The organism is Actinomycetospora chlora, assembly GCF_039542135.1.
Lineage (GTDB): Bacteria > Actinomycetota > Actinomycetes > Mycobacteriales > Pseudonocardiaceae > Actinomycetospora > Actinomycetospora chlora.
In genome coordinates this window covers 54743-111053 of record NZ_BAABHO010000016.1, presented here as the reverse complement: position 1 = coordinate 111053, position 56311 = coordinate 54743, and the positions used below count along the sequence as shown (strand labels likewise).

Annotated in this window: 57 protein-coding genes and 1 tRNA gene (1 of these 58 only partly in view); 32 read left to right on the top strand and 26 right to left on the bottom strand. The window is 74.7% G+C overall.

Annotation, left to right across the window (positions count from 1 at the left end; all coding sequences use genetic code 11):
* Positions 1 to 950: serine/threonine-protein kinase (locus ABD994_RS12415; RefSeq protein WP_345414654.1), on the bottom strand; the 950-nt coding region annotated here is incomplete at its 3' end.
* 278 nt (positions 951 to 1228) lie between these two features.
* Here ABD994_RS12415 and ABD994_RS12410 point away from each other — a divergent pair.
* The 5 genes from ABD994_RS12410 to ABD994_RS12390 all read left to right on the top strand — a co-directional run bounded on the left by ABD994_RS12410 (position 1229) and on the right by ABD994_RS12390 (position 9165).
* Positions 1229 to 1699 (top strand): helix-turn-helix domain-containing protein, encoded by a 471-nt coding sequence (locus ABD994_RS12410; protein ID WP_345414652.1) that lies wholly within the window; start codon positions 1229 to 1231, stop codon positions 1697 to 1699.
* A 39-nt stretch (positions 1700 to 1738) separates the two neighbouring features.
* The gene (locus tag ABD994_RS12405) at positions 1739 to 1900 is read left to right on the top strand and encodes a hypothetical protein (RefSeq protein WP_345414650.1); all 162 of its coding nucleotides are present in this window, start codon (positions 1739 to 1741) and stop codon (positions 1898 to 1900) included.
* 170 nt (positions 1901 to 2070) lie between these two features.
* Positions 2071 to 3381, top strand: a complete 1311-nt coding sequence (locus ABD994_RS12400; RefSeq protein WP_345414648.1) for an FAD-dependent monooxygenase — start codon at positions 2071 to 2073, stop codon at positions 3379 to 3381.
* 124 nt (positions 3382 to 3505) lie between these two features.
* Complete coding sequence (locus ABD994_RS12395) at positions 3506 to 8137, top strand: cation-translocating P-type ATPase (protein WP_345414646.1); 4632 nt, start codon at positions 3506 to 3508, stop codon at positions 8135 to 8137.
* A gap of 101 nt (positions 8138 to 8238) precedes the next feature.
* Positions 8239 to 9165 (top strand): DUF2188 domain-containing protein, encoded by a 927-nt coding sequence (locus ABD994_RS12390; protein ID WP_345414644.1) that lies wholly within the window; start codon positions 8239 to 8241, stop codon positions 9163 to 9165.
* A gap of 79 nt (positions 9166 to 9244) precedes the next feature.
* On the opposite strand, the gene ABD994_RS12385 is transcribed toward ABD994_RS12390, so the two are convergent.
* A complete protein-coding gene (locus ABD994_RS12385; RefSeq protein WP_345414642.1) occupies positions 9245 to 9487 on the bottom strand; it encodes a WhiB family transcriptional regulator in 243 nt (80 codons plus the stop codon).
* 545 nt (positions 9488 to 10032) lie between these two features.
* Between ABD994_RS12385 and ABD994_RS12380 the strand changes: the two genes are divergently transcribed.
* Positions 10033 to 10242, top strand: a complete 210-nt coding sequence (locus ABD994_RS12380) for a hypothetical protein (RefSeq protein WP_345414640.1) — start codon at positions 10033 to 10035, stop codon at positions 10240 to 10242.
* Positions 10243 to 10284: 42 nt separating this feature from the next.
* Positions 10285 to 11733 (top strand): DUF2867 domain-containing protein, encoded by a 1449-nt coding sequence (locus tag ABD994_RS12375; RefSeq protein ID WP_345414638.1) that lies wholly within the window; start codon positions 10285 to 10287, stop codon positions 11731 to 11733.
* 24 nt (positions 11734 to 11757) lie between these two features.
* Here the strand turns inward: ABD994_RS12375 and ABD994_RS12370 are convergent, their stop codons facing one another.
* Positions 11758 to 12864: a carboxylate-amine ligase gene (locus tag ABD994_RS12370; RefSeq protein WP_345414636.1), complete on the bottom strand. Its 1107-nt coding sequence runs from the start codon at positions 12862 to 12864 to the stop codon at positions 11758 to 11760.
* A 67-nt stretch (positions 12865 to 12931) separates the two neighbouring features.
* On the opposite strand from ABD994_RS12370, the gene ABD994_RS12365 reads away from it, so the two are divergent.
* Both ABD994_RS12365 and ABD994_RS12360 read left to right on the top strand, forming a co-directional pair.
* Positions 12932 to 13393, top strand: coding sequence for an NUDIX domain-containing protein (locus tag ABD994_RS12365; protein ID WP_345414634.1), 462 nt, complete (start codon positions 12932 to 12934; stop codon positions 13391 to 13393).
* 16 nt (positions 13394 to 13409) lie between these two features.
* Positions 13410 to 14594, top strand: coding sequence for an acyl-CoA dehydrogenase family protein (locus ABD994_RS12360; RefSeq protein ID WP_345414632.1), 1185 nt, complete (start codon positions 13410 to 13412; stop codon positions 14592 to 14594).
* A 27-nt stretch (positions 14595 to 14621) separates the two neighbouring features.
* Here the strand turns inward: ABD994_RS12360 and ABD994_RS12355 are convergent, their stop codons facing one another.
* Together ABD994_RS12355 and ABD994_RS12350 are read right to left on the bottom strand one after the other, a co-directional pair.
* A complete protein-coding gene (locus ABD994_RS12355; RefSeq protein ID WP_345414630.1) occupies positions 14622 to 16010 on the bottom strand; it encodes a sensor domain-containing diguanylate cyclase in 1389 nt (462 codons plus the stop codon).
* Positions 16011 to 16659: 649 nt separating this feature from the next.
* Positions 16660 to 17871 (bottom strand): MFS transporter, encoded by a 1212-nt coding sequence (locus ABD994_RS12350; protein ID WP_345414628.1) that lies wholly within the window; start codon positions 17869 to 17871, stop codon positions 16660 to 16662.
* A 165-nt stretch (positions 17872 to 18036) separates the two neighbouring features.
* On the opposite strand from ABD994_RS12350, the gene ABD994_RS12345 reads away from it, so the two are divergent.
* On the top strand, positions 18037 to 18528 hold the full coding sequence (locus ABD994_RS12345; protein ID WP_345414626.1) for a DUF3145 domain-containing protein: 492 nt from the start codon (positions 18037 to 18039) through the stop codon (positions 18526 to 18528).
* Between the two features lie 56 nt (positions 18529 to 18584).
* Entirely contained in the window at positions 18585 to 19190 is a 606-nt protein-coding gene (locus tag ABD994_RS12340; protein ID WP_345414624.1) for a hypothetical protein, read from the top strand.
* 86 nt (positions 19191 to 19276) lie between these two features.
* Here the strand turns inward: ABD994_RS12340 and ABD994_RS12335 are convergent, their stop codons facing one another.
* The 5 genes from ABD994_RS12335 to ABD994_RS12315 form a co-directional block, all read right to left on the bottom strand.
* On the bottom strand, positions 19277 to 20539 hold the full coding sequence (locus tag ABD994_RS12335) for a beta-ketoacyl-[acyl-carrier-protein] synthase family protein (protein WP_345414622.1): 1263 nt from the start codon (positions 20537 to 20539) through the stop codon (positions 19277 to 19279).
* Positions 20540 to 20553: 14 nt separating this feature from the next.
* Positions 20554 to 20796: an acyl carrier protein gene (locus tag ABD994_RS12330; protein WP_116710334.1), complete on the bottom strand. Its 243-nt coding sequence runs from the start codon at positions 20794 to 20796 to the stop codon at positions 20554 to 20556.
* A 71-nt stretch (positions 20797 to 20867) separates the two neighbouring features.
* Entirely contained in the window at positions 20868 to 21848 is a 981-nt protein-coding gene (locus tag ABD994_RS12325) for a beta-ketoacyl-ACP synthase III (protein ID WP_345414618.1), read from the bottom strand.
* Positions 21845 to 22780: an ACP S-malonyltransferase gene (locus tag ABD994_RS12320; RefSeq protein ID WP_345414616.1), complete on the bottom strand. Its 936-nt coding sequence runs from the start codon at positions 22778 to 22780 to the stop codon at positions 21845 to 21847. Before ABD994_RS12320 ends, ABD994_RS12325 begins: the two co-directional genes overlap by 4 nt.
* A 130-nt stretch (positions 22781 to 22910) precedes the next feature.
* Complete coding sequence (locus ABD994_RS12315; RefSeq protein ID WP_345414614.1) at positions 22911 to 24101, bottom strand: PucR family transcriptional regulator; 1191 nt, start codon at positions 24099 to 24101, stop codon at positions 22911 to 22913.
* 18 nt (positions 24102 to 24119) lie between these two features.
* Here ABD994_RS12315 and ABD994_RS12310 point away from each other — a divergent pair, with 18 nt between their 5' ends.
* Positions 24120 to 24776, top strand: a complete 657-nt coding sequence (locus ABD994_RS12310) for a pirin family protein (RefSeq protein ID WP_345414612.1) — start codon at positions 24120 to 24122, stop codon at positions 24774 to 24776.
* Positions 24777 to 24850: 74 nt separating this feature from the next.
* Here the strand turns inward: ABD994_RS12310 and ABD994_RS12305 are convergent, their stop codons facing one another.
* Together ABD994_RS12305 and aceE are read right to left on the bottom strand one after the other, a co-directional pair.
* A complete protein-coding gene (locus ABD994_RS12305; protein ID WP_116710338.1) occupies positions 24851 to 25054 on the bottom strand; it encodes a cold-shock protein in 204 nt (67 codons plus the stop codon).
* 247 nt (positions 25055 to 25301) lie between these two features.
* Positions 25302 to 28091, bottom strand: a complete 2790-nt coding sequence (gene aceE, locus ABD994_RS12300; protein WP_345414610.1) for a pyruvate dehydrogenase (acetyl-transferring), homodimeric type — start codon at positions 28089 to 28091, stop codon at positions 25302 to 25304.
* 382 nt (positions 28092 to 28473) lie between these two features.
* On the opposite strand from aceE, the gene ABD994_RS12295 reads away from it, so the two are divergent.
* The 6 genes from ABD994_RS12295 (at position 28474) to ABD994_RS12270 (ending at position 33225) form a co-directional block, all read left to right on the top strand.
* Complete coding sequence (locus ABD994_RS12295; RefSeq protein ID WP_345414608.1) at positions 28474 to 28911, top strand: DUF3052 domain-containing protein; 438 nt, start codon at positions 28474 to 28476, stop codon at positions 28909 to 28911.
* A 61-nt stretch (positions 28912 to 28972) separates the two neighbouring features.
* Positions 28973 to 29434 (top strand): peroxiredoxin, encoded by a 462-nt coding sequence (locus tag ABD994_RS12290; protein WP_345414605.1) that lies wholly within the window; start codon positions 28973 to 28975, stop codon positions 29432 to 29434.
* 72 nt (positions 29435 to 29506) lie between these two features.
* Positions 29507 to 29578: transfer RNA gene (locus tag ABD994_RS12285), tRNA-Val, on the top strand.
* Positions 29579 to 30801: 1223 nt separating this feature from the next.
* Positions 30802 to 31272, top strand: coding sequence for a thioredoxin (gene trxA, locus ABD994_RS12280; RefSeq protein ID WP_345414603.1), 471 nt, complete (start codon positions 30802 to 30804; stop codon positions 31270 to 31272).
* A 256-nt stretch (positions 31273 to 31528) separates the two neighbouring features.
* On the top strand, positions 31529 to 32149 hold the full coding sequence (locus ABD994_RS12275; protein WP_345414601.1) for a hypothetical protein: 621 nt from the start codon (positions 31529 to 31531) through the stop codon (positions 32147 to 32149).
* A 941-nt stretch (positions 32150 to 33090) separates the two neighbouring features.
* A complete protein-coding gene (locus ABD994_RS12270; protein WP_345414599.1) occupies positions 33091 to 33225 on the top strand; it encodes a hypothetical protein in 135 nt (44 codons plus the stop codon).
* A 43-nt stretch (positions 33226 to 33268) separates the two neighbouring features.
* On the opposite strand, the gene ABD994_RS12265 is transcribed toward ABD994_RS12270, so the two are convergent.
* From ABD994_RS12265 to ABD994_RS12250, 4 genes are all read right to left on the bottom strand, one after another.
* Positions 33269 to 33532 carry a hypothetical protein gene (locus ABD994_RS12265; protein WP_345414597.1) on the bottom strand — a complete coding sequence of 88 codons (264 nt, stop codon included), beginning with the start codon at positions 33530 to 33532 and terminating at the stop codon, positions 33269 to 33271.
* A gap of 180 nt (positions 33533 to 33712) precedes the next feature.
* Positions 33713 to 35332 (bottom strand): chloride channel protein, encoded by a 1620-nt coding sequence (locus ABD994_RS12260; RefSeq protein WP_425550054.1) that lies wholly within the window; start codon positions 35330 to 35332, stop codon positions 33713 to 33715.
* Positions 35329 to 35808: a MarR family winged helix-turn-helix transcriptional regulator gene (locus ABD994_RS12255; protein ID WP_345414595.1), complete on the bottom strand. Its 480-nt coding sequence runs from the start codon at positions 35806 to 35808 to the stop codon at positions 35329 to 35331. Before ABD994_RS12255 ends, ABD994_RS12260 begins: the two co-directional genes overlap by 4 nt.
* 129 nt (positions 35809 to 35937) lie before the next feature.
* A complete protein-coding gene (locus tag ABD994_RS12250) occupies positions 35938 to 36165 on the bottom strand; it encodes a DUF4396 domain-containing protein (RefSeq protein WP_345414661.1) in 228 nt (75 codons plus the stop codon).
* A 280-nt stretch (positions 36166 to 36445) separates the two neighbouring features.
* Between ABD994_RS12250 and ABD994_RS12245 the strand changes: the two genes are divergently transcribed.
* Complete coding sequence (locus ABD994_RS12245; RefSeq protein WP_345414591.1) at positions 36446 to 36709, top strand: AI-2E family transporter; 264 nt, start codon at positions 36446 to 36448, stop codon at positions 36707 to 36709.
* An 82-nt stretch (positions 36710 to 36791) separates the two neighbouring features.
* Here the strand turns inward: ABD994_RS12245 and ABD994_RS12240 are convergent, their stop codons facing one another.
* Entirely contained in the window at positions 36792 to 37112 is a 321-nt protein-coding gene (locus tag ABD994_RS12240; RefSeq protein ID WP_345414587.1) for a hypothetical protein, read from the bottom strand.
* Between the two features lie 498 nt (positions 37113 to 37610).
* Between ABD994_RS12240 and ABD994_RS12235 the strand changes: the two genes are divergently transcribed.
* Both ABD994_RS12235 and ABD994_RS12230 read left to right on the top strand, forming a co-directional pair.
* Entirely contained in the window at positions 37611 to 38594 is a 984-nt protein-coding gene (locus ABD994_RS12235) for an SDR family oxidoreductase (RefSeq protein WP_425550053.1), read from the top strand.
* Positions 38591 to 38944 carry a hypothetical protein gene (locus ABD994_RS12230; protein ID WP_345414581.1) on the top strand — a complete coding sequence of 118 codons (354 nt, stop codon included), beginning with the start codon at positions 38591 to 38593 and terminating at the stop codon, positions 38942 to 38944. The genes ABD994_RS12235 and ABD994_RS12230 overlap by 4 nt, the downstream gene beginning before the upstream one ends.
* A 10-nt stretch (positions 38945 to 38954) precedes the next feature.
* Here the strand turns inward: ABD994_RS12230 and ABD994_RS12225 are convergent, their stop codons facing one another.
* Both ABD994_RS12225 and ABD994_RS12220 read right to left on the bottom strand, forming a co-directional pair.
* On the bottom strand, positions 38955 to 39290 hold the full coding sequence (locus ABD994_RS12225; RefSeq protein WP_345414579.1) for an HPP family protein: 336 nt from the start codon (positions 39288 to 39290) through the stop codon (positions 38955 to 38957).
* Positions 39291 to 39518: 228 nt separating this feature from the next.
* Entirely contained in the window at positions 39519 to 41288 is a 1770-nt protein-coding gene (locus ABD994_RS12220; protein ID WP_345414576.1) for a glycoside hydrolase family 15 protein, read from the bottom strand.
* Between the two features lie 244 nt (positions 41289 to 41532).
* Here ABD994_RS12220 and ABD994_RS12215 point away from each other — a divergent pair, with 244 nt between their 5' ends.
* The 5 genes from ABD994_RS12215 to ABD994_RS12195 all read left to right on the top strand — a co-directional run bounded on the left by ABD994_RS12215 (position 41533) and on the right by ABD994_RS12195 (position 45460).
* Entirely contained in the window at positions 41533 to 42387 is an 855-nt protein-coding gene (locus ABD994_RS12215; protein ID WP_345414574.1) for an ANTAR domain-containing protein, read from the top strand.
* A 37-nt stretch (positions 42388 to 42424) separates the two neighbouring features.
* Complete coding sequence (locus ABD994_RS12210; RefSeq protein ID WP_345414572.1) at positions 42425 to 42850, top strand: FAD-binding oxidoreductase; 426 nt, start codon at positions 42425 to 42427, stop codon at positions 42848 to 42850.
* 220 nt (positions 42851 to 43070) lie between these two features.
* A complete protein-coding gene (locus ABD994_RS12205; protein WP_345414570.1) occupies positions 43071 to 43349 on the top strand; it encodes a YrhK family protein in 279 nt (92 codons plus the stop codon).
* Between the two features lie 127 nt (positions 43350 to 43476).
* A complete protein-coding gene (locus tag ABD994_RS12200; protein ID WP_345414568.1) occupies positions 43477 to 44661 on the top strand; it encodes an MFS transporter in 1185 nt (394 codons plus the stop codon).
* A gap of 160 nt (positions 44662 to 44821) precedes the next feature.
* A complete protein-coding gene (locus ABD994_RS12195; RefSeq protein ID WP_345414565.1) occupies positions 44822 to 45460 on the top strand; it encodes a hypothetical protein in 639 nt (212 codons plus the stop codon).
* A gap of 9 nt (positions 45461 to 45469) precedes the next feature.
* On the opposite strand, the gene ABD994_RS12190 is transcribed toward ABD994_RS12195, so the two are convergent.
* The 4 genes from ABD994_RS12190 to ABD994_RS12175 form a co-directional block, all read right to left on the bottom strand.
* Entirely contained in the window at positions 45470 to 45673 is a 204-nt protein-coding gene (locus ABD994_RS12190) for a hypothetical protein (protein WP_345414563.1), read from the bottom strand.
* A complete protein-coding gene (locus ABD994_RS12185; protein ID WP_345414561.1) occupies positions 45670 to 47055 on the bottom strand; it encodes an ATP-binding protein in 1386 nt (461 codons plus the stop codon). Before ABD994_RS12185 ends, ABD994_RS12190 begins: the two co-directional genes overlap by 4 nt.
* Positions 47052 to 47747, bottom strand: a complete 696-nt coding sequence (locus ABD994_RS12180; protein ID WP_345414558.1) for a response regulator — start codon at positions 47745 to 47747, stop codon at positions 47052 to 47054. Before ABD994_RS12180 ends, ABD994_RS12185 begins: the two co-directional genes overlap by 4 nt.
* Before the next feature lie 170 nt (positions 47748 to 47917).
* Positions 47918 to 48514 carry an OBAP family protein gene (locus tag ABD994_RS12175; RefSeq protein ID WP_345414658.1) on the bottom strand — a complete coding sequence of 199 codons (597 nt, stop codon included), beginning with the start codon at positions 48512 to 48514 and terminating at the stop codon, positions 47918 to 47920.
* 461 nt (positions 48515 to 48975) lie between these two features.
* Between ABD994_RS12175 and ABD994_RS12170 the strand changes: the two genes are divergently transcribed.
* Positions 48976 to 50148, top strand: a complete 1173-nt coding sequence (locus ABD994_RS12170; RefSeq protein WP_345414555.1) for a uroporphyrinogen decarboxylase/cobalamine-independent methonine synthase family protein — start codon at positions 48976 to 48978, stop codon at positions 50146 to 50148.
* Between the two features lie 59 nt (positions 50149 to 50207).
* On the top strand, positions 50208 to 50606 hold the full coding sequence (locus ABD994_RS12165; protein WP_345414553.1) for a GNAT family N-acetyltransferase: 399 nt from the start codon (positions 50208 to 50210) through the stop codon (positions 50604 to 50606).
* On the opposite strand, the gene ABD994_RS12160 is transcribed toward ABD994_RS12165, so the two are convergent.
* The 3 genes from ABD994_RS12160 to ABD994_RS12150 all read right to left on the bottom strand — a co-directional run bounded on the left by ABD994_RS12160 (position 50579) and on the right by ABD994_RS12150 (position 52790).
* Complete coding sequence (locus ABD994_RS12160) at positions 50579 to 51214, bottom strand: TetR/AcrR family transcriptional regulator (RefSeq protein ID WP_345414550.1); 636 nt, start codon at positions 51212 to 51214, stop codon at positions 50579 to 50581. The genes ABD994_RS12165 and ABD994_RS12160 overlap by 28 nt on opposite strands.
* Before the next feature lie 127 nt (positions 51215 to 51341).
* Entirely contained in the window at positions 51342 to 52322 is a 981-nt protein-coding gene (locus tag ABD994_RS12155) for a sigma-70 family RNA polymerase sigma factor (protein WP_345414548.1), read from the bottom strand.
* 57 nt (positions 52323 to 52379) lie between these two features.
* The gene (locus ABD994_RS12150; protein ID WP_345414546.1) at positions 52380 to 52790 is read right to left on the bottom strand and encodes an SgcJ/EcaC family oxidoreductase; all 411 of its coding nucleotides are present in this window, start codon (positions 52788 to 52790) and stop codon (positions 52380 to 52382) included.
* A 169-nt stretch (positions 52791 to 52959) separates the two neighbouring features.
* Between ABD994_RS12150 and ABD994_RS12145 the strand changes: the two genes are divergently transcribed.
* The 4 genes from ABD994_RS12145 to ABD994_RS12130 form a co-directional block, all read left to right on the top strand.
* Complete coding sequence (locus ABD994_RS12145) at positions 52960 to 53259, top strand: YciI family protein (protein ID WP_345414543.1); 300 nt, start codon at positions 52960 to 52962, stop codon at positions 53257 to 53259.
* A gap of 214 nt (positions 53260 to 53473) precedes the next feature.
* Complete coding sequence (locus tag ABD994_RS12140) at positions 53474 to 53896, top strand: hypothetical protein (RefSeq protein WP_345414541.1); 423 nt, start codon at positions 53474 to 53476, stop codon at positions 53894 to 53896.
* 30 nt (positions 53897 to 53926) lie between these two features.
* Entirely contained in the window at positions 53927 to 55351 is a 1425-nt protein-coding gene (locus tag ABD994_RS12135) for a DnaJ domain-containing protein (RefSeq protein WP_345414539.1), read from the top strand.
* 97 nt (positions 55352 to 55448) lie between these two features.
* Positions 55449 to 56311, top strand: partial view of a sensor histidine kinase gene (locus ABD994_RS12130; RefSeq protein ID WP_345414536.1) — the 5' portion only. It continues 892 nt past the right edge of the window; the window shows 863 of its 1755 coding nt (coding positions 1-863); its start codon is at positions 55449 to 55451; the stop codon falls past the right edge of the window.

Sequence of the window (56311 nt, the reverse complement as noted above, 5' to 3'; positions counted from 1 at the left end):
GGGGCGGCCGCGGTCGTGCCGGCGGCGGCCGCCGGCGCGCCCCCGGCGCGCATCGTCTCGGTGGTCGGGTCGGGGACCGCGCAGGCGGGGCCGACACCGGCGAGCGGGGCGACGGGCCGCAGCGGCGTGAGGGTCTCCGCGGCGAGCGCGGCGCGACGCAGGCCGACGCACACCTGCTCTGCGGTGGGCCGGGCCCGCGGGTCGTCCGCGGTCATGGCCTCGAGGAGGGCTTCGACCTCGATGCCGATGCCCGCGGGCATCTCCGGCCGGTGCTCCAGGCGCGCGTGCGCGGCGTCCAGCGGGGAGCCCTCGTAGGCGGGCCGGGCGGTGAGCGCCTCGATCATCACCAGGCCGAGCGCGTAGACGTCGGCGGGCGCGGACACCTCGTCGCCGCGGACCTGCTCGGGCGCGAGGTAGGGCGCCGACCCGACGACGATGCCGGTGTCGGTGATGCGCGGGGCGTCGGCGACGAACGCGACGCCGAAGTCGGACAGGTGCGCCCGCCCGTCGGCGTCGAACAGGACGTTGCGCGGCGTGACGTCGCGGTGCAGCACGCCGTTGCGGTGGACGTGGCCGAGGCCGTCCGCGACCGCCGCGACGGCGAGCAGCGTCTCGGTGACGCCGAGGGGGCCCTCGGCGAGGCGGTCCGACAGGTTGCCGCCCTCGAGCAGCGCCATGACGACGAACGCGCGGCCGTCCACCGAGCCGACGTCGTAGACCGGCACGAGGCTCGGGTGGTCGAGCGAGGCCATGAGGGCGACCTCGCGCTCGATCCGCGGGTCGTCCTCGACGGGGAAGATCTTGACCGCGGCGGGGCGGTCGAGCAGGAGGTCGTGCGCGAGGTAGACCTCGGAGCACGTGCCCCGGCCGATGAGGTCGCCCAGCGCGAAGCGCTGGCCCAGGCGCTCGGGCAGGGGGCCGGGCGCGGACGGGCCGCTCTCGGTGCTCACGACCGCCTCCCCCCCTCCGCGTTCCCTGGTCATCTTTCCACTACCGATACCCGGATCGAGGCACAACGACATACCGGATTCCTGAATTCGTGTGATCGTCGTCCCGTGTTCCACCCGTTGGCTCCGCCGGGGACGCCTCGACCGGGTGATGCCGCACCGACCTGACCGCGGGGCATTGACAGGAAGTTGCAGTGCCGAGTAGAACTTCAGCACGTCCCCCCTGCTCACGGGCGGGGGCGGACGCAGCAGAGCACGAACGCAAGGACGCGACGGAAGCCGTGGGCGCCGAGAGCCTCGACGACGAGGACGTCCCCGCCCTGACCACCGGTCAGGCGGCGGAGTTCCTCGGAGTGCAGCCGGCGTTCCTCCGGAGTCTCGACGCGGGTCGGATGGTCCGCCCGGCACGCTCGGCCGGCGGGCACCGGCGCTACACGCGCCGCCAGCTGACCCTCGCCGGCCGGATCCGCGAGCTGTTCGACGAGGGGTTGACCCTCACCGCGGCCGCGATGGTCGTGTCACTGCAGGACGAGGTGGCCCTGGTCACGCGGGAGCGCGACCAGGCCCACGACGAGCTGGACCGTGCCCGTCGCGAGCTGCAGCGGGTGCGGCGCGAGCTCGTCGCGGCCCGGGGCGGGACCACCGCCCTCCCCGTGCCGCCCGCGCGCACCGACAGTGCGCGCGGGCACGAAGTGCCCACGACCGCTCTTCGACCGCCCCTGCCGGCCCCTCCACCTCAACGGACTCCTTGAACAATGAAGCTCATCGACCACCGTCGGACCCACCGCCCCGTGCTCCGCACCCCGATGCCGCCGTCGCTGGCGCAGGTCCCGCTGGTGGACCTCTGCTCCTGCCGGCACCCGCGCGAGTCGCACGAGCACTACTACCTCGGTGACCACTGCGCGCAGTGCGACTGCGCGCACTTCCGTCGCCTCGAGCCCTCGCGCCTCTGAGACGCTCCGGGCGCCCGTCCACCGCGACCGGCCCCGCGACCGGCCCCGCCACCGATTCCGGAGGCGGGGCCGTCCGTCGTCCGGGGTCGGATCCACGTGAGGCCGGGGTGAGTCCGGTCCCACGCCCGGTCGGACGGCCGGGACCCCGCCGGGCGCCTACCCTCGGGACCGTGGAGCGGACCGGGCGAAACGGACGGCCGCGGGCACTCGTCGTGGGCGCCGGGGTCGCCGGGCTCGCCGCGGCGGCGTCGCTGGACCGGGCCGGCTGGTCGGTCGTGGTCTGCGAGCGCGCGCCCGGGCGCCGCACCGGCGGCTACTTCGTGCGGTTCGCGCCCGAGGGTCTCGAGGCCGCGGGACGCCTGGGGGTCGCCGCGGAGCTGCACACCCGGCTGCCCGCCGACGGCGTGATCACCGGCGTCGACACGGCGGGCCGCACGGTCTCCCGCGTCGAGGCCGCGGTCGCCGACGACCCGCGGGCCCTCGCGCTCGTGCGGGGCGACCTCGAGGCCGCGCTGTGGGCGGCCCGCCCCGACGGCGTCGAGGTCCGCTTCGGCACCGCCCCGCGCCGGATCTCCCGCCACGCGGACGCCGTCGACGTCGTGCTCGACGGGCCGGACGGCGCCGCCGAGGAGCGCGTCGACCTCGTCGTCGGCGCGGACGGCGTGCGCTCCGCGGTGCGCAAGATGGTCTTCGGTCCGGACGCCCGCTTCCGCCGCGAGTTCGACCACGTCGTCGTCTCCGCGGTGCTGCCGCGCCTGCCCGGCGAGCTGCGCGAGGGCGACTACGTCGTGCCCGCCGACGTCGGGCGCACCGCGCACCTCATGGCCGTCGCCGGCCACGCCCCGGTCGTGTTCTTCACCTTCCGGGCGGACCTGCTGGCCGAGGGTCGCGACGCCGCGGCCGTCGCGGCCGCCGACCCCGTCGCCGCCCTGCGCCGGGTGTACGGCGACTTCGCGGGGCTGATGCCCGAGATCCTCGACGGCGTCGAGGAGGCCGGCACGACGCACGTCGACACCGTCGCCCAGATCCGGCTCGGGTCGTGGCGGCGGGGACGGGTCGTGCTGGTCGGCGACGCCGCCTGGTGCCCGACGCTGTACTCCGGGCAGGGCTCGGCGCTCGCGCTCGTCGGCGGCGAGACGCTCGGGACCTACCTCGCGGCCTTCCCGGGCGACCCGGAGGCCGGGCTCGCGGCCTGGGAGTCCGCCCACCGCCCGGCGGCGTCGGCCGCGGGCAGCGCCGCGCGCCGGTCGCGCCACTTCTTCCTGCCGGGCAACCGCGTCGTGGCCGCGCTGCGCGCCGCGGCGTTGCGCCTGGCGTCCTGGTCACCGGCGGGTCGCGTCCTGCAGGCTGTGGCCGGCCGGGCCGTGGGGCCGGGCGGTCCCGGGGCGTCGCCGCACCGATCACCCGATCGACGCGACGTTCATCCGGACGCCACTTCCGGGTCGCGCTCCTTGCGGCCGCCGGTGCCGCACCGGTCGTAAGCTGACCCTGCCGGTGCCCGGTGCTGCGCCGTCCGCGTGGCCCGCCGGCGCGGGCGTCGAGCACACGGCGCCGCGACCCGCCCGCGCCGGACCGACCGCCGATGAGAGGACGCTCGCCGCCCCCATGGCTTCCGAACCCCTTCCCCGTCCGCAGCGCAGCCTGCTGGCGCGCGTGGTCGACCCGCTCGGCATCGCCTCGGGCGTGCTCGACCGCGTCGACCCCCTCCGGCACCGCGGACGCCACGTCCGGCGGGGCGCGGGGCGGGTGCAGATCGGTGTGCCCGGGGTCCTGCGCGAGTCCGGCGGCGAGCTCGCCCGCGCGGTGGAGAAGGCCCTCGCGGCCCACCCGGACGTCGAGTGGGCCGCGGTCAACGCGACGCTCGGCGCGGTGGTCGTGGGGCTGCTGTCCGACGGCGACGGCGATGCCGACGGCCGGGCCGGGCTCCCGGACATGGAGGCCGTGGACGACTTCGTCGACCTCGTCGAGATCCTCGAGGAGCGCGAGGGCGGCGTCGCGGTGGAGCACGCCGGCTCGCCCTCGATGGGGCCGGCGCAGCAGGCGTTCACCGCGCTCGCCGCCGACATCGCGGGGCTCGGCGTCGCCGCGGTCGGCCGCATCCTGCGCCGCACGCCGCTGCCGGCGGAGCTCGCGTCGGCCGCCACGTTCGTCGACCACCAGCCCCGCCTGCGCGCCGCCGTCGAGCGGGCGGTCGGGCAGGACCGTGCCGGTGTCCTGCTCGCGCTGTCCAACGCCGCCGCGCAGGCCCTGGGGCAGGGCACCACCGGCCTGCTCGTCGACGCCGCCTACCGCGCGATGCAGGTGGCCGAGGCGCGCGCCCGCGTCGCCACGTGGACCGACGCCGAGCCCCGGCTCCTCGCCAGCGCCGACCACGCCGCCGCCCCCGCCGACGACGACCTCGCCGAGCCGCGTCCGGTCGCGCTGCCGCAGGGCCCGGTCGAGCGGCACAGCGAGGTCGTGGGCACCGCCGCGGCCGCCGGGTTCGCCGCCACGGCGGCCACGACGGGCAGCCTGCGCAAGGGTGCCGGCGTCGCCCTCTCGACGCTGCCGAAGGCCGGCCGGCTGGGCCGCGAGGGCTTCGCGACGACCTTCGGGCGCGTGCTGGCGCGCCGCGGCGCCGTCGTGGTGGAGCCGGGCGCGCTGCGCCGCATGGACCGCGTCGACACCGTCGTGCTCGACGCCGAGGCGCTGACCACGGGCGTGCTCATGCTCGGTGACCTGCTCGCTCTGCCCGGCGCCGACGGGGAGGCCGCCGCGCTCGAGGAGCTGGTCCCGCGCGTCCACGAGCTGTTCGACCCGACCGACCCGGTCACCCACCAGCGCTCGAGCGACGCGGGGGAGTACTGGCTGCTCGCCCCGCTCGAGGACGTCCCGGGCGGCGACACCCCGCGCGCGCTCGAGGCCGCCGACGCGCTCCGCGCCGACGGCGCGACCCACGTCCTGGGCCTGCGCCGCGACGACCGCCTCGCCGCCGTCGTCGGCGCCCTGCCCGAGCCGGCGTCGGCCGACGAGACCCTCGCCGCGGCCGCGCGCCGGGCCGGCGTCACGCTCGTCGTCGGCGGTGCCGCCACCACGTCGGTGGGCGACCGCGCCGTTGCCGGCGGCGACACCCTGCGGCACTCGGTGCGCGAGCTGCAGGCCGCGGGCGCCGGGGTGCTCGTGGTGTCCCGCGACCGCCGGGCGCTCGCCGCCGCCGACGTCGGTGTCGGCGTCTCGCGTCCCGACGGCGTCGCGCCGTGGGGCGCCCACGTCCTCGTCGGCGAGGACCTCGGCACCGCCGCGCTGCTCATCGAGGGCGTCAAGGTGGCCCGCGGCGTCTCCGGGCGCTCGGTGAACCTCGCCCGCGCCGGCACCGTCCTGGGCACGATCATGGCCACGGCGGGCACCGCGCCCCGCGGCTCCTCGCTCGCCGGCCTCGCGGTCAACGGCGCCGCCGCGGTCTCCCTCGGTGCGGGCGCCTGGTCGGCCACCGAGCTCGGCCGCCGCGTCGTCGTCCCCGGCGTCAGCCGCACCCCGTGGCACGTCATGCCCGCCGCTACCGTGCTGTCCCGCCTCGCCGTCACCGAGCGGGGGCTGTCCACGGCCGAGGCCCACCGCCGCCACCGCGACGATCCCGCGGCGGCCGAGACGCAGACATCGCTCGGGCGCGCGTTCCTCGACGAGCTCAACAACCCGCTGACCCCCGTGCTCGCCGGCGGCGCCGTGCTCTCGGCGGCCATCGGCGCGGTGGTCGACGCGGCGATCGTCGTCGGCGTCACGGCCTTCTCGGCGCTCATCGGCGGCGTGCAGCAGGTCGCGACCGACCGCGCCGTCGCCGGCCTGCTCGAGCGCTCCTCGGTCCGCACCCGCGTGCTGCGCGACGGCGCGCCCCGCGGTGTCGGCGCCGACGAGGTCGTCGTCGGCGACGTCATCGAGCTCGGTCCCGACGACGTCGTGCCCGCCGACTGCCGCGTGCTCTCCTCGGACGCGCTCGAGGTCGACGAGTCGTCGCTGACCGGCGAGTCGCTGCCGGTGACGAAGACGCCGTCCCCGGTGATCGCGCGCACCGTCGCCGACCGCCGCTCGATGATCTACGAGGGCACGACGGTGGCCACCGGGCGCGGGCGGGCCGTCGTCGTCGCCACCGGGTCGAGCACCGAGGTCGGTCGCTCGACCGCGGCCGCCAGGGCCAGCGCGCCCGTGGCCGGCGTCGACGAGCGCCTCGCCGGGCTCACCCGCATCACCACCCCGCTCGCGATCGGGTCGGCGGCCGCGGTCGTCGCGGCGGGCGCGCTGCGCGGGCTGCCGTTCCAGCAGAACCTGCACTCCGGCGTCGGCCTCGCGGTGGCCAGCGTCCCCGAGGGCCTGCCGTTCGTCGTGTCGGCCGCCCAGCTGGCGTCCGCGCGGCGCCTGTCGGCCGAGGGCGCGCTGGTGCGCAATCCGCGCACGATCGAGGCGATCGGGCGCACCGACGTCCTGTGCTTCGACAAGACCGGCACGCTCACCGAGGGCCGCCTCGCGCTCTCGGCGATCTCCGACGGCATCAAGCTGCGGCCCACCGACCGGCTGCGCAAGCGCCAGCGCCGCGTGCTCGCCGCGGCGCTGCGCGCGACCCCGCGGCCGGCGCCGGGGGAGCGCCTGGCCCACCTCACCGACCGCGCGGTGGTCTACGGCGGCCAGCAGTTCGACGTCGACCCCGCGTACAAGCGCGCCGGCTGGTGGCCGGTGGCGTCGCTGGACTTCGACCCGTCACGGGGCTACCACGCCACCCTGGGCGACGTGGACGCGCCGACGGGAGACGCAGCGGAGCGGAGCTCGACCCCGGGTGGCGCGGCCGGGGAGGGCCCCGGCCGGCTGATCTCGGTCAAGGGCGCGCCCGAGGTCGTCATCGCCCGCGCCACCACCTGGGGTGGCACGGAGCTCGACGACGAGGCCCGCCAGCGCCTGGTGGAGCACACCGAGCTGCTCGCCGGTCAGGGCATGCGGGTGCTCGCAGTCGCCGAGCGGGAGCTCGACGGTCCAGCCGACGGGACCCTCGACGACGCCGACGTCGCCGACCTCGAGTTCACCGGGTTCGTCGGGTTCACCGACCCGGTGCGCGCCGGGTCGCAGGCCACGGTCCGGGACCTGCGGGACGCGGGCGTGCAGGTCGTCATGATCACCGGTGACCACCCGAGCACCGCGGAGGCCGTCGCCGACGAGCTGGACGTGCTGAACGGCGGCGTCGTCGTCACCGGCTCGGAGCTCGACGCCCTCGACGACGACGCCCTCGACGAGCTGCTGCCGAAGGTCCGGGTGGTGGCGCGGGGGACGCCGTCGCACAAGGTGCGCATCGTCCAGGCGTTCCAGCGCCTCGGCCGCACCGTCGCCATGACCGGCGACGGCGCCAACGACGCCCCGGCGATCCGTCTGGCCGACGTCGGCATCGCGCTGGGCCGCCGCGGGACGCCCGCCGCGCGGGCCGCCGCCGACCTCGTCATCACCGACGACCGCCTCGAGACGATCCTCGCCGCGCTGGTCGAGGGCCGGGCCATGTGGGCGTCGGTGCGCGAGGCGCTCGGCGTCCTCGTCGGCGGCAACCTCGGCGAGATCGCGTTCACCGTGCTCGGCGCGACCACCACGGGCACCTCGCCGCTCAACGCCCGCCAGCTGCTGCTGGTCAACCTGCTCACCGACCTCGTGCCGTCGCTGGCGCTGGCGGTGCGCGCCCCCGAGCCCGGCTCGGCGGCCGCGCTGCTGGCGGAGGGGCCGGAGGCCTCGCTGGGCGAGGCGCTCAACCGCGAGATCGGGCTGCGGGCGATGGCCACCGCGGGCGGCGCGAGCCTCGCCTGGATCCAGGCGCAGGCGACGCCGTACGGCAGCCCGGCGCGGGCCCGCACGGTGGCGCTCACGGCGCTCGTCGGCACCCAGCTCGGGCAGACCATCGTCGCCGGCGGCGGTCGCAGCCCGCTCGTGGTGGGCGCCGGTGTGGTGTCGGCGGGCGCGCTGTTCGCGGTCGTCCAGACGCCGGGGGTGAGCCAGTTCTTCGGCTGCGTGCCGCTGGGGCCGGTGGCCTGGGCGCAGGCCGCCGGGTCGGCCACACTGGCCACCGCGGCATCGGTGGTCGGGCCGCGGCTGGTCGAGCGCTACGGCCCGGTCGTGGTGCCCGAGGGCTCGCCGCAGGCGGCGTGGCTCGAGCGCCTCGAGGAGGTCCGCGATGCGGCGGGCCGGCGCTACCTCGAGCTCCAGGACCGCGCGACGGCGGCGCTCAACGGGTGACGCCGGCGGCGGTTACCGGTGCGTCACCTTTGCGTTTGTGCAGGTCGCGACGGGGGAACCACCCGCGCGATTGATGTCGTCAGACAGGAGTTGAGACCGTCATGGCCGACCGGTACGTCGTCCCGACCGAGGACGGCTGGCAGGTGCAGAAGAAGGGCGCCCAGCGCGCCAGCGCCAAGGCCGCCACGCAGGCCGAGGCCGTCGAGCGGGCGACCGAGATCGTCACCAAGGACGGCGGCGGGAAGGTCGTCGTGCACGGCACCGACGGCAAGGTGCGCGAGACGCACACCGTCGCGTCCGGCGAGGACAGCGCGCCCGCGGAGGCCGCGAAGGCCACCGCGAAGGCGAACGCCGAGGGTGCGCGGGCGAAGGCGCAGTCCGCCTCGGACAAGGCGTCGACCAGCGCGAAGAAGGTCGGCGCGGACGCGAAGGCCACCGCGCAGAAGGACGCCGCGCGGGCCCAGGAGTCGGGCAAGAAGGCCGCGGCGCAGGCCCAGGCCGGTGCCTCGGGCGTCGCCGACGAGGCCGCGAAGGCCTCGTCGGGGGAGAAGTCGGTGCAGGCGGCGGCCAAGGACGCCTCCACGATCGCCCAGACCAGCGGCGAGCAGGTGGCCACCACCGCGTCGCGGGCGGGCGAGCGCATCGCCAAGGACGCCACGCGCGTCGCCCAGCACGCCGGCACCGAGGCCGAGAAGCGGGCCGACGAGGCCGGCGGGAAGCTGGCGGGCGCCGGCGACCGTGCCGCCGCCGTGTCGTCCACGGCCGCCTCCGAGCTCGACGAGGCCGGCAACGCCGCGGCCGGGCGCGTGGGTGCGGCCGCGGAGAACGCCGCCCGCCAGGTGGACCGCACGGTGCGCCAGGCCGCGCAGGACGTGCAGGACAACGCGCCGGGCTACAACCCGGTGCGCATCGCCGGCAACGCCGCCGCGCTGACGGTGAAGACCGCGTTCAGCGTGGCCGGCGCCGTCATCTCGACCGGCGGGCAGGTGCTGCAGTTCGCCGCCCGCAAGGTCACCGGGCGGGGCTAGTCACCCCCCGGGTCCCGCCGGACGACGACAGGCCCGTCCCCCTCGGGGGACGGGCCTGTCGTGTGTGTGCGGTGCGGCGTCAGGCAGCGGTGCCGACTCGCGCGGCGCGGCGCATCGCGCGGCGGTCCTCCTCGCTGGTGCCACCCCAGACGCCGGCCTCCTGGCCGGTGTCCATGGCCCACTGCAGGCAGCCCCGCTGGAGGGGGCAGCCACCGCAGATCGCCTTCGCCGCGCGGACCTGCGCGGAGCCGGGGCCGGTCTCGGTGAGGGGGAAGAAGAGTTCGGGGTCGTGGTCGCGGCAGGCCGCGAGCTCCCAATCCATGTCGTGCTCGTCCAATCTCGCTCGTCGGTGGTCTGCACCCGTCCCCCGCGGAGCGGGCGGGGCGGGGTCGGTGCCGCCGGGCCCGACGCGAGGCGCGCACGTGCGCACCTCGCGACGGCCCCTGCGGCACGGTCGTGCCGTGGGTCGTCGTGCGGAATCCGGGGTCGTGTCGGTCCTCGGAGCGGCCCGGTGTGGGCCCGCGCCCCGGGGTCCGGAGCACCTGCAGTACTCGGTATGACGTCGGGGACACCGGAACGGTTCCCTCGACCCGCGACGTCACATCGCGAACAGGGTCCCCGCGCAGGCGTGGGCCCCGTGTCAGCCGAACCCCCATGATCTATCCGTACAGCGCGTCGGGCAAACACTTTTGATCCGGACCACTCCGGCGAACCCGTGTGCTGTTCGTCACATTCGGCGCTCACGCTGTGGTGACGACGTGTGGCGAACGGGTGGGGACACCTCCGTTCCACGCCGATGTGCTGCACCTCGAACCCGAACGGACGACACTCTCCAGGGGGCCCGGCGAGCGGAGCGGAGGTCCGGAGATGAGGAGCGCACGACGCACGGCTCGGGACGTCGTCATCTGGGCGGCCCTCACGTGCGGCATCGTCGCCCTGGTCCTCGGGCAGGGGATCATCGGCGGGATCCTGCTCGCCTTCGCCGTCTGGCAGCTGGTGCTCGTCGCCCGCCGGGGCGGCGGCCTGTTCGTCGACCAGCGCGAGGCCGACCGGCCGGGCAAGCCCACCGTCAGCTGACCCCCGCGCGCCCCGCCGCGACGGCGCGGTGAGGATGGCGCCATGCGCTGCGCGGTGATCGGGGCCACCGGGTACGTCGGCGTGCGGCTGGTCGCCCGGCTGCTCACCGAGGGGCACGACGTCGCGGTCCTCGTGCGCAGCCCGGGCAAGCTCGCGGCCACCGGCTGGGCCGAGCGCGTCGACGCCGTGCCCGGCGACCTGGCGGACAACGCGGCCCTGGCGGCGCTCGTCGAGGGCGCCGACGCGGTGGTCCACCTCGCCCACGCCCTCGAGCACGCGGACTTCCCCGACCGTGACCGGGCCGCCGCCCGGGCCGTCAGCGACGCCGCCGAGCGGGCGGGCGTGCGGCGCCTGGTCTACCTCGGCGGGCTGCGGCCGTCGGGGGCGGCGTCGCGGCACCTGTCGTCGCGCGCCGAGGTCGCCGACATCTTCCTGGCCGGCCCGGTGCCGACCGTCGCGCTCGAGGCGTCGATCGTCGTCGGGTCGGGCTCGGCGAGCTTCGAGATGATCCGCTACCTCGCCGAGCGCGTGCCCGTCCTGCCGGCGGTGCCGTGGCTCGCGCACCGGACCCAGCCCGTCGCCGTCGCCGACGTGCTGCACTACCTGGTGGGCGCGCTCCACGTGCCCGCGGACGTCGACCGCCGCTTCGACGTCGGCGGTCCGGACGTGCTGACCTACCTCGAGCTCGTCCGCCGCTACCTGCGGCTGGCCGGGCTGCCGCAGAGCGCCGCGGTGCCCGTGCCGCTCCCGGTCCCGCCCGGCGCGCCGGCGCTGGCGGGGTGGGTCGTCGAGGCGCTGACGCCGCTGTCGCGCCACCTGGTCACCCCGCTGATCGAGTCGCTGGCCGAGGACCTCGTCTGCGGCGACGACGACGTGCTCGACGTCATCGGCCCGCCCCCGGGCGGGCGGACCACCTACGACGCCGCGGTGCGGGCCGCGCTGGGGCAGCGCCCCGAGACGCCCCTGGCGCCCGGTGACCCCGCGCTCGCCGGCCCGACCGACCCGGCCGGCTCCGGCGGCGCGGTGTACCGCTGGGGGACCGGCGAGGCCTGCCCCGCGGACGCCGACGCGCTCTGGGCGGTCGTCGACGGCATCGGCGGGGACGCCGGGTGGGCGGTGCCGCTGGGGGCGTGGACGGTGCGGGGCTGGGCCGACCAGCTGCTCGGCGGCGTCGGGGGCTACCGCGGGCGCCCGCAGGGACGGCCCCTCGAGGCCGGCGACGTCGTCGACGGGTGGCGCGTCGAGGCGGTGGCGCCGGGGAGCTCCCTGCGCCTGCGCTCCGAGCTGCGCCAGCCGGGCCGGATGACCCTCGAGCTGGCCGTCGACCCCGACGTCTCGGGGCACGGCTCGCACCTGCGCCTGTCGTTCGCCTTCGCGGCCTCGGGCCTCGCGGGCCTGGCGTACGGCACGGCCCTGCGCGCCGGCGCGCCCGTCGTCTTCGGCGCCATGGCCCGGGGTCTGGTCGCCCGCGCGACCTCCGTACGTGCGTGATCTTCCGAGCTATCGCACGGAAGATCACGCACGTACGGGTCGGAGGAAGCGGGCCCGGGCGTCGCGGACGACGGCGGCGAGGTCGCCGTGGGCCTCGTGGGCGGCGGCGCGCTGGCGGTCGGCGCCGGTACCGCCGTCGAGCAGGCGGGCGCAGCCCCGGGCGGCGCGGTCGGTGTCGTCGGCGTCGGCGAGCGCCCCGGCGACGTGGGCCCGCAGCGCGTCGAGCACCTCGGCGGCCGGCTTCGGGCGCCCGTCGTACGGGTCGACGAGGTCGCCGGAGAGCCCGAAGCGCGCGGCCCGCCAGTGCGCCAGGCGCAGGGCCTCCACGGGTGCGGTGGGCAGCTCCTCGTCGCGCTGGTGGGCCCGCGCGGCGGTGCTGACGAGGGCGCGGACGAGCACCGCCACCAGCACGGCGTCGTCGACCTCGAGCGCCACGTCGGCCACCCGGACCTCGACGGTGCCGAGCTCGCGCGAGAGCCGCGCGTCGAAGTAGACCATCGCCTCGTCGAGCACCGTGTCGGTCGCGAGCATCGCCGCCACCGCGGCGTCGTAGGCGGCCAGCGAGCCGAACACCCGCGTCGGTCCCGCCGACGGCCAGCGCGACCACACCACCGAGCGGTAGCTGGCGTACGTGGTGTCCCGGCCCCGCCAGCACGGGGAGTTCGCGGCCAGCGCGCGCAGCACCGGCAGCCACGGCCCGATGCGGTCGAGCACGCCCACGCCCTCCTCGGGCGAGCCGACCTCGACGTGCACGTGCTGGCCGCTGGTGAGCTGCGCGGTGGCCACGGACCCGAAGCGCTCGGCGATCCGTGCGTAGCGGCCCTCGGGGATCGCGGCCGGCTCGGCGGCCTCCTCCGGGGCGACCGGCGACGTCGCGAGCCCGGCGACGTCCACGCCCGACGCGCGGGCCGCGTCGCGGGCATCCTGGCGGCGCCGGCGCAGGTCGGCGGCGAGGTCGTCGGCGGTGTGGTGGGGGGCGGTGGCCGTCTCGACCTGCTCGGTGCGCATCTCGCCGTCGAGGCTGCCGCCGGCCTCGTCGCGCACCGCGCCGGCGCGCCCGCGTGGCGCGCCGGTGCCCGTGTCGACGAGCAGCAGCTCCTCCTCGGCCCCGAACGGGGGCAGGTCGCTCATGTGACCCGTCTACCCGATCCCTCGTCCGCCCTGCCCGGTGGGGTGGCAGCGCCTAGCGTGACGACCCGTGAGGGGTGACGGTGACGGCTGGGTGGTCTGCGACGCCGGGCACCGGCACTGGGGGCGCTTCGGCGCCGCGGGCCTGCTGCTGCGCCACGGCGGGAGCGTCCTGCTCGCCCACCGCGTCTGGTGGAGCCACCACGGCGAGACGTGGGGCATCCCCGACGGCGCCCGCAACAGCGACGAGACAGCGCGGCAGGCCGCGCTGCGCGAGGCCGTCGAGGAGACCGGCGTCGACCCGGCGCGGGTGCGCCTGACCGACGAGACGGTCGACGACCACGGCGGCTGGTCGTACGTCACGGTGCACGGCCGGCTGGAGACGGAGTCCGCGCCCGCGCTCGAGCCGTGCGACGGCGAGGCCACCGAGCTGCGCTGGACGCCCGCGGACGCGGTGTCGGACCTGCCACTGCACCCGGGGTTCGCCCAGTTCTGGGCCGGTCCGGACGCGGGGAACGGAGCACGCCGATAGGACCTACCGTAGGGGCATGGCCGCAGCTCCCGATCCCAGCGACTTCCTCGCCGTCGACGACGACCTCACCGCCGAGGAGCGCGACATCCGCGACGCCGTCCGCGACTACGCGGCCGCGGAGCTCGCCCCGCGCATCGCCGAGTGGTACGAGTCGAACACCCTGCCTCGCGACATCGCCAAGGGCCTGGGGTCGCTGGGGCTGCTCGGCATGCACCTCGAGGGCTACGGCTGCGCCGGCACCAACGCGACGAGCTACGGCCTCGCCTGCCGCGAGCTCGAGGCCGTCGACTCGGGCCTGCGCTCGTTCGTCTCGGTGCAGGGCTCGCTCGCGATGTTCGCGATCCACCGCTGGGGCTCCGAGGAGCACAAGCAGGAGTGGCTGCCGCGCATGGCGACCGGCGAGGCGCTGGGCTGCTTCGGGCTCACCGAGGCCGACGCCGGGTCCGACCCGGGCTCGATGCGCACGCGGGCCCGTCGCGACGGGGACGACTGGGTGCTCGACGGCTCCAAGATGTGGATCACCAACGGCACGCTCGCGGACGTCGCCGTCGTCTGGGCGCAGACCGACCCCGAGCAGGGCAGCAAGGGCATCCGCGGGTTCGTGGTCCCCACCGACACCACCGGCTTCACCGCCAACGAGGTCAAGCACAAGCTCTCCCTGCGCGCCTCGCTGACCGCCGAGCTCGTGCTCGAGGGCGTGCGCGTGCCCGCCGACGCCGCCTTCCCCGAGGTGCGCGGCCTCAAGGGCCCGCTCTCGTGCCTCAACGAGGCCCGCTACGGGATCCTGTGGGGCGCCGTCGGTGCCGCCCGCACCTGCTACGAGTCCGCGCTGGCCTACGCGCTGGACCGCGAGCAGTTCGGGCAGCCCATCGCCGGCTTCCAGCTGACCCAGGGCAAGCTCGCGGACATGGTCGTCGCGGTCAACCAGGCCTCGCTGACGGCGGCGCGGATCGGGCGGCTCAAGGACGCCGAGCAGCTCCACCCGTCGCAGGTGAGCTTCGGGAAGATGGCGAACGTCCGTGCCGCCCTCGACGTCGCCCGCACCGCCCGCACCGTGCTCGGCGGCAACGGGATCACGCTCGAGTACCCGGTGTTCCGGCACATGACCAACCTCGAGACCGTGCTGACCTACGAGGGCACCGAGGAGATGCACGCCCTCTCGATCGGCCAGGCCGTGACGGGCATCCCGGCGTTCCGCTGACCCGCTGCCGGCTCACCGGCGCGGCGTCTACCGGGGTGGCGCGCACTCCACCCGGTTGCGGCCCCCGTGCTTGGCGGCGTACAGCGCGGCGTCGGCGCTGACCATGAGGCCGTCGAGGTCGCGCGAGGCCTGCGGGAACGTGGCCGTGCCGATCGACGCCGTCAGCCCGCGCACCGTGCCGCCGCCGAGGGTGGGGGAGACCGTGACCTCGCACTCGCTGATGCGCCGGCGCAGCCGCTCGGCGGTGCTGCTGACCTGCTCGGGCCCCGCCTCGGCGAGCAGGACGACGAACTCCTCGCCGCCGAAGCGCCCGACCGCGTCGTAGGGGCGGACCTCGGAGCGCAGGGTGTCGGCGACGGCGCGCAGCACAGCGTCGCCGACGAGGTGGCCGTGCCGGTCGTTGATCGCCTTGAACGCGTCGATGTCCACCATGATCACGCCGAGCTCGCCGCCGCGGCGCCGGAGGCGGGCCAGCTCGCGGTCGGCCTGGTCGCGCCACGCCGACGCGTTGGCGAGCCCCGTCTTCGCGTCGGTGCGCGCGGCGCGGGCGAACTGCTGGATGAGGAACCCGCGGTGCATGCCCATCACCGGCACGAGCAGCACCGGCAGCAGCCACGGCGTCGTCAGCGCCACCACGGCGAGCGCCGCCCCGAGCGCGAGGGCGCCGAGGCCGATCAGCGTGTCGGTGGGCGACCCGAGGCGTTGCCACCACGGCGTGCCCGGCGCGCTGAGGCAGATCATGAAGACGACGAGCCCGTGGTTGACCACCCAGCGGGTCAGGCCGGCGGCGACGAGGACGACGAGCCCGACCGGCCCGGACACCTTCTCGAGCAGGCCGCCGGGCACGAGCTGCAGGACGCCCCACGCGGCCACCGACGCGATCAGCACCGTCGCCGCCGAGTAGGTCCAGCGGTGCACGACGGGACGCTGGCTGACGCGCAGCCACCAGTAGGCGAACGTCACCACCACGAGGGCCAGCGCGAGGCCCAGCGGCAGCAGGAGCAGGCCGGCGAAGCTCCACACCGACTTCAGCTCGATGTAGGGCTGGCCGTCCGCGACGAGCTCGCGGCGCCGCTCGATGCCGCGGGCGGTCTCGACGTGCACGACCAGGCCGAGCACGAGCAGGCCGAGCGTGCGCCAGTCGGACGCCCCGACCGGCTCGAGCCCCGAGACGGCCACGGCGAGGACGACGGCGACGAGGTCGACGAGCAGGACCGCGATCACCACCCGGCGCGGCGCCTCCCAGAGGCTCCAGCGCCGCGGGTCGAGGCGGCGCGGGTCGACGCGCCGGGGCGGCGGGGTCGGCGCGACATCGGGTGTCGTGGCGTCCCGCGCCGTGCCCTCGCGGCGCCGGCGCGCGAGGCGGACCGGCCGCAGCGACCCCCGTCCGTCGGCCGCGATGGGCGCGGGCGTCACCGGACGTACCGGACGCGCGCCCCCGGCTGCTCCAGGCGCGGGAGAGAGCCCGGAACCGGGGTCGTCAGGACCCCTCCAGGACTCACTCGCCGTCACGATGTGTGACCTCCTCCAGGGGCGCCGGAGATCGTTACGGGGCGTCTCCGCGTGCGGAACACGGTACCGCCGGACACTGGATCTCCGCGACCGACGTCACCCATTGGGAAGAGATCACCCCGATGGTTGACGCCCAGTCGCCGTCTGGTCACACACAGCTCCATTGGTCAGTGTTGAGGGGCGGATGCGACACGGGGTACGGCCGGATGTGACAGTCCGGTCGCTCTGCGTCAGCGCCGAGTGCGGTCGGGCCGTGGGCCCGCATCGCCGCCCGGTCCGACACACAGCGTGTGCGATGGACCACGTCCGTGGCGCCGGGACCACCCCACCCGGTCGACCCCTCGAAGATCCCGGAAGGAGCCCCCGTGGCCGACTCGAACTGGCACCGCGACTCGAACTGGCACTACGCCGACTCGAACTGGCACTTCGCGCCCGACTCGAACTGGCACCGCGACTCCAACTGGCACTGACGACTCCCGTCCCACGCCGGGTTACTGGCTGGTATCACTCGCTGGGCGAGCGATACCAGCCAGTAACCGTGTCCGGGGGCCGGTCAGGCCGGGCGGACCCGGTGCCACGCGGCCGCGCAGCCCAGGGCGACGACGACCCCCACCGCGCCGGCGACGCCGACCGCGAGCGCCGGGCCCGTCGCCTCGGCCAGCACCCCCGCCAGCAGGACCCCCAGGCCCTGGGTGACGCGCAGGGCCGTCACGGCGAGCCCGAACGCCTGCCCGCGGTGGGCGTCGGGCACCGCGGCGACGAAGGCAGCGTTGGCGGGCACCTGGTAGGCGCAGGCGAGCCCCGAGGCCACCCACAGCGCGACGACACCGGCCAGCGGCGGATCGAGCGCCGAGGCCACGAGTGGGACGCACGAGAGCACCGCGAGCGGCCCGAGCAGGCGGGCGCGCCGCGCGGGCGGCACGAGGCGCGCGAGCAGCACGATGCCCACCGCGGCGCCCAGCGGGTTGGCGGCGAGCAGCAGGCCGACCGCGACCGGTCCGCCGCCCAGCGCCGCGGCGTAGGGCGCCGCCAGCCCCTCGATCGTCACGACGAACGCCGACACGCAGGCGAGGGCGACCAGCGTGCGGAGGCGCCGGTCGCCCGCGACGATCCGGGCGCCGGCGCGCAGGCCGGTCGCGCGGTCGTCGGGCTCGCCGGTGGCCCGCTGCTCGACCACCCCGAGCTGCAGCACCACGGCGGAGAGCACGAACGTCGCCGCGTCCGCCAGCAGCGCCACCGGCACCCCGACCAGCGCCACGAGCGGGCCGCCGAGGGCGAAGCCGAGCACCTGCCCGCTCTGGTACGTCGTCCCCGACACTGCCGAGGCCACGACGTAGCGCTCGCCGTGCAGGACCTGCGGCAGGATCGCCGCCCGCGCCGCGGCGAACGGGGCCGCCAGCAGCTGGCCCGCGACGACCAGCACGCACAGCGCCCAGAACGGCATCCCCGGCACCGCCATCAGCGCGAGCAGGCCCGCCCGCAGGAGATCGGAGACGACCATCGTCGCCCGGCGCGGAGCCCGGTCGGCGATGCCGGAGAGCAGGGGGCCGGCGACGAGGTCGGGCAGGAACGTCAGCGCATAGGTCAGCGCCGTCAGCCCGGCCGACGCCGTCTCCGTGTAGACGAGGACGGCCAGCGCGACGCGGGCGACCTGGTCGCCGAGCACCGAGAGCAGCTGCGCGACCCACAGCGCCCGGAACTGCGGTTCGGCGAGGACGTCCCGGAACCGAGCACCGCCCGTGTCGGGTCGGTCATCCTCGGTCACGGTGGGACGACTCTACGGATCTCGGGAGCGACACGCCCGGGATCCCGCGGCACTGGCGCCACAGCCGTCCCACGGTGCACACTGCACGCCGGTTGCGATCGGTTCGATCTCTGTCGCGCACGAGGACGTTGGGGAAGACGCTTCTCGTCGAGTCGGAGGTCAGCAGTGAGCACCCGTGGCGTGATCTACGTCCACTCGTCGCCGTCTGCGGTCAGCCCGCACGTCGAGTGGGCGATCGCGAGCGTCCTGGACGCTCGTGTCGTGCTGGACTGGACCGCCCAGGAGGCGGCGCCGGGGTCGGTGCGTGCCGAGGTGGCGTGGGCCGGTCCCGCGGGCACCGCGGCCCGCCTGGCGACCGCGCTGCGCGCCTGGGGCATGGTCCGCTTCGAGGTGACCGAGGACCCGTCCCCGGGCACCGACGGCGAGCGCTTCAGCCACGTCCCCGGCCTGGGGCTCTGGCACGGGCGCACCAGCGCGAACGGCGACATCGTCCTCGGCGAGGACCAGGTGCGCACCGCGCTCGCCGGGGCCTCGACCCGCGAGTCGATCACTCGCCGCCTCGACGACCTGCTGGGCACCCGCTGGGACGCCGCGCTCGAGGAGTTCCGCTTCGCCGGCGAGGGCGTCGCACCCGCCCGCCTGCACCAGGTGGGCTGATCGTCCGAGCACCCACGGCTGGGGGGCGCGCGAGGAGGGCTGGCAGGCTGGACGGCATGCTCGGTCGGTTCCGTGACGGTGCGCTGGCCGATCGGCTGCGCCCCGGGATCGTGTGGCCGGCCGTGCTCGGGGTGGCGCTCGTGCTCCTCGTCGTCGCCGGCGCCCTGCTCGGGGCGCGGGCCGCGGCCGTCGGGCGGGCCGCGATCGGCGACACCGGGCCGGTGCTGGTCGGTGCGGAGCTGCCGGGCGACGGGTCGGCCGGCGCCCCCGGCGTGACGCTGTCCGCCGCCGCCGCGGTGCACCCGGAGTCCGGCGCCGTCCGCGAACTCGTCCAGCGCTGGACCGACGCCCGCAACACCGGCGACCTCGCCGCGTACCGCGCCACGCTCGTGCCCGACACGCGCGTCGACGCGGCCACCTTCGACGCGACGGCCCGCACCCAGCGCGTCGGGTCCGTCGTCATCCGCCGCATCGACCCCGTCGCCGGCGGGGAGCTCGTCGTGCCGCTGGGCTACGTCACCACGCAGGACCCGGCCGTCGCGCCGTCGGACGTGCGCGTGCCGCGGCTGTGCTGGCAGGTCAGCGCCGTCGTCGAGACCGCGGGCGGCCAGCCCCGCCTCGTCGACCCGCGCCCGGGCAGCCAGCTGCGCACGCCCTGTTAGTCAGGACGTGCGCAGCTCGGCGTGTCGCGTCACCGAGGATGTGGCGATCCTGGCACCCAGTGCGAGGAATGCCGCGTTGCTCGCACTCAGGCGGGGGTGAACGCCAGGCACACGTTGTGCCCGCCGAAGCCGAACGAGTCGCTGATGGCGGCATCCAGCTGCATCTTGCGGGCCTCGCCGGCCACGACGTCGAGGGTGACGTCGGGGTCGAGCTCCTCGAGGTTGGCGGTGGGTGGGACGAGGCCCTCGCGGATCGAGAGGATCGTCGTGATCGCCTCGACCGCCCCGGCCGCGCCGAGCAGGTGACCCAGCGAGCCCTTGGGCGCGGTGAGCACCGGGTGGTCGCCGACGGCCTTCTTGATGGCGACGGTCTCGGCCACGTCGCCGACGCTGGTCGCCGTCGCGTGGCAGTTCACGTGGCCGACGTCGGCGGGGTCGAGCCCCGCGGTGCGCAGGGCGGCGGCGACGGCGCGGGACTGGCCCGTGCCCTCGGGGTCGGGCGCGGTGATGTGGTACGCGTCGGCGCTGGTGCCGATGCCCGCGAGGCGCCCGTGCACCGTCGCGCCGCGGGCCTGCGCGAACTCCTCGCGCTCGAGCACCACCATGCCCGCGCCCTCGCCGAGCACGAAGCCGTTGCGCCCGGTGTCGAACGGGCGCGAGGCGCGCTCGGGCTCGTCGTTGCGCAGCGCCATGGTGCGGGCCTGGCTGAAGCCGGCGAGCGTGATCGGCGCGATGCACGCCTCGGTGCCGCCGGCGACCACCACGTCGACCTCGTTCGCCTGCAGCATCCGCCAGCCCCAGGCGATCGCCTCGGCGCCGGACGCGCAGGCCGACACCGGTGCGTGCACGCCCGCGGCGGCGCCGAACTCGAGCCCGACGTGGGCGGCCGGGCCGTTGGGCATGAGCATCGGGATGGTCAGGACGGCGACCTTGCGCAGGCCCTGCTGCTCGAGGATGTCGTCCTGGCCGAGCAGGGTCAGCGCGCCGCCGATGCCGGTGCCCACGATGACCGCGAGGCGCAGGGCGTCGACCTTCGGTGACCCGTCCTCGGCGTTCGGGTAGTCGCCGAGGTCGGCGTGCTGCCAGGCCTCGCGGGCCGCGATGATCGCGGTCTGCTCGCTGCGGTCGAGGCGGCGGGCCTCGACGCGCTTGATGATGTCGGTCGGCTCCGTGGCGAGCTGCGCCGCGATCTTCACGGGGAGCTCGAAGGTGTCGACCCAGTCGCGCTCGAGCTTCGAGACGCCGCTGCGACCGGCCAGGAGGCCGTCCCAGGTGGTCGCCACGTCGCCGCCGAGCGGGGTCGTCGCGCCCATTCCGGTGACGACGACCCCCTGGCCGGTGCTGCTCACGTCGGTCGCGCCCCTTACGAGTGGTTGGAGATGTAGTCGACGGCGTCCTGGACGGTGGTGAGCTTGGCCAGCTCGTCGTCCGGGATCTTCACGCCGAACTTGTCCTCGGCCTGCACGGCGATCTCGACCATCGACAGCGAGTCGATGTCGAGGTCGTCGACGAACGACTTCTCGGAGGTCACCTCCGCGGCGTCGACGCCGGCCACCTCCTCCACGATGCTCGCGAGGTCGGGCAGGATCTCTTCGTTGGTCGCCACGGGCTCCCTTTCTCGTGCGGGTTCTTCAGGGTCGTACTCGGACGGGCACCGTACAGATCACGGCAGGAAGGTCACGGCAACACGACGACCTGCGCCGCGTACGACAGGCCGGCGCCGAAGCCGACCAGCAGCGCCACGTCGCCGGAGCGCACACGACCGGCGCCGCGCATGTGGTCGATGGCCATCGGGATCGAGGCCGACGAGGTGTTGCCGGAGTACTGGATGTCGTCGGCGACGCGCAGGTCGTCGCGCCCGCCGGCCTGGCGCAGCCGCTTCGCGATGGCCTCGACGATGCGCAGGTTGGCCTGGTGGGGCACCAGCACGTCGATGTCCGACGGCTGCAGGCCCGCGGCCTCGACGGCGCGCAGCGCCACCGGCGCGATCTTCGTGGTGGCCCAGCGGAAGACCGCCTGCCCCTCCTGGCGCAGGGCGTCGGTCTCGTCGATGTGGATCGTCGAGACGAGGTCGCCGGCCGCGCCCCAGATCACGGGACCGACGCCGACCTCCTCCTCGGTCGCGGCCGGTCCGACGACGGCCGCGCCGGCGCCGTCGGCGAAGATGATGCAGGTCGAGCGGTCGTTCATGTCCAGCCAGTCGGAGAGCTTCTCCGAGCCGATGACCAGGACGTGCTCCGCCGTGCCCGAGCGGATCATGTCGCCGGCGAGCCCGGTGCCGTAGCAGAAGCCCGCGCACGCCGTGTTGATGTCCATCGCGCCGATGCCGTTGATCCCGATGCGGTCCGCGGTCTGCGCGGCGGCGTTCGGGATCGGCTTGGGCATGGTGCAGGTCGCGACGATCACCGCGTCGAGGTCGGTCGGGGCCAGGCCCGCGTCGGCCAGGGCCTTGGACCCCGCCTCGACGCCCATCGACACGACGGAGTCGTCGGCGTCGGCGAAGCGCCGCTCGACGATGCCGACGCGGCTCTGGATCCACTGGTCGTCGGTCTCGACGATCTTCTCGAGGTCGTGGTTGGTGACGACGCGGTCGGGCTGCATGCTGCCGAGCCCGAGCAGCCGGGCGCCGGCGGCCTGCGGCGTGAGCTGGAGCCTCATCGGGCCTGACCCCCCATCGCGTGCGCCACCTTCTCGATGTCGTCGGGCTTGTTGACGTTGTGGGTCGCCGTGCCCTTGATCGCCCGCTTGACCATGCCGGTGAGCGTGCCGGCCGGCGTCAGCTCGACGACGGTGTCGACGCCGCGCTCGGCCATCGTGTCCATGCAGGCGTCCCAGCGCACCGAGCGGGTCACCTGCGCGACGAGCCGGTCGAGGAACTCCGACCCGCTGGTGACGACGGCGCCGTCGGCGTTCTGCAGCAGCGTCAGGGACGGGTCGGCGGGCGCGAGCTCGTCGCGGTGCTCGCCGACCCAGGCGCCGAGGGCCTTCTCGGCGGGCTCCATGAAGCGGGTGTGGAACGCCCCGGCGACCGACAGCGGCCGCACGCGGGCACCCTCCGGCGGCTCGGCGACCAGCTGCTCGACGGCGTCCTTGCGGCCCGCGGCGACGACCTGGCCCGAGCCGTTGCGGTTGGCGGGCTCGAGGTCGAGCTCGGCGAGGCGGGCCAGCACGGCGTCGGCGTCGCCCCCGAGCACGGCGGCCATCGTCGTGGGCTCCTCGGCGCAGGCGGCGGCCATCTCCCGGCCGCGCACCGCGGCCAGCGCCACGGCCTGCTCGGCGTCGATGACCTCGGCGATCGCGGCGGCCGCCAGCTCGCCCACGGAGTGGCCCGCGACCACGGCGTCGTCGGGGACGGTGACCTCGAGGCGCAGCTGGTCCCACGCCAGGAGCGCCGACGCGACCAGCAGCGGCTGGGTCACGGCGGTGTCCTCGATCGCCGCGGCGTCGGCCTCCACGCCGAGGTGGACGAGGTCGAGCCCGGCGGCGTCGGAGAACGCCTCGAGCCGCCCGCGGGCCTCGGGACGGTCGAGCCACGGGGCGAGCATGCCGGGCTTCTGGGCGCCCTGGCCGGGTGCGAGGATCGCGATCACGGTCCCACCTCATCACGGCCCCACGTCGGGCCGAAGGCGTCGGGGCGACGAACTCGGGTCCGCCGTGCTTGTCGAGTTCCCACAATGCCGTGGGTCACACCTCCGCGGCTCGGTATCGCCCCGACGGCCATCACCGCCGGTCAGGGGCCTGCGCGGGGGCGGCGGAGGGCTGCAGCCGGTCGAGGCCGAGGGCCAGCCGGAGCACGAGCGCACCACGGGCCTCGCCGGGGTGCCGGCCCGTGAGTTCGGCCACGCGCCGCAGCCGGTAGCGCACGGTGTTGGGGTGCACGTAGAGACGGCGGGCCGCGGCCTCGAGCACGCCGGCCGCGTCGAGGTAGCACTCGACGGTCGCCTCGAGCTCGCCGCCGGCACCGCGCAGGGGCGCGGCGACCTCGCGCCGCAGCTGCTCGACGGCCTGGGCGTCGCCGTCCAGCACGCGCTCGGGCAGCAGGGCGTCGGCGGCGACGGGACGGGGTGCGCCCGGCCAGGCCCGCACGGCACGGTGCCCGGCCAGCGCCGCGGCCGCGCTGCGGTGCGCGGCGGTGAGGCCGGCGACGGTCGGTCCGTGCACCACGGCGCCGGGCCCGAAGGACGCGGACAGGTCCTCCAGCGGCGCCCCCGGCCCGGCGATCATGACGAGCTTCGCGCCGTGGGTGCCGAGCAGCACGGTCGCCCCGGCGCGGTGCGCGGCGCGCCGCACGGCGTGCAGCGGCTCCGGGGGCTCCTCGGTCGGCGGCTCGCCGACCACCACCGTGGCCTCCGCGGCCGGGTCCCAGCCCAGGGCCGACGCCCGCGACAGCAGCGTCTCCTCGGCCTCCCCGCGCACGACGGCGTCGACGACCAGCGCCTCGAGCCGCGCGTCCCAGGCGCCGCGGGCCTCGGCGGCGCTGGCGTAGACCGTCGCCGCCGAGAAGGCGACCTCGCGCCCGAAGCGCAGCACCGCCCGCACGAGCGCCTCCTGCTCGGCGTCGTCGGCCCCGAACGACGGGATGCGCTCCTCGAACACCTCGATCGCGATGCGCACCAGCTCGACGGTCTGGCGCAGCGTCACCCGCCGGGCCAGGTCCAGCGGAGCGGTGCGGAAGGCCTCGGTGGTCAGGCGCGGCGTGGCGTCCGGCTCGCGCAGCCAGGAGACGAAGTTCGCCGCGCCGGTCTGGGTGACCACGAGCACGCCGGAACGCTGCTCGGCGGTGAGGCGGGAGAACCAGGCGAGGCGCTCGGCCATCGCGGAGACCCCGGCGGCGGCGAGGTCGCCGGAGGCCTTCTCGATGCGCCGCAGGGTGGTGGCCCGCACGCCGGAGCGCAGCGGAGCCGGAGCCATCGGGGGAGCATGGCACGGATGCCCACCGTGCGACGCCTGCTCCGCAGCGACCGCCCCGTGTCCGAGGGCGGCGGCGTCCTCTCCCGCCACGGGCTGTCGTTCGGGGCGCACTACGACCCGGAGCGCACGTCGTTCGGCGCCCTCGTCGCCCACAACGACGACGTCCTCGACGCCGGCGTCGCCTACGGCGCCCACGAGCACCGCGACGTCGAGATCCTCGCCTGGGTCCTCGACGGGACGATGGTCCACACGGGCCCGGACGGCACCGACACCGCCGTGCCGGCCGGCACCCTGCAGCACCTCGTCGCGGGCACCGGCTGGCACCACGACGAGCGCGCGGCCGACGACGGGCCGGTGCACCTGCTCCAGCTGTGGGTGACCCCGGGGCTCGACGACCCGCCGGCGGGGGAGCCGTCGCTCACCCACCACCGACCGGACCTCGACGCCGGGCCGCTCGTCCTGCCGCTGCGCCGGCCCGGGGTGACGGTGACGCTCGCGCGGCTCGGGCCGGGGGAGACGTGGCGCCCGGGCGACGGCGCGTTCCGGCACGTTCACGTGGCGGCCGGGTCCCTCACCGGCGCGGACGCCGGCGACGGCCTGGAGGTCACGGGCGAGGGAGAGCTCGTGCTGGCGTCCGAGCGCGGCGCCGACCTCGTCGTCGTCACCACCGGGTAGACACACACGAACGGGGGCGGAGCGTCTCCCGACGCGCCGCCCCCGTTGTCGTGAGGTGACTCCGCTGGGTCTGCTTACAGCGGCGTGACCTGAACGGCCTGCAGGCCCTTCTGGCCCTGCTCGACGTCGAACGAGACGCGCTGACCCTCGTCCAGGGTGCGGAAGCCGCGGGCCTGGATGGCCGAGTAGTGGACGAACACGTCAGCGCCACCACCGTCGGGAGCGAGGAAGCCGAAGCCCTTCTCGCTGTTGAACCACTTGACGGTGCCTTCTGCCATTCTTGCTCCTCATACCGATGTCCCGAGGCGTCGATCAGCCCCGACCTTCAGATCCGCCGCTGGAGCCTTGCGCTCCTGACGTCGGAGTCCCGCTCCCGATCGTCCGGGGACCGACCGGGGGACGTGACGCCGACAGCCTATCCGGAAGGACGGGGTCGCCGACCAGCCCCGCAGCACATCCCCGCGACGAACGGTCACGGCGCGGTCACGGCGGGGCCGGCCGGGGCCGGCCGGGGCCGGCCGGGCCTCAGGCCACCCCGGAGTCGGACGTCTGCGGGCCGGCGGCCTGCGGGTCGTCGATCCGGTACTGCTCCGCGGCCCGCACGACGGTGTCGCGGCCGACCTCGCCGCGGCGGGCGAGCGCGGCGAGGACGCCGACGACGATGTTCTCCGCGTCGACCCCGAAGTGGCGCCGGACGGCGGGCCGGGTGTCGGAGAGACCGAAGCCGTCGGTGCCGAGCACGGAGAAGTCGCCCGGGACCCACTTGCGGATCAGGTCCGGCACCGCCTTCAGCCAGTCCGACACGGCGACGACGGGGCCGGCGGCGTCGGCGAGGGCCTCGGTGACGTACGGCGTCCGCGGGTCCTCGCCGGGGTGGGTGTGGTTGTACTCGTCGCACTCGACGCCGTCGCGGCGCAGCTCGGTCCAGGACGTCGCCGACCACACGTCGGCCTGCACGCCCCACTCCTGCGCAAGCATCTCCTGGGCCGCCAGCGCCCACGGCATCGCGACGCCCGAGGCGAGGATCTGCGCCCGCGGCCCGGGCCCGCCGGGGGCCTGGGCGTAGCGGTAGAGCCCGCGCAGCAGCCCGTCGACGTCGAGACCCTCGGGCTCGGCGGGCTGGCGGTAGGGCTCGTTGTAGACCGTCAGGTAGTACGAGACGTTGGGGTCGCGGTGCGGGTCCGGCTCGCCGTACATGCGGGTGAGCCCGTCGCGCACGATGTGCCCGATCTCGAAGGCGTACGCCGGGTCGTAGCAGACGATGCCGGGGTTGGTGGACGCGAGCAGGATCGAGTGCCCGTCGTTGTGCTGCAGGCCCTCGCCGACCAGCGTCGTGCGGCCTGCCGTGGCGCCGAGGTAGAAGCCGCGCGCCATCTGGTCGGCCGCGGCCCAGATGCCGTCGCCGGTGCGCTGGAACCCGAACATCGAGTAGAAGATGTAGATCGGGATCATCGGCTCGCCGTGGGTGGCGTACGACGTGCCCACCGCGGTGAACGACGCGACCGACCCGGCCTCGTTGATGCCCTCGTGGAGTAGCTGGCCGGCCTCGGACTCGCGGTAGGCGAGCAGCTGGTCGTGGTCGACCGACGTGTAGAGCTGGCCCTGCGGGTTGTAGATCTTCAGGTTGGAGAAGAACGAGTCCATCCCGAAGGTGCGGGCCTCGTCCGGGATGATCGGGACGACCCGCTTGCCGATCTCCTGGTCGCGCGTCAGCTCCTTGACCAGCCGGACGAACGCCATCGTCGTGGCGATCTCCTGCTTGCCCGAGCCGCGCTTGACGACGTCGTAGACCTTGTCGCCGGGCAGCACCAGCGGCTTGTTGTGCGTGCGGCGCTCGGGCAGCGCTCCGCCGAGCTGGCGGCGGCGGTCCAGCATGTACTGGATCTCCGGGGCGTCGTCGCCCGGGTGGTAGTACGGCGGCAGGTAGGGGTCGCGCTCGAGCTCGGCGTCGCTGATCGGCACGCGGACCTCGTCGCGGAACGTCTTGAGGTCCTGCAGCGTCAGCTTCTTCATCTGGTGGGTCGCGTTGCGGCCCTCGAACGTCGGGCCGAGCGTGTAACCCTTGATCGACTTGGCCAGGATGACCGTCGGGCGGCCCTGGTGCTCCATCGCCGCCTGGTAGGCCGCGTAGACCTTGCGGTAGTCGTGGGCGCCGCGCTTGAGGTTCCAGACGTCCTCGTCGGTCATGGACGCGACGAGCTCCTTGGTGCGCGGGTCGCGCCCGAAGAAGTGCTCGCGGACGTAGGCGCCGTCGTTGGCCTTGTAGGTCTGGAAGTCGCCGTCGGGCGTGGTGTTCATGAGGTTGATCAGGGCGCCGTCGCGGTCGGCGTGCAGCAGCCGGTCCCACTCGCGGCCCCAGATGACCTTGACGACGTTCCAGCCGGCGCCGCGGAAGAACGACTCCAGCTCCTGGATGACCTTGCCGTTGCCGTGCACCGGCCCGTCGAGGCGCTGCAGGTTGCAGTTGATGACGAAGGTCAGGTTGTCCAGGCCCTCGGCCGCGGCCACGTGGATCGCCCCGCGCGACTCCGGCTCGTCCATCTCGCCGTCGCCGAGGAACGCCCAGGTGTGCTGCTGGGAGGTGTCCTTGAGGCTGCGGTTGTGCATGTAGCGGTCGAACCGGGCCTGGAAGATCGCGTTGAGCGGGCCGAGGCCCATCGACACCGTGGGGTGCTCCCAGAACCACGGCATCAGCCGCGGGTGCGGGTAGGACGGCAGCCCGCCGCCGGGGCCGGCGTGCGACAGCTCCTGGCGGAACCCGTCGAGGTGCTGGGCGCCGAGGCGGCCCTCGAGGAAGGCGCGGGCGTAGATGCCGGGGGAGGCGTGGCCCTGGATGTAGACGTGGTCGCCGCCGCCGGGGTGGTCCTTGCCGCGGAAGAACCAGTTGAAGCCGACCTCGTAGAGCGACGCCGCCGACGCGTAGGTCGAGATGTGGCCGCCGACCCCGACGCCCGGCCGCTGGGCGCGGTGCACCATCGCCGCGGCGTTCCAGCGGATCCAGGCGCGGTAGCGCCGCTCGGTCTCCTCGTCGCCCGGGAACCACGGCTCCTGGTCGGTGGGGATCGTGTTGACGTAGTCGGTCGAGTACAGCGACGGCACCGAGACCCGGCGCTCCCGGGCGCGCTGGAGCAGCTGCAGCATGATGTAGCGCGCCCGCTGCTCGCCCTGGCCCTCGAGCATCGCGTCGAACGACTCGATCCACTCGGAGGTCTCGTCGGGATCGATGTCGGGCAGGTGGGACGACAGGCCGTCGCGGATGATGTGGACGCGGCCGTCGGTGTTCGCGCTGTTCGCGGTGCCCTTCTGGATGGTCACGGCTCGCTCTCCCTGTGGTTCGGGCCCTGTCGTGCGGGGTCGACGGCGCCGGGGCGGGGTCCGGATCGCGGTCCGCCGGCCGGCTCTCGGAACCGATTCTGCCCGGCCGACCCCGGGGGCGCCGTCCCGCTGACCTCGCCGGTCGCGCCCATCGTCACCCGCCGCGTCCCTGCCGTCACGTGTACTGCCCGGTAGCCGGAACGACCCCTCGCGACACGCCGCGGGGCCCCGTCTCCGGTCCGACGGTCGAGCTCCGCTCCGCTCCGTCTCCGGTGTGGCTGGTTGCGCCGCGTACGTCGGCCGTGTTCGCTGGGCGCTTCGGACGGGTGACCTACACGACTGCTGTCGGGTACGGCGCCCCTGACGCGAGGGGGAAGCGGACGTGGTCGCGGCCACGGGAGACTCGGACAAGTCCGATCTCGCCGGCAAGCTCGGCATCGAGCCGGGGATGATCGTGCAGGAGCTGGGCTGGGACTCCGACATCGACGAGGAGGTCCGGTCCGCGATCGAGGAACGCTGCGGGGAGGACCTGCTCGACGAGGACGCCCAGGAGGTCGTCGACGTCGTGCTCCTCTGGTGGCGCGACGGGGACGGTGACCTCGTCGACACCCTCGTCGACGCCCGTTCCCCGCTGACCGACGACGGCGTCATCTGGGTGCTCACCCCGAAGACCGGCTACGACGGCCACGTCGAGCCCTCCGACATCGCGGAGGCCGCCCCCACCGCCGGGCTCTCGCAGACGTCGAACGTCAGCCTGTCCGAGGGCTGGGTCGGCACCCGTCTCGTCCCGCCGAAGCAGTCCGCCCAGCGACGCCGCTGACCTGCGCCTCTCGTTAGGCTGGTCGCGCTTCGGGCACCGGACGGACGGGAGACAGGTCGAGATGACGGTCGAGGTGGGCGCGCAGGCCCCCGACTTCACGCTGAAGAACCAGGACGGCCAGGAGGTCTCGCTCCACGACTTCGCGGGCCGGAAGAACGTCCTGCTCGTCTTCTACCCGTTCGCCTTCTCCGGGATCTGCACCGGCGAGCTCTGCTCGGTGCGCGACGACCTCTCGACGTTCCAGAACGACGACGTCCAGGTCCTCGGCTGCTCGACCGACACCACGTGGTCGCTCAAGGCCTGGGCGAACCAGGAGGGCTACGAGTTCCCCCTGCTGTCGGACTTCTGGCCCCACGGCGCCACCGCCGAGAGCTACGGCGTCTTCGCCGCCGACCTCGGCTTCGCCTTCCGCGGCACCTTCCTCGTCGACACCGAGGGTGTGGTCCGGTTCGCCGAGCAGAACGGCCCCGGCGACGCCCGCGACCAGCAGGGCTGGCGCGACGCGCTGAAGAAGCTGTCGTAACTCGCTCGTCTTCGGAGCGAACGTGCTGTTCGCTGCTTCTAGGCGGACGAACTCCCCGTTCGCTCCGGGACCGGGCGCGTAGCTCAGCGGAAGAGCAACGGCCTTACAAGCCGTCGGTCGCAGGTTCGAATCCTGCCGCGCCCACGCAGGTCGGGGTCTGACCGGCCTCTTCTCGAGCCAGGCCGAGCCGCGGTCGTCGTCGGCCAGATCGCGGCAGGTGACGTCCTCGCCGCTGGAACCGCGGGCCGCTCGCGGTAGGCCTGGCGACGCCGGGCCGCCGCGTCGGCGTGGGCGGGGTCGGACGTCCCCGACTGCGGTGAGCCGCACTCACGGTCCTCACAGGAGCGCGGACTAGAACCGAGCCGAGGGGCCCTCGCGTGGGTGCGGGGCTGCCGAGCAGGCGACGGACCGATGGAGATGACCGAAGACGCTCGCACCCGGGAGACCCGTCGGGTCCGTCTCGCGACCGGCCTGATCGCGGCCGGCGCCGCCACGGCGTCCGTGCTGTTCGCCGGACTCGCCGCATCGAACGCGCCGGCGTCCGCCTCGACGTCGACCACGGCACCGAGCCCACCGCCCTCGACCTCGTCGGGAGCACCGGGCCTGTCCCCCTCGTCGTCGCCGGACGACTCGGGTCTGGAGGGGAGCGCGGTCGGTGACGGGTCCGTGGACCCGGGCTACGGCTGGTCTCCCTCCGCGGGCGGTGGCCTGAGCAGCGGCTTCGGTCAGGGCCACGCGTCGTCGGGGGGACCGTCGAGGACTGGGCGCTGTGGAGTACGCGGGCCCGTCTCGTCGTGGCGGACCCCGCCGCGCGTGGCGCGGCGCGGATCGTCGACACCGTGGCCGGTGAGGTCGAGCGGGCCTGCAGCCGCTTCACCGGGGACTCCGAGCTGCTCGGTGTCGCCCTGCTCGCCGCGGCCCGTACCGGCGGCGTGGTCGACCCGACCGTCGGGGGGCGCCTCGTCGAGCTCGGGTACGACCTTCCACACGGTGCCGACCGGCCTCGACCTGCAGACCCCCGACGGCGACGCGCTCGGCGTCGATCCGGTCCGGGTCCGGGAATTCGTCCGGAGGACCCTGGAGACGGCGGACCCCTCCTCTTCGCCACCCGCCCCGCAGCGCGCCCCGGTCCTCGTCAGCGCCGGTGCCGGTCTCGCCCGGCCCGCGGCCGGACCACCTCCGGGTGCCGTCGTCGGCTCCGTTGGGGCCGTCGTCTCCGTGACGGCGCCGCCTCCTGCGACGGGCGGGACGCCCCCGTGCGTCGACTGATCAGGGCCGCCGTGCGCCGAATGCGCGTGTCGAAAGGCCCGCCGCGGGACACCCGCACAGCCCTGCCCGGACACCCGTCGCCGGCCGATGCTCCGACCATGTCCGCACCCGTGTCGTGCCCGCAGTGCGGGCGCGCCAACCGCATCGCGTCGTCCGCGGCCGGCAGCCCGCGCTGCGGCCACTGCCGAGCCCCGCTGCCGTGGATCGTGGACGCCGACGACCATGACTTCGGCGAGGTCGCCGAGGCCGCCCGCCTGCCGGTCCTGGTCGACCTCTGGGCCGCCTGGTGCGGTCCGTGCCGCATGGTCGCGCCGGTGGTCGAGCGCGCGGCGCGGGAGTACGCCGGCCGGCTCAAGGTGGTCAAGGTCGACGTGGATCGCGCGCCGTCGATCGCCGCCCGCTACGACGCCCGCAGCATCCCCACGCTCCTGCTCTTGCGCTCCGGCCGGGTGATCGGCCGGCAGGTCGGGGCGCCACCGGGTGAGCGGCTCCTCGCCTGGGTGGCCGCGGAGCTCGGCCGGGAGACCGCCGAACGAACGCACGGTGCCGCCCGGGTCGTGGAGGGCTGATCGAGGAGCCGGCGACGACGTCGCAGGAGCGTGATGAGGCGGCCGGCCAGGTTCGCAAGTGGGCCGCAAGATTGTCGGCGGGGAGGACCGGGGCAGCCGATCGGTGCCGGTTGAGCTCATCAGCCGGGAGCGGGCGTCGAACACGGACGCGGTGCGGCCTGGTGGCCGAACCGAGCGGTCCGCGGCCCGCGGACGGAGCTCTCGAGTGGAGCCCCGGACCCGTCACCGAGACACATCTCGTGGAGGTAATCCCGTCATGACCACCTTCGATGCCAACCGGTCGACCGCACCGTCGCAGGATCGCGACGCCGTCGCGGACGGACGCACGACGCGGTGGGGCCCGGCGTGGGTCGGTGCGGTGGTGGCGCTGCCCGTCTTCGTCGTGCTGCAGCTGCTCTTCATCGCTCTCGGCTGGATCGCCCTCGGCGTCGACGGCGCGGGCTCGGGTATCGCGGCGAGCCTCGTCAGCGCCGTGCTCGCGATCATCGCCCTGTTCGTCGGCGGGCTCGCGGGCGGCACCGCGTCCTCCTGGCGCGGGTCCTCGACCAGCACGGCCCTGCAGGGCGCGATGACGTGGGCCCTGAGTGCGGTCGGCCTGCTCGGCCTCGGCCTGCTGGGGGGCGGCGCGCTCGCCGGCAGCCTCGGGGGACTCACCCGGCTGGTCGTGGCGACCGGCCCGCAGCAGTTCGCCACGAACCCGGCGGTGGCCGCCCAGGCGGTCCAGGCGATCCAGAACGGCGCCGGCTGGGCCGCGCTGTGGCTCGGGGTCGCCCTCGTCGCAGCAGTGATCGGCACGGGCGTCGGGGCTGCTGCCGCGAAGGGGGTCGGCCCGACGTCGGTCGGCGAGCACGGCGCCGAGGCCCGCGTCGGCCGCTGACGCCGCAGCCAGGCCACCGAGATCGACGGCGCTCCCGCGGCCCTCCGCCGCGGGAGCGCCGTCGTCCGACGAGCGGACCACGACCACCGTCGTCGGCCCGATGCGCCTTGCGATCGGCTGACGAGGGCCGCGGCGCCGGTCCCGGCTTCGCTCCCCGGCCGGAGACTGGAGGTCCGACGCCGGTCCGCACCGAAGGGACGCGGTCGTGAGGGTGCTCGTCGTGGGAGCAGGGATCGCGGGTCCGACGCTGGCCTGGTGGTTGCTCCGCGCGGGGCACGAACCCGTCCTCGTCGAGCAGGCGCCCGAGCCGCGTCGCGGCGGGTACCTCGTCGACTTCTGGGGTGCAGGCTTCGACGTGGCGGAGGGGATGGGCATCGTCGCCGAGCTCCGACGTCGCGGGCAGCGCTTCACCGAGGTGCGGGGTGTCACCTCGAGCGGACGGCGGTGGAGCTCCCGGCGTGGCCGCCGTCCGGCTCGCCCGTCTGAGGGCCGTCGTGGTCGAGACGCGGCGCCGGTGCGCGGTCGAGGGTCGGCCGTCGGTGGTCCCGGCCCACATCGTCAGGTGGTCGCAAGGCACGGGACGGGCGGGAGAGGCGGCCGGACTGGGACCGTCCAACCATGGACCGTTCGCGCGGGCCGTCACGGCGCTCTGCGACCGGGGATGGCCACGGGTGACCGCCGGCGCCACCACGTCGGCCCGGCGCGCAGAGCCGACCCCTCCCGCGCGGCGGATGAACCCCGCCGTGCCGGGACCACACCCGCACGAGGACGCTCCGGTCGGTGTCGAGCGCCGACACCGACCGGCCGGCACGGGGTCGCGCGGGCCGGCCGTGCCGCCGGTCCCGCGCGACATCCCGCTCCTCACACCGCGAACGAACCCGTCGCCGCGGCGGCCGGCGGGCGACACGCGCCGTCCACCTCTCGGGCCCGACGTCGCCCCCGTGTCCGCCGCCCTGATCACCCTCCTGGTGGGGCTGCTGCTCGGGCTCCTGGTCGCGCAGGTGACCCGGCCCTCGCCCGCCCCTCGGCCGGGCGCGCACGACAGGGGCGCGGTCGCCCAGGTCGTCGTTCGCTGAGACCGACCTCGGCGGCGGGCGGACCGAGGCCGCGGCCGGACCGCTAGTAGCCCGCCGACGAGGTGTCGTAGGAGTCCGCCTCGGCGTAGGAGTCGTCGGCGGACGAGTAGTAGCTGGTGGCGTCGTCGGCGGAAGACACCGCTTCGTCGCCGTACCCGTTCGACGCATACCACTGGGAGTCGTAGGTGCTCTGGTCGCCGTTCCACTGATCCCAGGAACCCGACCACTCCGCCTGGTCGGCGGACCAGTCGTCCCAGCTCTGCGCGTAGCTGTCGGTGTCGGTGTAGGTGTCGTAGCCGGTGCTCATGATCAGGCCTTCCGTCTCGGTACGTGCCCCTCTGACGGCGCCGGCCGGCGGTGGTGTTCCCGGTGTTTCCTGGCAGATGTCTGAGATGACCGGCTTCCGAGGTCGAGTCGGGGGCAGCCGCAGGGCGGCGCTCCCGTGATCGGCTCCTCGCGCTCGTGCACGCGCCGCCGGGCCGGCGGATCAGCCTGGGCCGGCTCCGGAGCCGGGCTGGTGGGCGCCGGCTCCACCGGGTTCGGAAGGAGCGGCCGGGCTGTCCGCCCGCCGGTCCGTGTCACCTGAGTGCGCTACGGACGCCCCGGGCGAACGCGGCCTCGTCGTGGACCGTGTCGGGGCCGGCGACGACGGTGGTTCCGAGTCGGCCCCGGAGGACAGAGCGTCGTCGTCGGCGTCGATGTCCACGCCTCGGCGCAGGAGCTTCAGGGTGTAGATGTTGCGGTGCGAGACGAGGTGGCTCAGACCCGTGGCCAGCACGACCGCGATCATGAGCGGGAGGATCACGCTGTAGTTCCCGGTCAGCTCGAACACGATGAGCACCGAGGTGATGGGGGCGTGGGCGGCGCCGGCGAACACCGCGGCCATGCCGACCAGGCCGAAGGCGCCTGGCGCGAGGTGCAGCGTCGGGAACAGCGCGGCGGCGAGGGTGCCGAAGGCGGTGCCGGCCATGCCGCCGATGAACAGCGACGGGGCGAACACGCCGCCGGAGCCGCCGATGCCGATCGTCAGGCTCGTCGCCACCATCTTCCCGACGACGAGCAGCAACAGGAACCCGACCGCGTACTCGCCGGCGACGCCGTCCTGGAGGACCGGATAGCCGACGCCGTAGAGCTGGGGCAGGGCGAGCAGCACCCCGCCGAGCAGCACACCTCCGACGGCGGGCCGGAGCCACTCGGGGCCGCGCCAGGCGACGTCGCAGAGGTCCTCGATCGCGTACAGCACGCGGGCGAAGCCCCAACCGAGCAGACCGGCGAGCAGGCCGAGCAGGGCGTAGAGCGGTAGCTCCGCGGACGAGCCGAGGGTCCAGTGGGGCAGGTGCAGGATCGTGTCGTCGCCGACGAGCAGGCGGGCGACGACGTTCGCGGTGACCGACGAGATCACCAGCACACCGAAGGACTGGGCGGCGAAGGCTCGGAGGATGATCTCCAGACCGAACACGACGCCGGCCATCGGAGCGTTGAACGTCGCCGAGATCCCGCCGGCGGCGCCGCAGGCGACCATGAGCGTGAGCCGCCCGGCAGGCACGCGGAGGGCCTGGCCGATGGACGACCCCAGCGCGGACCCGATCTGCACGATGGGCCCCTCGCGGCCGACCGAGCCGCCGGTGCCGATGCAGAGCGCGGAGGCCAGGGCCTTGACCCCGGCCACCTTCGCCGGGATGCGGCCCCCGTTGCGGGCGACCGCGACCATCACCTCCGGCACACCGTGCCCCCGCGCCTCGGGTGCGAACCGCGTCACGAGCGGCCCGTAGACCAGACCGCCGACGACGGGCGCGAGTAGGAGGAACCAGGGCCCGAGGGCGGACAGGTGGGTGCTGGCGACGCGGCCGGCGTCCGAGAAGTCCTGGCGCCCGGTCACCAGCCAGGTGATGCCGATGATCAGGTAACGGAACACCACGGCGCCGATGCCCGCGCCGAGCCCGATGATCAGTGCGAGCCCGACGAGCCCTGGTCGGGAGTCGGTCAGCCACCGGTGCAGGACGTTCCCGGTCCGTGCGAAGCGGGCCGACCGCCTCGGTCGTGGCTCCTCGTGGAGGGGCTCGGTCTGCTCGTCGGGCACCTCTTCGACGCGTTGGTCCTCGCTCACCGAGCCGCCTCTCGGACGGCCCAGTCGGGCTCGGGCACCTCACCCGCGGCCTCGGCGAGGGAGTGCAGACCCTCGACCACCGCGGCACGACGCCGGGCCGGTACCTCGGCGAGCAGCGTGCGCAGCTCGGCACGGCGGCGGTGGCTCACCTCCTCGACGAGGTCCTGACCCGCCGGCGACAGTGACACGTCGACCGCCCGGCGGTCGTCGGCCGGGCGTTCCCGGATCACCAGGCCCTTGGCCTCGAGCCGCCCGCACATCCGCGTACACGTCGGCGGCGTCACCGCCAGCGCGACCGCGAGCTCCGCGGGTCGCACGGTGCCCCGCTGCCCCAGGACCACCAGGGCGCGGTACTGCGGCAGCGTCACCTCCTCGTCCACGGCTCCCAACGACCGCACCACCACCGCCAGCAGGGCGCGGCTGGCCGTCATGACCGCGTCGACGAGCTCCTCGGCGGGCTCCTCGGATGATTGCACGTACTAATCGTTGCCTGAGGCAATACAGCTCGCAACCCGGCGACGTCCGGGAGACTCCGGTGCCGACCACGACCACGACCCGGCGACGAGGCGACCCCGACGACCAGGACGAGGATCATCGCGGTCGGATCACATCGCTTCCTTGGTGCCGCGGCGGATCAGCCAGGCGTTGGCCGGCCAGGCGGTGGCGAAGCCGATGACCATGCCGATCTGCATGAGGAACCAGTAGGCCGCGGTGTCGGGGCGCAGGGAGTGGGGCTCGGGGACGAGGACGAAGGCCATGATCGCCATCCAGGCGAACAGCCCGACCTCGAACGCGGTCAGCGACAGGACGTCGGCCTCGGTGGCCTCCCGCAGACCGGCTCACGGCCCCAGCCCGCGCATCGGCGCTCGCGGGCGGGTTGAGCGTGCTCGTCCTGGTCGCGGCGGTCGGGGGGACCGGATACCTGCTGGAGCACCGGATCCGCGGGCAGCTCGACGACCTCGCGACGTCCCTGGGCGCGAGCGTGCAGCACATCCGTGACTGGCTGGTGACGGGACCGCTCTCGCTGCGGCCCGAGCAGGTGGACGAGGTGCGGGCGCGGATCCTCGACGCTCTCCGCGCCGTGGCCCCGAGCGGGACGGCGCGGCGAGCTCGGTGGTCTCGGTGCTCTCCGGGGTCGTCATCGCGCTGTTCGTGCTGTTCTTCTTCCTCAAGGAGGGGAACGGCATGTGGCGCGCCGTGGTCGCGGTGGGCCCGGCGGCGCACCGGGATCGCCTGGAGGCGGCCGGACGGCAGGGCTGGGAGACGCTGAGCAGGTACGTCCGCGGGGTCGTCGTCATCGCCGTGTCCGACGCGGTGCTGACCGCCGTCGCCCTGCGCACCGACGAGGCGTCCCGAGAGCCAGACCCGGAGTCCTGACGGGGTCACGAGGAGCACTCGCCGCCGACGACCGCACGCCGGTCCGGTGGCACCGCGGGGGCGTTCAACCCGATCCCGGGCGTCAGCCGCCGTGGGCCGTCCCACGACGGACGTCCTCGTCCATGGCGTCGAGGGTGAGCGCGGCACAGAGCGCGAAGGCGTCCGACCGCATCGTGGCCTCGTGGACGAGCCGCGCGCGGTACGCCGGGTCGTACGGCCCCGCGAGCGGCTCGCGGGTGTCCAGCTCGAGGGCGAGCACCCCGGTCAGGACCCGCACGTCCTCGATCATCGCGAGCCGCCGGGTGCGGCTCACCGAGAGCGGCGCCGCGACGCACTGTGCCCCGAGGTGGTCCCGCGCGATGATCGCGTTCACCGCCGCCTCCCGGGCGGTCACACCGGTCACGGGACACACCACGGCCGAGAAGTCGGCAGGATCGGGCTCGCCCACGGTCGGACCCCTCGTCGCGCGGTGCCCCCGCGCGGCCGCGGGCGGCGTCCTCCCAGGAAACGCCGGGGGAGGGGCGCAGGAAAGGTGTCCGAGCTTGCGGTCGCCTGCCGGTCCCGGACGCCGACCGGTCCGCCGACCGGGCGGACACGGCCGGGCCACGGAGTCGCCGACTCCGTGCGCCGTCTCCCGGCCCTCGTCACCCGGCGACGCCCGACGGTTCGCCACCTCTGCGGGGAGTCCCGATCACGGGTCGCGTCCGGCGGGCCGAGGAACGTGACGGCGAGGACGACTCCGACGGCGGTCCGCACGGGCTTGCGACCCCCAGCCAGCACGGTGCGGAGGCTTCCTTGCGGTCCGCTGACGGCCGTTTCGTGGCCGCCGCACGTCGGGGACCAGAAGGGCTCCAGGCAGTGGTCCCGGGAGCGGAGGTGCGCGATGGCCAGGGTGGCGGTGGTGACCGGGGGGACGGCCGGTGTCGGCCGGGCGACGGTGCGGGAGCTCGCGGACGCGGGGTGGGACGTGGCCGTCGTGGCACGCGGTCACGCCGGACTCGACGCGGCGGTCGCCGACGTGGAGCAGCGCGGCCGGCGGGGCCTGTCGGCCGTCGCCGACGTCGCCGACCACGAGGCGGTGGAGCGCGCCGCCGCGCAGGTCGAGGCGGGCCTGGGCGAGATCGACCTGTGGGTGAACTGCGCGTTCGCGGGGTCGCTGGCCTACTTCTGGGACACCACGATGGACGAGTTCGAGCGGATGACCGAGGTGACCTACTACGGGCAGGTCCACGGCACCGAGGTCGCGCTGCGCCGGATGCGCCCCCGCAACCGCGGCGTGATCGTCAACGTCGGGTCGGCGATGGCGTTCCGGTCGATCCCGCTGCAGTCCGCCTACTGCGGGGCGAAGCACGCCGTCAAGGGCTTCACCGAGTCGGTGATGACCGAGCTCGCGCACGAGCGGAGCGCGGTGAAGGTCTGCATGATCCAGCTGCCGGGGCTCAACACCCCGCAGTTCACCTGGAACCTCGACAAGATGCCCCGGCACCCGGTGCCGGTGGCCCCGATCTTCCAGCCCGAGCTCGCCGCGCGGGGGATCCGCTTCCTCGCCGAGCACCCGCGCCGGAACATGTGGGTCGGGATCGCGACGGCCTACACCATCCTGGGCGAGCGGCTGGCGCCCAAGCTCGTGGACCTCTACCTGGGGCGGATGGGCGTGTCCGGGCAGCAGACGGACCGGGACACGCCGCGCCACGGGTCGAACGTCTTCGCGCCGGGCGACGAGGACGCCGACCGTGGCGCCCACGGGCCGTTCGACGACCGGGCGCACGACCACGACCCGCAGCTCTGGGCCTCGACGCACCGGCGCGAGCTGCTGGCCGGCGGCGCCGCCGTCGCGGCCGGGATCGCGGGCGCGGCGCTGTCCCTCGCGCGGGCGAGCCGGTGAGGCCGCGCGGAACCGCGACCACGGCGCGGGCCGGCGTGGTCGGGGTGCGCATCGCCTACGGGGCCCTGCTGCTCCTGGTGCCCCGCACCGCACTGCCGACCGACGCCGAGGACGGGGTCGGGACGGTCGTGGCCCGGGTGCTCGGCGCCCGGCACGTGGCGCAGGGTCTCGGCGCGGCGGTCCTGCCGCGGTGGGTGACCCCGGCGCGCAGCGCCCTCGTCGACGCCACCCACGCCGCGACCATGCTGGGCTGGGCGGTCCTCGACGCCCGGCGCCGGCGTCAGGCGCTGGTCAACGCGGCCACCGCCTGCCTGCTCGCCGTGGCCGAGATCCGGGTGGCCCCGGCCTGATACCCGACCGTCAGCCCATCGGCGTCTCACGCGCGTCCTCCTCGGCGGTGTCGTGGCGCTCGCCCGGCAGCCGGGCCAGCAGGGGCGCGACGGCGAGCACGATCGCGAGACCGATGACCAGGCTGACCAGCGGCGGTCCGGGCCGGGCGATCCCGCTGGCGACGAGCAGCGCGGTGGCGCCCGCCGGGGCGTGGTGGGCCCCGGCGACGGTGAGGACGAGCAGCGTCACCGCGACGGCGAGGGCCTGGGCGCCGACCTGGGGGGAGGCTCTCCTGGTGGGTCTCGGCCACCGAGGGCGCGTGCCACAGCCCGAACAGCGCGAGCGCGCCGAGCCCGGCCAGGACACCCGTGGTGTGCCCGAGCACGGCGTTGCGCATGCGGCTCGTCACGCTGCGCGGGTGGGCGAGCAGCACATAGGCGGTGGGCCCGAGGCTCGTGGTGAGCCAGGTGCCCCCGGCCGCCTGCGCGCCGAGCGCGGAGGCCACGTGTCCCGCGGCGCCGACGGCGGCGAGCAGCGCGCCCGCCAGGACCGCGAAGCGCAGTCCGAGCAGGACGCGGGCCGGCAGGCGACGTCTCACCGGTCCGCCTCCAGCGGGTCGAGCACCGCCGCGCACTCCAGCAGCATCGCGTGCACGAAGGCCTGGGGCAGGTTGCCGCGCAGCTGGCGCTCGGTGACGTCGAACTCCTCGGTGAACAGGCCCGGCGGGCCGCACGCCGAGCGGGCCCGATCGAACAGGTGCCGGGCGGTCAGGGCGTCGCCCTGCTGGTGGCAGGCCAGCGACGCGGCGAAGTTGCAGAGCAGAAAGGCGCCCTCGGACGTGCCCAGTGGGCGGTCGTCGGGCCGGAAGCGGTAGGCGTAGCCCTGTCGGGTGAGGTCGGACAGGTAGGTCTCGAGGGTGCGCCGGCTCCGGGGGTCGCCGGGCGGCAGCGCACCGCGCAGCGAGGGCAGGAGCAGGGCGCCGTCGTGGTGGGGATCGCCCGGGGCCCGCTGCCACCGCCCGTCGGGATGGGTGGCGTGCTCCGCGGTGTGGGCCAGCAGCCGGTCGGCGAGGGCCGACCACCGGCCCGCCGTCCCCGCCTGGGCCGGGCCGACGGCGTCGGCGATCTCACGCAGTCCGGCGACGCAGCTCAGGCGGCTGTGGGTCCAGTCGCGGTCGTCCAGTTCCCAGATACCCGCGTCGGGCTCGGTCCACCGGTCCTCGATCGCCGCGGCGGCGACCTGCACCGCACGCCACCCGTCGGCGTCGAGGCGGTCGTGTCGCGCGGCCGCGGCGAAGAGGGTCAGCAGCTCGCCGAAGGCGTCGAGCTGGAACTGGGCCCCGGCCCGGTTGCCGACCCGGCGGCCTCCGCCCGGGTAGCCGGGGACGTCCAGATCGCGCTCACCCGGGACGGCGCCCCCGTCGACCGTGTAGCAGGGGGCCAGGTGGGGGCCGTCGTCGAGCAGCCGCGCGCCGAGGAACGCGACGGCGTCGTCGAGCAGGTCGTGCACGCCCGCGATCGCCGCGGCGCGACCCGCGAAGCACTGGTCGCGGACCCACGTGTACCGGTAGTCGTAGTTGCCCGCGCCGCCGAGCCGTTCCGGCAGGCTCGTGGTCGCGGCGCCGACCATGCCCCCGCTCGAGGTCGTGAGGCCCCGCATCACGCACGCGGCGTGGGCGGCGTCCCGCGGTGCCGCACCGATCCGCGGCGGCGTGGTCTCGCGCCAGCGCGTCTCGGTGCGGTGCCAGGCATGGTCCGGGTCCGGCGCGGGACACCGTGGTTCCTCCCGGGCGAGCTCGAGGACCAGGTCGTGATGGCTGCCGGGCGGTACCTGCAGGGCCAGTTCGAGGCGGAGCGCCCCGTCCCGGTCGACGACGGTCGCCTCCGGGGCCCCGGTCCAGCGCAGGTGCAGCGCCCCGACGCGGCCGCTCCAACAGCCGTCGTCACCCCGCCGCAGCTCGCGCAGCCCCTCCACGCCGAACTCCGCCCGCGGGTCGAGCACGACCCGCACCGAGGCGGGGACGTCCTCGGTGAGGACCCGGCGCAGCAGCACCAGCCGGTCGACCTCGCCGGGGAAGGCGAGGGCCTCGCGGCACTCGAAGTTCCCGGAGTCGGTGGCCCAGCGGTTGCGCCAGACGAGCGTGGCGTCCTCGTAGTGGCCACCCCACACGAACCGCCCGGTCGGCGTGATCGCGTAGTGGCCGGGCGCCCCCATCAGCGACCCGAACACCGCGGGCGAGTCCCAGCGCGGTGCGCACATCCACACGATGTCCCCTCGCGGGCCCACCAGCGCGCCCCGCTCGCCGTCGGCGAGCACCGCGTACTCGCGCAGGACGTGGGGTGACGTGTCGGCGTCGTGCGTCATCGATCCTCCCGTCACGTGATCCGGAACCGTTCCCCGGGATCCACGGTCGTCCCGCCCGCCAGCGGCTTCGGCACGGTCGTGCCGCGACGTCCGGATCGGCCCCGGGAACGTCAGGGGACCGACAGTTCCGGACCCCCTCGCCTCCCGCCGGGCGCGGCAAGCTGGTCGACGAGGAGCGCTGCCTGTCGAGCACACGGCCGGGCCGCGCGCACCGCTCCTGCCAGAGGACACCGAGAGGAAGGCCATGTCCCGTCGCCGGTCGGCCCTGCGCGCCGTGATGGACCACGACCCGATCGACCCGTCGTCCGTCGTCGACGACGCCACGCCGCCGTGGGCGTGCCCAGATCGGCCCGACGCCGATCCGTTGGGGTGCCTGGTCGAGGCCCTCGATCCCCCCGCCTCGGGCCCGCGGGGCGAACGGGCACCGGACGCGTGGGTCGCGGCGCTCCTCGCGGGAGCGGTGGACGCGACGCCCGGCGCGGACCTGGGCAGCGTGACCGAGTTCGGCACCGAGCAGGCGCGGACCTGGGCGGCCACGCTGCCGGTGGCCGAAGAGCTCGACCACCGTGGCGCGGCCTGGGACGAGGGGCCCGGCGCCGACGCGCGGGGCCGGCGGACGCCGCCCGGCACCGTCTCGATCACGGCGATCGACGAGACGGCGGCCCGGCGCTGGCCGCGGTGGTCGGCGCGGGCCCGGGTGGCGGGCGTCGGGGCCACGCTGACCGTGGTGCTGCCCGGTGGACCGCGCAAGCGCCCGGTGGTCCTCGCGCTCCACGGTCCGGAGGTGTCGTCGTTCGGGCAGCCCTCCGCGCTCGTCGCCCGCACGTTCGCGGGGCCGCTCGCGGTCGCCGTGCAGGCCGCCTCGCGCGTCTCGGGCCTCGAGCGCGCGCTGGGGTCCCGCGACGTCATCGGCCAGGCCAAGGGCGTGCTCATGGCACGCCACGGGCTGGACGACCGCGCGGCGTTCGAGCAGCTGGTCGACATCTCCCAGCGCAGCAACGTCCGGCTCGCCGACGTGGCGGCCCGGCTCGTCGCCGGGCCGGAGGCGGGGTCGCACCAGGCCGGACAGCACCTCCCCGGCGGCGACAGCAACCGCTGACCGCTCACGGGGTGGGAGACACCCGAGGAGGAGCCGGATGGTGGTCCACCTGCCGGACCCTGTCGTGCGTGGGCGCGCCGTCGTCGGCGGCGCGCTGGAGGCCGCGATGCGGGCCCGCGTCGAGGGGGAGGTGCGCTTCGACGCGGGCACCCGCGCGGCGTACTCGACGGACGCGTCGAACTACCGCGAGGTACCCCTCGGCGTCGTCGTCCCGCGCGGGGTCGACGACGCCGTGGCCGCGATCTCGGTCTGCCACGAGTACGGGGCCCCGGTGCTCTCCCGGGGCGGGGGCACCAACCTCGCGGGCAGCACCACCACCACGGCGGTGGTGATCGACTGGACCAAGTACTGCCACCGTCTCCGTGGACCCCCGGCGGGGCCCTCGTCGGCGGCGTGCCCGCCGGGGATGGGATCAGCGCGGCCGAGCAGATCGGCATGGCCAGCGGGTTGGGTGCGGTCGTGACCCTGCTCGCCGGTCTGGCGGTCGGCCGGTTCTCCGTGCGCTCGACCGCCAGACGCGCAAGCCTTCGGGTCTGGGGGAGCGGTGCAGGCTCCCTGCTCCCGCGGTCGTCGGCCCATCGTCAGGCGATCGTATGGCGACGGGTGACGGGCGGGGCCGCCCCGCGGGAAAGCCGGGACCCGTGACGACGAGCAACACACGACAGAGCACGACGGCAACGAGCATGACCCTGCACCTCGGACGCGACGAGCTGGTGATCCGGCGGCGGTACGAGGCGCTGAGCATCGTCAACGACATCCTCATCGGCCTCTGGTTCACCATCGGCAGCTTCCTGTTCTTCTCGGAATCGACCACCACGGCGGGGACCTGGCTCTTCGTGGTCGGGAGCATCGAGCTCCTGATCCGGCCGCTGATCCGGATGACCCGCGTGGTGCACCTGCGCCGGCGCACCGGCGCCACGACGGGCGAGGCGATCGCGCACGAGTCCGGCCAGGACTTCTGAGTCCCGGGGACGAGGGGGTGAGCGCAGGGGACGACCTGGCGCGGCGTCCCCCGGCACCCCCGGCACCCGCGCCGCCGCGGGCGGCACCGACGACGACGCGAGGCGCGCCCGGTGGCCGTTCCTGGCGATGCTCGGGACGCCGGCGTTCGGCACCACCTTCGCGATCACGGCGATCAGCACCTACCTGCCCACGCTGCTCGGCGTGGAGTCGGGACCGCTCGTGACCGGCGCCGTGATCGCCGGGGAGGGGGCGGCGGGACTCCTGCTGCCGATCGTCGTCGGTGTCCTGAACGATCGCCGGAGCCGGGTCGTGGCCGACCGGATGCGGTTCGTCCTGCTGGCCGTGCCGCTCTGCCTGGCCGGGCTCCTGCTGGTGGCCACCGACCTCGACACGGTCGTCATCATCTGCGGGGCCGCCGCCTACTTCGTCGGGCACTTCGCCTACCTCACTCCCTACGAGGCCCTCTACCCCGACCTCGTGCCCGACCGCGTCAGCGGGCGCTCGCGGACCGCGGCCTCCTCGTGGCGGTTCGCCGGGCTGGGCGCGGCACTGATCGGCGGCGGATTCCTGATCGACCTCTGGGCCCCCGCCGTGTTCCTGGTCGCCGCCGCGGCCGTCGCCGCGGGCACCGCGACGCTCCTGCGGGTGCTGTGGTCGCGCCGCGACATGACGCTCCCCGGCGCGGGTGGCTCCGGGGCCGGCGCCCTGCGGGCGGTGGGCCGGGTCGTCCGGGACCGCGAGGTGTCGCGGATCCTCCTCGCCACCCTGCTGTGGAACCTCGCGCTCCAGGGCCTCAAGGCCTTCGTGGTGCTCTTCTTCACCGTGGGCCTCGGACGCAGCGCGAGCTTCGTCTCCGGCGTGGTCTTCCCCCTCGTGGCCCTCGGCCTCGTGGCGGCGATACCGCTGGCCGGGCGGGCGGCGGACCGGTACGGGGACCGGCCGGTTCTTGCGGCTGCCTCGGCCGTCTACGGCGCCGGCCTGCTCGGCGCCGGCCTCACCCACAGCTGGTGGATGATCCTGCTCGTCCCCGTGCCCGCCGCGGCCGCGGGCACCGTGATGACGGTGAACTACTCGGCGCTCATGCGGGTCCTGCCCGACGAGCACCACGGGGCCGCCTCCGGGCTCTTCCTGCTCAGCCGGGGCCTCGGGTGCCTGGTCGGGCCGCTCGCGGTCGGGGTCGCGGTCTCCCTCGCGGCTCCCGCCTTTCCCGCCTCCCAGGGCTACGACGCCATGTGGTTCGTCATCGGGCCCGCCGTGCTGGCGGCGGTCCCGCTGCTCCTGTGGCCGTCGCGCCGCCGGTCTGCCTCCTGACCGGCCCCGGCCGACGCGGTCACAGCCGTCGTCAGCGGGTCGCAAGATGGTCGGCCGCTCCCACGGGCAGACCCCGTACGACCACCGACCGCGCCCCGCCCGGTCGGCGCGGGCCCTGGGGCTCCGGACACCTGTGACACCGTGCGTGGAGGTACTCCCGATGACCGACGACGATCAGTCCTCGAGCGTGGCGACGGCGCCGCCCTCTCGACGCGAGGATCGGCGTGACCGCGACCGGCGGTTCACCGGACCCGCCGCTCCCGGTGCATCGGGCCGCACGAGCCGGTGGGGCCCGGCCTGGGTCGGTGCCCTGGTCGCGGGACCCGTGTTCGTGGTGCTCCAGCTGCTGTTCATCGCGTTCGGCTGGATCGGGTTCGGGGTCCGCGGCGTCGGCACCGGTGCGGCGGCGAGCATCGTCAGCGCCCTGCTCGCGATCATCGCGCTCTTCCTCGGCGGGCTCGCCGGGGGAGCGGCGTCCCCGGCCCGCGACATCTCGGTCGACACCACGGTGCAGGGGGCGATGACGTGGGCGCTGACCGCGGGCGGGCTCCTCGGGCTGGGGCTGTTCGGTGGCGGTGCCGTCGCCGGGAACCTCGGGGCCCTGAGCGGGCTCGTCCTGGCGACCGGTCCACCGTGGTCCGCCGCCGACCCGGCCGTCGTCTTCCGGGTCGTCGAGGCCGTCCGGGCCGGCGCCGGATGGGCCGCTCTCTGGCTCGGCGTCGCCTTCCTCGCCGCCGTGGTCGGCACCGGCCTCGGTGCCGGCCTCACCGCCGGCGCAGGGCGCACCACCCCGGGCTGAACACCGTGGTCACCGAGCCCGGGCGGGCAGCGTGGGTGGTGCGGTCTCCGCGGGGTGGGGCGTCGTCGTGGCGGGCTCCTGGGTGACGGTGGGCGGCACGAGTGGCGCGCTCGCGGGGATGACCTCCGGGACACCCTCGGCGGTGACCCCGCATCCGGCCACGACGGTGGCGGCGAGCACGAGCACGACCGCGGACACCCAGCGCCGGCTCACGACGCCACCTCCCGCAGCGCCACGACGAAGCGGGCGCCACCCGCCGGACGATCCTCGATCCACACCCGGCCCCCGTGTCCCTCCACGTGCTGGGCGACGAGCGCGAGACCGAGGCCGGTGCCACCGGTGTCCCCACCGTCCCGGCCCGTCCGTGCGCCCCGGGCGAAGCGCTCGAAGACACGCTGCCGCAGCTCGGCCGGCACGCCGGGACCGGCGTCGTCGACCTCGATCACGGCGTGCCCGTCCCGACGCAGGACGCCCAGCCGCACGACGCCGCCGCCGTGGTGCCGGGCGTTCTGGCACAGGTTGGCCAGGACCTGGTCCAGGCGTCGCCGGTCCGCCATGACCAGGGGCGCCGGCGTCGCGACGTCGATCCGCGCCCCGGCGACGAGATGGTCGGGCACGTTCTGGACGATGCCGGCCAGGTCGACGGGTTCGAGGTCCTGGCTGTGCGGAGCCTGGATACCGCGCGAGATCTCGAGCAGGTCCTCGACCATGCGGTGGAAGCGCCGCACGTCGGCGGTGAGCAGGTCGACCGCCCGGCGCGCGGCGTCGGGCAGCTCCTCGCGCCGGCGGTGCAGCACCTCCCCGGCGTTGATCATGGTGGTGAGCGGGGTGCGCAGCTCGTGGCTGACGTCGCCGGCGAACCGCGCGTCCCGTCGCACCCGTTCGGCGAGCGCGTCGGCGGTGGCGTTGAACCGCGCGGCGAGCGGGGCGAGGTCGGCCTCGTGCCGGACCGGGAGCCGCGCGGCGAGGTCTCCCTCGGCCATCCGACCCGCGGCGTCGGTGAGCTCGGTCAGTGGCAGCAGTGCGCGGCGAGCCGTCCACCAGCCGAGCAGCACCCCGAGCAGCCCCGCCAGGACCGTGCCCGCCACCAGCACCGCCGACACGAAGCGCAGCGTGCGATCGAGCTCGGTCAGCGGCGCGAGACGGACGAAGACGTCCCCGGTCGCGCCGACGGGCATCGCGACGGCGAGGACCGGGGTCCCTCCGAGGACGACGCGTTGTCGCGACGTGGTGCCGGCGGCCGCGAGGTCGACGAGGGCCGCCGGGACCATCGCGGGATCGACCTCCCGGCCGGCGGTCGTCCAGCGTCCGCCGCTGCGGAGCAGCACGGCGGTACCCGGCTCGCCGGTGAGCCCGACGAGCAGGGTCGGCAGTTCGTCCGAGCCGCGCCGGAGGCTGTCCGCCACGAGCCGGCCGTCGACCGTGGCCTGGGTGGTCGCACCACGCTCCCGCTGCTCGAGCATGTAGCTCGAGGCCAGTTGCCAGGTGGTGACCGCCAGCAGCCCGGCGATCGCGGTGCTCACGAGGCCGAAGGCGAGCGCGACGCGCCACCGCAGTGACACCGTCCGCCACGAGCGGGTCAGGCGCTCACTCATGGACCCGTGCGGTAGCCGGAGCCTCGCACGGTCAGCACCAGGGTCGGCTCGTCCGGGTCGGGTTCGATCTTGCGGCGCAGCCGGCGGACGTGGACGTCGAGCAGCCGGGTGTCGCCGAAGTAGTCGTATCCCCAGACCCGTTGCAGCAGATGCTCCCGGGTCACCACGTCCCCCCGCGCCGCGGCCAGCTCCGCGAGCAACCGGAACTCGGTGTGCGTGAGGTGGACCTGCTGCCCGGCGCGCTCCACCACCTCGCGACTGCGATGGATCACCACGTCCCCGAGCGTGACATCGGACGTCGACCCGCCGTCGTCGGCGTCGCCGGACGGGCGACGCCGACGACGCAGGAGGGCCCGGATGCGTGCCGAGAGCTCCCCGGCGATCAGTGGCTTGGTGACGTAGTCGTCGGCCCCGGCCTCCAGCCCGGCGATGACGTCGGCGGTGTCGGAGCGCGCGGTGGCGATGATGATGGGCAGGTCGCCGCGGGAGCGCAGCGTCGAGCAGACCTCGATCCCGTCGATGCCGGGCAGCATGAGGTCGAGCAGGACGACGTCGAGGTCGGGGTCGACGAGCTCGAGCGCCTCCTCCCCGGTGGCGGTCTCCACGATCTCGTAGCCCTCGTCGGCCAGGGCGAGTCCGAGGGCCTGACGGATGCGCTCGTCGTCCTCGACGAGCAGGACACGCGTCGTCATCGCCCACATCCTCCAGCAGCGTCGGTGCGGTGACGGTACTCGTCGTCGTGGCGCACGAAGGGTTCCTGGCACTCCGACGGCGTCGTCGTCAGGTGATCGTCAGGTGACTCCCTGGCCTCCCTGACGATCTGCAGGCCGGGGCGCCGTCGAGTGACGATCTGCTCGAGGAGCTACCGCCGGAAGTCCACCTCGTCCAGCCGGGTCTGGACGCTCCGTCCGCTCTCCCAGGCGTTCGCGCCCGGCTCCACGTCGGGCATCGGGATGTCGGCCCGGTACTCCCGCTTGTGCGACGTGGACACGCCCAGCCGCCGATCGCGCTGCTCGATCATCGTGTCGTCGGCCTGCCCGTCGGCGGTGAAGCCCATCATCAGTTGCGGCACGCCGTACGGGAAGTCGTCCCGGTCGTACTGCCAGGAGTGGAAGGTCTTGCCGTAGGTCGTCACCAGGTCGGAGACGTAGGCGTGCTCGGCCCTCTCGGGGATGCCCGGAGCGACCAGGGAGCCGGACTTCACCTCGTAGTGGTGGCTGTGCCACAGCCGCTTCTCGTCCTCGGGCAGCTCCCGGAACCGCTCGCGGCTGACGATGTACTCGATCCCGATCAGGCGGGCGTCCGACGCGTTGCGATCGAAGATCACGCACTGGTGCAGGTCGTGCCGCAGGTGGATGCAGAAGTGTGAGGCCTCGACCTGCCGGCCCATGTCGTCGGCGTACATGTGGAAGCCGTTGAGGAAGGTGCTCATGGCGTCGATGGGGTGCTGAGGCTGCATGGCCCCTGCCGCGACGTCGAGGACGCGGTGCTTGAGGGGATGCCCCTGACCGACGCGGGCGGCCGCCGTCGCCTTGCGTCCGACCAGGAGGCCGGCCGCGGCAGTGGCCCCGGCGGCGACGCCGACACCGACCGACGCGACGAGCCTCCGACCGGCGCCGTCTCGACGACGTGCTCCTTCGTGTGTGTCGCTCATGGGTCGGACTTCCCGGGCGTCGTGACGACGGAAACGCGTGGCCGGCTCGATCCCGGTGCTCCCGTCCCGACGTGCGCAGGTCGGGAAGGACCCCGAGCCAGGGGTCGGCCATCCGCTCGACGTAGGTGGGGGACTGGCTGCCGTTGACCCCCTCGCTGGTGCGCCACTACGGTCGTGATCGAGAGACAGGACGGTCTCTCTCAGTCCGTTCCGCCCGTCGGGCGGGTGGTCCCGGTTCGATGGGATCCGTCTCGAAGGAGAGATGCATGCACGGCTTCGATCCGCGCGCGACGACCGGAATCCCGACCGAGCCGGTCGGCTCGATGCCCCGGCCGCAGAGACTGCAGGACGCCTACGCGGCCTACGACGAGGGCAGGATCGACAAGGCGGCTCTGGAGGCCGAGCAGGACGCCGCGGTGCAGGACACCCTCGACCGCTACGCGAAGACCGATTCGCCGATCATCTCCGACGGTGAGCAGCGGTGGTCGTCGTTCGCGACCTATCCGATCACCGACACCCTCGCCGGCACCGGGCTGGCGCCGAGTCTGGGCCCGGGGGGCCAGTTCTTCGCGATCTTCGCCGACGGGCACGGCCGCCAGCTCCCGAAGCTGGTCAAGGGGCCCTTCGAGTACAGCCACTACGCGGTCGAGACGCTGCGCAAGTCGCTGCCGCTGGCCTCGAAGCCGATGAAGCAGGCCGTCATCTCGCCCTCGATGCTCGCGCTGCTCTACCCGCTCAAGGAGCCGGTGGAGGGTTACTCGCGCGAGGACTTCGAGGCCAAGCTGATCGACGAGTGCGAGCGGGACATCCGCCAGTGCTTCGACGCGGGCGCCGCGCGGGTCTCGGTGGACTTCACGGAGGGCCGTCTGGCCACCCGGGAGGACCCCCGCAACCCCTGGACCGGGGCCGGCCTGCTGCCCCACTTCATCGAGCTGATCAACGGCGTCATGGCCCGCTTCAGTGCCGAGGAGCGCGCGGACATCGGCGTCCACACCTGCCCGGGTGGCGACCGGGACTCGGTGCACTCCGCCGACGTGCCCTACAACAACCTGCTGCCCGAGATGTTCAAGATCAACGCGGGCTACTTCCTCATCCAGCTCGCCAGCGAGCGCGACAAGGACCCGGTGTACGAGGCGATCGGGCAGAACCTGCGCACCGACGCCGACGGCGTGACGCAGATGGCCTACCTCGGCGTGATCAACCCCGGCAACCCGCGGGTGGAGAGCGCCCAGGAGGTCAGTGAAAGGCTCCAGCGCGCCGCGAACTTCATCGCCAAGGAGCAGATCGGGGCCACCGACGACTGCGGCTTCTCCCCGTTCTCCATCGACGAGAAGCCCAACCACGGGTCGCCGGACTTCGCCCGCGACATCGCGTTCCAGAAGATCGAGAACCGGGTCGCGGGCACCCGGATGGCCGCCGAGAAGCTGGGCGTGTCATAGGACTGCACTTCCGGTCCGGCCGCTGCGACGAACCGCCGGGCCGGGAACTGTTCGTCGAGATGATCGCACTGCTCGACGCCCAGTACCCGGCCCGCGCGGTCCGGCCCGGCTCGACCACCGAGCCCGACGAGATGGCGCCACCGCACGGCTGCTTCCTGGTGGGTTTCCTCGACGAGCGTCCCGTCGCCGTCGGCGGGCTGCGGCGCCTCGACGACGAGGTCTGCGAGATCAAGCGGATGTACGTCGTCCCCGACGCCCGCTCGGCGGGTGTCGGACGGGCACTGCTCCTCGCCCTCGAGGACGCCGGCCACGAGCTCGGTTACCAGCGCGTGCGGGTCGACGCCGGAGTCCACCAGACCCACAGCATCGGTCTCTTCGAGCGCACCGGCTACCGGCGGATACCGCCCTACAACGCCAACTACATCGCCGTCTACTTCGGGGAGAAGTCCCTGACCTGATCGGGGCCGGCGGCGAGGCCGTGGGACGCCAGCAGGAGCACGCCGAGCTCTCGCGCCGCGGCGGCCGCGCGGCGATCACCCTCGTGCGCCGCCATGATCGAACCCTTCATCAGGATGTGCCACTGCCGGGCGAAGTCCTCCGGGCCGTCGATCCCCGCCTCGACGGCCAGGTCGCCCAGGTAGCTCCGGATGCGCGCGAGGTGTCCGATCGCGGCGCGGAAGACCACGTCGTCCGGGTCGTTGACCTCCATCATCGTGGTCAGGAACGAGCAACCCTCGAAGTCCTCGCGGGCGAACCACTCGTCGAACAGATCGAAGATCGCGAGGAGCCGCTCGGCCGGTCGGCGCCCACGCTGGCTGCTCTCGTGGATCAGCCACTGCTCGGTCCACAACCGCTCGCGACGGGCCAGGAACGACACGATCAGATCGTTCTTGGTCGGGAAGTTCCGGTAGAACGTCATCTTCGCGGTGCCGGCCCGGGCGACCACCGCGTCGACACCGACGTCGCGGACGCCGTGGCGGGCGAACAGCTCGTACGCCGCGTCGCTGATCCGGTCCCGACCGCTGCGCGACTGCGAGGCGCCCGACGCCTCGCCCTCTGTTGTCACCTTCGCTCCCACGGCCGACGACCCGTCCGAGTCTAGGTCGGCCGGGCGTCTCCTCGAACGTGCAGGAGGCCGTGGGCCGCGCACCGTGCGCAACACCACAGCCCGAGAGACCAGCACGAACGCGGTGTCACGCGGTGTCTCCGGCGCCGTGGGCGTCGAGTCCGGCCGGTAGGCCGAAGGCCGCGAAGATCTCGGGATCCTGGAACACCGAGTTCCGGCTGATGCCGCGGTCCGTGACGGTGAAGACCTGGAGCGTGTGCAGCTCGTAGGCGTCACCGACGCGCCGGTAGGCGGCGAACCCGGACTGGCCGTTGGCCGCGACAGCCCTGAGGACCCAGTCCCGGCCGGCCTGCTCGAAGACCCACTCCATGAAGACGCCGTAGTTGTCGGGGCCGGCGAACCAGTTGAGCATCGGCGGCATCTCCATGACGACGTCCTCGGTGAGCAACTGCTTCAGGCCGTCGACGTCGGCGTTCGCGAACGCCTGCATGTAGCGCTCCACCCACGCGCGCTGCTCCGCAGCGGACGGCTCGCGGAGACCGTCGGGCTCGGCCTCGACCTCCTTCACCCGGGCGCGCGCCCGCTGCAGGGAGCTGTTCACCGACACCACGGTGGTGCCGAGGACGTCGGCGGCCTCGGCGGCGGTGAAGCCCAGCACGTCACGCAGGATCAGTGCACCGCGCTGACGGGCCGACAGGTGTTGCAGGGCGGCGGCGAACGCCAGCCGCAGGCTGCTGCGGTCGATCACGGACCCGAGCGGGTCGCCCGCCGCCAGCGAGGAGTCCGGTAGGGGCTGGAGCCACGACGCGCTCTCTCCCGGCCGGAACGGCGCGAGCGGCTCGGAGGCGGTCACCAGTCCCGACGGCAACGGCCGGCGACCGCGTCCCTCGAGGGCGGTCAGGCAGGCGTTCGTCGCGATCCGGTAGAGCCACGTGCGCAGCGAGCTGCGGGTCTCGTCGTACCGCTCCCGTGCCCGCCAGGCCCGCAGGTACGTCTCCTGCACCAGGTCCTCGGCGTCCTGCGGCGAGCCGAGCATGCGGTAGCAGTACGCCAACAGCTCCGGACGGAACGGCTCGACCGACCGATCGAAGCCCTCGACCCTCGTCACCACCCCGCGGCTCCTCCTCGCGCCCTCACGTCACCGATGCGTCGTCCGGCAGGCCCCCTACGGCTCCGGGGTCCGTGCGGGACTGTTGTGGTAGGCGGCGATCAGCCACCGACCGTCGCGCTTCTCGAGCACCCAGGTGTTGTTCACCTTCGCCGCGTCAGGGACCTCGGTCTGGCTGCCGAAGAGGATGCCGGACTCGCTGACGACGATCGCCGCGTCCCTGCCGACGAACCGCATGCCGAGCTTCTTGTTGTAGGTCGACGTGTCCTTGAGCGGTCCCGCGAACGCCCGGGCCATGTTCTCGCGGATCACCTCACGGCTCCCGCGGAGCGAGCCGGGCATGATGGCCGTCGCGTCCTCGGTGTAGTCGGCCACCATGCCGTCGGCGTCCCCCGCCGACCACGCCCGGTACGAGTCGGCCATGACGGCCTCGATGGCGGCTTCGTCCTCCGGTCGGCTGTCCGACACGTGATCATCTCCTCCAGACCCTGTCCGCCCGGTCGGTCCGGGGAACGCACCCGGTACATACCGCCGCGGCCGCCGGGATTCATCGCGCCGGCGGACAGGGATTCGGGGCGTCCCGCCGGCCGGACTCCGATGCGTCCCGCCGACGGGTCCGGGCTGCGACGATCGCGGCATGACCACGTTCGTCCTGAGGCTGGAAGGTCCCCGGCCGACCTTCGCGCTCGACATGACCGACGAGGAACGCGAGGTCATGGCCCGCCACGCCGCCCACTGGCAGCCGTACCTCGACTCGGGTCGGATGGTGGTGTTCGGGCCCGTCCTCGACGAGACCGGTTCGTTCGGGCTCGGCGTCGTCGACGGGGTCGACGAGGCGGAGCTCCGGGCCTTCGCGGCTGCCGACCCGGCGGTCACCTCGGGAACCGCGCGCCTGCTGATCGGCACGATGCTCGCCGGGTTCGTCCGGCCCGCCTAGCCCCGGGCTGGGTGCCAGCACTCATCGCGTCGGCGTGCTGGCACAGCAGAGATCGCCGCCAGGTCCTCCTAGGTTCGGGAGCACGGCCGACCCCCCCGGCCACCCCGAGCAGGGAGGAACGTCGCCGATGAGCAGCCCGAGCCCGTCCGGATCGTTCGACGGCCCCGCAACGTCGGCGACGGCGTCCTCACCCCGGCCGTCGCGTCCGCCCGAGGTGACCAGGTCGGTGGGGTGGTGGCTGGCGGCCGTCGTCCTGCACGTGGTCTCCCTGATCGCCGTGTACGTCTCCGTCGCGTCGATCACGGGGCGGACCCCCACCGGAGCGCTGTTCGGCGCGCCCCACATCGGGTTCGTCGTCGTCTCCGCGGTCGTCGCCGCCGCGCTGGTGGTGGCGATGCGCAACGGCCGCAACGGGGCCCGCATCACGCTCACCGTCCTCGGCGGCCTGAGTGTCGTCGGCACCGTCGTCGGGCTGGTCTTCGCCCTGGCCGTCCCCACGCCGCGCGGGGCGACGGTCACCCTGGGCGGGCCGGTCGGGGTCGTCGTCGACCTCGCGCAGACGGTCTGCATCGTCGTCGCGATCGTGCTGATGTACCGCCCCCACGCGAACGCCTACTTCGGGCGGGCGCGGCACTGACCTCCGCGTCGGGTTCGCCGGGCCACGGCCATGACGACCAGCAGCACCCACTACGAGCTCCTCGGTGTCCCCGCGGGGTGCTCGCAGTCCGAGATCCGCGCGGCCTACCTGCGGATGGCCCGTCGGGTCCACTCCGATCACGGCGGCAGCGACGCGCTCTTCCGGCTCGTCCAGGAGGCCTACGAAGTCCTCCACGACCCGGCGCGACGTGCGGCGTACGACCGCACGCTGCGGTCGACGGGCCGCGACACGGGCGAGCGGCGGGAGCGCGAACAGCAGGCACGTGAGCAGCGCGAGCGCGAGGACCGCGATCGGCGCGCGCGGGAGCAGCGGGAGCGCGAGGAGCGCGAGCGGCAGACGCGCGAGCAGCAGGCGTGGGAGCGGCACGTCCGCGCGGAGCGCGCGTCCTCACAGCGGCGTGCGGGGTGGTGGTGGGCCGCGGCGGTGGCGGTCGTCGTGGTCGTGACGGTGGTGTTCGTCCTCTCCTCGGGCTCCCCGACCGGCGGAGTGTCCCCCGCGGCCTCGCTGCGCCGGATCGCGGTCTCGGTCGACGCGGTCGCTGTCGCGCCGGGTGGGCGCACCGCCTACGCGGCCGACACGTCCGGGAACCTCGTCGTCATCGACGTGGCGGCCGGCGCGGTCCTCCGCACGGAGCACGTGCAGGACGTGGCGCCCAGCGCCTACCCCACACCGTCCCTGGCCGTGGCGCCCGACGGCGCGCGGGTCTACCTGTCCTACAAGTCGAACTCGTTCCTGCCGGGGTCGACGGCGATCACCGTTGTCGACGGCAGGACCGGGAGCCGCACCGCCGATCTCCCGTACCCGGACGCGAACGCCGTGGCCGTGTCGGCCGACGGCCGGGAACTGTACGTCGCCACCGACGAGCGGATCGCCGTCGTCGACACGGCCAGCGGCACCGAGGCGAGGTCGCTGCCCCTCCCGGCCACGGCGTTGGCCCCGACGACCGGTGGCCGGGCCTACGTCGTGACGGCCAGCAGGGTCGCCCTCGTCGATCTGGCCCGCGGCGTGGTGGTCGGGCGACCCGCGACCGTCGGGTTCTCGACCCGGGACCTCGTGGCCGCCCCGGACGGGACCCGCGCGTACCTCTCGTCGAACAGCACCGCGGACGGGACCGCCGCGGTGAGCACCTTTCGGCCCGACACCGGTGGTGTGGCGCTCTCGTACGTCGCGCCGGGCACCCCGGCGCGGCCGGCGGCACCCGAGGGGCTCGCCGCCTCCGCGGACGGACGCCGGCTGTACGCGGTCTTCGGGTATCCGTCCTCGCCGTCGCCACCGGCCAGCACGCTCGCGGCGCTCGACACGTCGACTCCCCAGCTGCGCCCGCCCGGGGAGGTGAGCGTTCCGCCGGCGCGCTGTCTCGTCGCCGCCCCGGACGACGGCCAGGTCTACGTCTGCTCGTCGTCGTCCGTCTCGACCTACGACGTCTCGGGCTGACGTCCGATGCCCGCGGCCATCGCCTGAACCGTGCGGGGGCGGCACTGACGTCCGTCCGGCGTAACGCCGTCGGCCGGAGTGCGATGGACCATGTGCTATGAGCACCGTGGCGGTCACCTCTCCCTCGGCCGCCCGACGACCGGTCCCGGGTCGTCCGAGGACGGAGAGCTGGTCGCTCCTCGCCGTCGCGGCGGCCCTGGGCGCCACGGTGTGGACCGCGGTCTGCTACCTGCCCGAGCTGTCGGTGCGGCCCCTGACGAGCGCGGCCGCGCTCCTGGTCGCGGTGGGGTTCGCCGTCGCGGCGGTGGTGGTGGCCGCCCAGCCCGGACGGCGGTCCGCGGGTGTGGTGCTCGCCGCGACCGCCGTGCTCTGGCCGTTGAACAGCCTGGGTGGCTGGAACGTCGGGGCGATGCCGCTGGTGCGCCAGCTCGCGGAGTGCGTCTTCTGGGTGCTGCTGGTCGCCGCGGTCCTGCTGTACCAGCATTCGCAGTTCGGTCTGCGTGAGCGCCTCTTCATGACGTGGATCGCCGTCGAGTTCGTCGGCGGCCAGCTGCTGTGGGTCGCGATCTCGCGGCCGGAGTGGTCGGGCCAGCCCGCCGACGCGTGGTGGCCCTCCCTCGCTCCGGACCCGGCGGTGTTCGAGGTCGTCCGGGCGGTGCTGGCGGCGCTCTACCTCCCGTCCACGGTGCTGTTCGCCGCGCTGGTGCTGACGCGGACGCGCCGGATCGCGCCGGTCGACCGGTACTCGATCGCGCCGGTGGTCGGCGCCATCGCCGTCGGCGGGGCGGCGGCCGGGTTCTCGTGGTCGTTCTACGAGGGCACCACGCTGCTGGTGGCGGTGCTGCTGGTCCCGCTGCCCCTCGCGTTCGTGTACGCCGCCACCCGGCTCTCCCGGCTGCGGCTGCGGCTCACCGAGGCGCTCGACGCCTCGACCGCCCCGGACGGCACCGGCCCGCACGC

Coding starts and splice junctions, on each gene's coding strand:
- ABD994_RS12375 (WP_345414638.1), top strand. CDS start 10,285: ATGCGCTGCGCGGTGATCGGGGCCACCGGGTACGTCGGCGTGCGGCTG.
- ABD994_RS12395 (WP_345414646.1), top strand. CDS start 3,506: ATGGCTTCCGAACCCCTTCCCCGTCCGCAGCGCAGCCTGCTGGCGCGC.
- ABD994_RS12200 (WP_345414568.1), top strand. CDS start 43,477: ATGCTCGGGACGCCGGCGTTCGGCACCACCTTCGCGATCACGGCGATC.
- ABD994_RS12290 (WP_345414605.1), top strand. CDS start 28,973: ATGACGGTCGAGGTGGGCGCGCAGGCCCCCGACTTCACGCTGAAGAAC.
- trxA (WP_345414603.1), top strand. CDS start 30,802: ATGTCCGCACCCGTGTCGTGCCCGCAGTGCGGGCGCGCCAACCGCATC.
- ABD994_RS12195 (WP_345414565.1), top strand. CDS start 44,822: ATGACCGACGACGATCAGTCCTCGAGCGTGGCGACGGCGCCGCCCTCT.
- ABD994_RS12145 (WP_345414543.1), top strand. CDS start 52,960: ATGACCACGTTCGTCCTGAGGCTGGAAGGTCCCCGGCCGACCTTCGCG.
- ABD994_RS12210 (WP_345414572.1), top strand. CDS start 42,425: ATGGTGGTCCACCTGCCGGACCCTGTCGTGCGTGGGCGCGCCGTCGTC.
- ABD994_RS12220 (WP_345414576.1), bottom strand. CDS start 41,288: ATGACGCACGACGCCGACACGTCACCCCACGTCCTGCGCGAGTACGCG.
- ABD994_RS12325 (WP_345414618.1), bottom strand. CDS start 21,848: ATGAGGCTCCAGCTCACGCCGCAGGCCGCCGGCGCCCGGCTGCTCGGG.
- ABD994_RS12135 (WP_345414539.1), top strand. CDS start 53,927: ATGACGACCAGCAGCACCCACTACGAGCTCCTCGGTGTCCCCGCGGGG.
- ABD994_RS12380 (WP_345414640.1), top strand. CDS start 10,033: ATGAGGAGCGCACGACGCACGGCTCGGGACGTCGTCATCTGGGCGGCC.
- ABD994_RS12265 (WP_345414597.1), bottom strand. CDS start 33,532: ATGAGCACCGGCTACGACACCTACACCGACACCGACAGCTACGCGCAG.
- ABD994_RS12305 (WP_116710338.1), bottom strand. CDS start 25,054: ATGGCAGAAGGCACCGTCAAGTGGTTCAACAGCGAGAAGGGCTTCGGC.
- ABD994_RS12370 (WP_345414636.1), bottom strand. CDS start 12,864: ATGAGCGACCTGCCCCCGTTCGGGGCCGAGGAGGAGCTGCTGCTCGTC.
- ABD994_RS12205 (WP_345414570.1), top strand. CDS start 43,071: ATGACCCTGCACCTCGGACGCGACGAGCTGGTGATCCGGCGGCGGTAC.
- ABD994_RS12360 (WP_345414632.1), top strand. CDS start 13,410: ATGGCCGCAGCTCCCGATCCCAGCGACTTCCTCGCCGTCGACGACGAC.
- ABD994_RS12215 (WP_345414574.1), top strand. CDS start 41,533: ATGTCCCGTCGCCGGTCGGCCCTGCGCGCCGTGATGGACCACGACCCG.
- ABD994_RS12315 (WP_345414614.1), bottom strand. CDS start 24,101: ATGGCTCCGGCTCCGCTGCGCTCCGGCGTGCGGGCCACCACCCTGCGG.
- ABD994_RS12385 (WP_345414642.1), bottom strand. CDS start 9,487: ATGGATTGGGAGCTCGCGGCCTGCCGCGACCACGACCCCGAACTCTTC.
- ABD994_RS12390 (WP_345414644.1), top strand. CDS start 8,239: ATGGCCGACCGGTACGTCGTCCCGACCGAGGACGGCTGGCAGGTGCAG.
- ABD994_RS12180 (WP_345414558.1), bottom strand. CDS start 47,747: ATGACGACGCGTGTCCTGCTCGTCGAGGACGACGAGCGCATCCGTCAG.
- ABD994_RS12185 (WP_345414561.1), bottom strand. CDS start 47,055: ATGAGTGAGCGCCTGACCCGCTCGTGGCGGACGGTGTCACTGCGGTGG.
- ABD994_RS12275 (WP_345414601.1), top strand. CDS start 31,529: ATGACCACCTTCGATGCCAACCGGTCGACCGCACCGTCGCAGGATCGC.
- ABD994_RS12310 (WP_345414612.1), top strand. CDS start 24,120: ATGCCCACCGTGCGACGCCTGCTCCGCAGCGACCGCCCCGTGTCCGAG.
- ABD994_RS12170 (WP_345414555.1), top strand. CDS start 48,976: ATGCACGGCTTCGATCCGCGCGCGACGACCGGAATCCCGACCGAGCCG.
- ABD994_RS12165 (WP_345414553.1), top strand. CDS start 50,208: ATGATCGCACTGCTCGACGCCCAGTACCCGGCCCGCGCGGTCCGGCCC.
- ABD994_RS12175 (WP_345414658.1), bottom strand. CDS start 48,514: ATGCAGCCTCAGCACCCCATCGACGCCATGAGCACCTTCCTCAACGGC.
- ABD994_RS12340 (WP_345414624.1), top strand. CDS start 18,585: ATGCTCGGTCGGTTCCGTGACGGTGCGCTGGCCGATCGGCTGCGCCCC.